This is a genomic window from Acinetobacter lwoffii, from assembly GCF_024129735.1.
Lineage (GTDB): Bacteria > Pseudomonadota > Gammaproteobacteria > Pseudomonadales > Moraxellaceae > Acinetobacter > Acinetobacter lwoffii_H.
Window position 1 is genome coordinate 57672 of the sequence record NZ_JAMXXK010000004.1, and the last position, 40937, is coordinate 98608.

At 44.2% G+C, this 40937-nt stretch carries 39 protein-coding genes, 1 tRNA gene and 1 pseudogene (1 of these 41 only partly in view); 16 read left to right on the forward strand and 25 right to left on the reverse strand.

Going from position 1 to position 40937, the window contains the following annotated elements; genetic code table 11:
- The 3 genes in view from dsbG to dsbD are tightly spaced (at most 18 nt apart) and all read right to left on the reverse strand, a layout consistent with a single transcriptional unit that may run on beyond the window.
- A protein-coding gene (dsbG, locus tag NI469_RS02260) for a thiol:disulfide interchange protein DsbG (RefSeq protein ID WP_253174342.1) crosses the window boundary here: on the reverse strand, positions 1-522 show its 5' portion. It extends 219 nt beyond the left edge of the window; the window shows 522 of its 741 coding nt (coding positions 1-522); its start codon is at positions 520-522; the stop codon falls past the left edge of the window.
- 18 nt (positions 523-540) lie between these two features.
- A complete protein-coding gene (locus NI469_RS02265) occupies positions 541-1389 on the reverse strand; it encodes a TlpA disulfide reductase family protein (protein ID WP_253174343.1) in 849 nt (282 codons plus the stop codon).
- Positions 1386-3323: a protein-disulfide reductase DsbD gene (gene dsbD, locus NI469_RS02270; RefSeq protein ID WP_253174344.1), complete on the reverse strand. Its 1938-nt coding sequence runs from the start codon at positions 3321-3323 to the stop codon at positions 1386-1388. Before dsbD ends, NI469_RS02265 begins: the two co-directional genes overlap by 4 nt.
- A 108-nt stretch (positions 3324-3431) precedes the next feature.
- On the opposite strand from dsbD, the gene NI469_RS02275 reads away from it, so the two are divergent.
- The 4 genes and pseudogenes from NI469_RS02275 to NI469_RS02290 all read left to right on the forward strand — a co-directional run bounded on the left by NI469_RS02275 (position 3432) and on the right by NI469_RS02290 (position 7066).
- On the forward strand, positions 3432-4106 hold the full coding sequence (locus NI469_RS02275; protein ID WP_184104100.1) for a response regulator: 675 nt from the start codon (positions 3432-3434) through the stop codon (positions 4104-4106).
- Entirely contained in the window at positions 4099-5478 is a 1380-nt protein-coding gene (locus NI469_RS02280) for a sensor histidine kinase (RefSeq protein WP_253174345.1), read from the forward strand. Before NI469_RS02275 ends, NI469_RS02280 begins: the two co-directional genes overlap by 8 nt.
- 283 nt (positions 5479-5761) lie before the next feature.
- Positions 5762-5908 (forward strand): annotated as a pseudogene (locus NI469_RS15960) (IS5/IS1182 family transposase); the annotation flags it as partial.
- A gap of 174 nt (positions 5909-6082) precedes the next feature.
- The gene (locus tag NI469_RS02290; RefSeq protein WP_004280160.1) at positions 6083-7066 is read left to right on the forward strand and encodes a potassium channel family protein; all 984 of its coding nucleotides are present in this window, start codon (positions 6083-6085) and stop codon (positions 7064-7066) included.
- A 110-nt stretch (positions 7067-7176) separates the two neighbouring features.
- Here NI469_RS02290 and NI469_RS02295 read toward each other — a convergent pair whose 3' ends face one another.
- The 6 genes from NI469_RS02295 to arsC all read right to left on the reverse strand — a co-directional run bounded on the left by NI469_RS02295 (position 7177) and on the right by arsC (position 11578).
- Positions 7177-8238, reverse strand: a complete 1062-nt coding sequence (locus NI469_RS02295) for an ArsO family NAD(P)H-dependent flavin-containing monooxygenase (protein ID WP_253174346.1) — start codon at positions 8236-8238, stop codon at positions 7177-7179.
- A gap of 141 nt (positions 8239-8379) precedes the next feature.
- Positions 8380-9084: an arsenical resistance protein ArsH gene (gene arsH / locus NI469_RS02300; protein WP_253174361.1), complete on the reverse strand. Its 705-nt coding sequence runs from the start codon at positions 9082-9084 to the stop codon at positions 8380-8382.
- A 4-nt stretch (positions 9085-9088) separates the two neighbouring features.
- Positions 9089-10129, reverse strand: coding sequence for an ACR3 family arsenite efflux transporter (arsB, locus tag NI469_RS02305; protein WP_253174347.1), 1041 nt, complete (start codon positions 10127-10129; stop codon positions 9089-9091).
- 5 nt (positions 10130-10134) lie between these two features.
- On the reverse strand, positions 10135-10608 hold the full coding sequence (locus NI469_RS02310; RefSeq protein ID WP_074382687.1) for an arsenate reductase ArsC: 474 nt from the start codon (positions 10606-10608) through the stop codon (positions 10135-10137).
- Between the two features lie 6 nt (positions 10609-10614).
- Entirely contained in the window at positions 10615-10935 is a 321-nt protein-coding gene (locus NI469_RS02315; protein ID WP_253174348.1) for a metalloregulator ArsR/SmtB family transcription factor, read from the reverse strand.
- A gap of 208 nt (positions 10936-11143) precedes the next feature.
- Positions 11144-11578 carry an arsenate reductase (glutaredoxin) gene (gene arsC, locus NI469_RS02320; protein WP_253174349.1) on the reverse strand — a complete coding sequence of 145 codons (435 nt, stop codon included), beginning with the start codon at positions 11576-11578 and terminating at the stop codon, positions 11144-11146.
- Positions 11579-12205: 627 nt separating this feature from the next.
- On the opposite strand from arsC, the gene NI469_RS02325 reads away from it, so the two are divergent.
- The 3 genes from NI469_RS02325 (at position 12206) to NI469_RS02335 (ending at position 12824) form a co-directional block, all read left to right on the forward strand.
- On the forward strand, positions 12206-12385 hold the full coding sequence (locus tag NI469_RS02325) for a hypothetical protein (RefSeq protein ID WP_253174350.1): 180 nt from the start codon (positions 12206-12208) through the stop codon (positions 12383-12385).
- 16 nt (positions 12386-12401) lie between these two features.
- A complete protein-coding gene (locus tag NI469_RS02330) occupies positions 12402-12575 on the forward strand; it encodes a hypothetical protein (RefSeq protein ID WP_253174351.1) in 174 nt (57 codons plus the stop codon).
- A gap of 84 nt (positions 12576-12659) precedes the next feature.
- Positions 12660-12824, forward strand: coding sequence for a hypothetical protein (locus NI469_RS02335; protein WP_253174352.1), 165 nt, complete (start codon positions 12660-12662; stop codon positions 12822-12824).
- Positions 12825-13027: 203 nt separating this feature from the next.
- Here the strand turns inward: NI469_RS02335 and NI469_RS02340 are convergent.
- From NI469_RS02340 to efp, 7 genes are all read right to left on the reverse strand, one after another.
- Positions 13028-13104, reverse strand: a tRNA-Val gene (locus NI469_RS02340).
- A gap of 47 nt (positions 13105-13151) precedes the next feature.
- Positions 13152-15146 carry a transglutaminase TgpA family protein gene (locus NI469_RS02345; protein WP_253174353.1) on the reverse strand — a complete coding sequence of 665 codons (1995 nt, stop codon included), beginning with the start codon at positions 15144-15146 and terminating at the stop codon, positions 13152-13154.
- Between the two features lie 13 nt (positions 15147-15159).
- Positions 15160-16065: a DUF58 domain-containing protein gene (locus NI469_RS02350; RefSeq protein WP_184412589.1), complete on the reverse strand. Its 906-nt coding sequence runs from the start codon at positions 16063-16065 to the stop codon at positions 15160-15162.
- 12 nt (positions 16066-16077) lie between these two features.
- Positions 16078-17040, reverse strand: a complete 963-nt coding sequence (locus NI469_RS02355; RefSeq protein WP_420909157.1) for an AAA family ATPase — start codon at positions 17038-17040, stop codon at positions 16078-16080.
- 383 nt (positions 17041-17423) lie between these two features.
- Positions 17424-17729: a YbdD/YjiX family protein gene (locus NI469_RS02360; protein WP_171054308.1), complete on the reverse strand. Its 306-nt coding sequence runs from the start codon at positions 17727-17729 to the stop codon at positions 17424-17426.
- A 7-nt stretch (positions 17730-17736) separates the two neighbouring features.
- Positions 17737-19836 carry a carbon starvation CstA family protein gene (locus tag NI469_RS02365; RefSeq protein WP_004730055.1) on the reverse strand — a complete coding sequence of 700 codons (2100 nt, stop codon included), beginning with the start codon at positions 19834-19836 and terminating at the stop codon, positions 17737-17739.
- A 171-nt stretch (positions 19837-20007) separates the two neighbouring features.
- Complete coding sequence (efp, locus tag NI469_RS02370; RefSeq protein ID WP_004279747.1) at positions 20008-20577, reverse strand: elongation factor P; 570 nt, start codon at positions 20575-20577, stop codon at positions 20008-20010.
- 382 nt (positions 20578-20959) lie between these two features.
- Between efp and epmB the strand changes: the two genes are divergently transcribed.
- From epmB to NI469_RS02385, 3 genes are read left to right on the forward strand one after another with little or no spacing between them, the layout of a single operon-like run.
- The gene (gene epmB, locus NI469_RS02375; protein WP_005251335.1) at positions 20960-21982 is read left to right on the forward strand and encodes an EF-P beta-lysylation protein EpmB; all 1023 of its coding nucleotides are present in this window, start codon (positions 20960-20962) and stop codon (positions 21980-21982) included.
- A 9-nt stretch (positions 21983-21991) separates the two neighbouring features.
- Positions 21992-23737 carry a GTPase gene (locus tag NI469_RS02380; protein WP_253174355.1) on the forward strand — a complete coding sequence of 582 codons (1746 nt, stop codon included), beginning with the start codon at positions 21992-21994 and terminating at the stop codon, positions 23735-23737.
- Positions 23719-25884, forward strand: a complete 2166-nt coding sequence (locus tag NI469_RS02385) for an EAL domain-containing protein (RefSeq protein WP_253174356.1) — start codon at positions 23719-23721, stop codon at positions 25882-25884. Before NI469_RS02380 ends, NI469_RS02385 begins: the two co-directional genes overlap by 19 nt.
- Positions 25885-25983: 99 nt before the next feature.
- Here the strand turns inward: NI469_RS02385 and rpmE are convergent, their stop codons facing one another.
- The 4 genes from rpmE to NI469_RS02405 form a co-directional block, all read right to left on the reverse strand.
- On the reverse strand, positions 25984-26208 hold the full coding sequence (gene rpmE, locus NI469_RS02390) for a 50S ribosomal protein L31 (protein WP_004279743.1): 225 nt from the start codon (positions 26206-26208) through the stop codon (positions 25984-25986).
- Positions 26209-26403: 195 nt separating this feature from the next.
- Positions 26404-27384: a bile acid:sodium symporter family protein gene (locus tag NI469_RS02395; protein WP_247144153.1), complete on the reverse strand. Its 981-nt coding sequence runs from the start codon at positions 27382-27384 to the stop codon at positions 26404-26406.
- A 144-nt stretch (positions 27385-27528) separates the two neighbouring features.
- On the reverse strand, positions 27529-27930 hold the full coding sequence (gene gloA / locus NI469_RS02400; protein ID WP_004279741.1) for a lactoylglutathione lyase: 402 nt from the start codon (positions 27928-27930) through the stop codon (positions 27529-27531).
- Position 27931: 1 nt separating this feature from the next.
- Positions 27932-30100: an AmpG family muropeptide MFS transporter gene (locus NI469_RS02405; RefSeq protein WP_253174357.1), complete on the reverse strand. Its 2169-nt coding sequence runs from the start codon at positions 30098-30100 to the stop codon at positions 27932-27934.
- 199 nt (positions 30101-30299) lie between these two features.
- Here NI469_RS02405 and NI469_RS02410 point away from each other — a divergent pair, with 199 nt between their 5' ends.
- Positions 30300-32927, forward strand: coding sequence for a Lon protease family protein (locus NI469_RS02410; protein ID WP_420909158.1), 2628 nt, complete (start codon positions 30300-30302; stop codon positions 32925-32927).
- Positions 32928-33017: 90 nt separating this feature from the next.
- Here NI469_RS02410 and grxD read toward each other — a convergent pair whose 3' ends face one another.
- Positions 33018-33359 (reverse strand): Grx4 family monothiol glutaredoxin, encoded by a 342-nt coding sequence (gene grxD, locus NI469_RS02415; protein WP_004279738.1) that lies wholly within the window; start codon positions 33357-33359, stop codon positions 33018-33020.
- Between the two features lie 160 nt (positions 33360-33519).
- Between grxD and NI469_RS02420 the strand changes: the two genes are divergently transcribed.
- The gene (locus NI469_RS02420) at positions 33520-34731 is read left to right on the forward strand and encodes an aspartate aminotransferase family protein (protein WP_004646541.1); all 1212 of its coding nucleotides are present in this window, start codon (positions 33520-33522) and stop codon (positions 34729-34731) included.
- A gap of 59 nt (positions 34732-34790) precedes the next feature.
- Here NI469_RS02420 and NI469_RS02425 read toward each other — a convergent pair whose 3' ends face one another.
- The 3 genes from NI469_RS02425 to surE form a co-directional block, all read right to left on the reverse strand.
- Entirely contained in the window at positions 34791-35720 is a 930-nt protein-coding gene (locus NI469_RS02425; protein ID WP_004279736.1) for a LysR family transcriptional regulator, read from the reverse strand.
- 91 nt (positions 35721-35811) lie between these two features.
- The gene (locus tag NI469_RS02430; RefSeq protein WP_180037879.1) at positions 35812-36642 is read right to left on the reverse strand and encodes a peptidoglycan DD-metalloendopeptidase family protein; all 831 of its coding nucleotides are present in this window, start codon (positions 36640-36642) and stop codon (positions 35812-35814) included.
- A gap of 94 nt (positions 36643-36736) precedes the next feature.
- Positions 36737-37525 carry a 5'/3'-nucleotidase SurE gene (gene surE / locus NI469_RS02435; protein WP_253174358.1) on the reverse strand — a complete coding sequence of 263 codons (789 nt, stop codon included), beginning with the start codon at positions 37523-37525 and terminating at the stop codon, positions 36737-36739.
- Between the two features lie 111 nt (positions 37526-37636).
- On the opposite strand from surE, the gene NI469_RS02440 reads away from it, so the two are divergent.
- The 4 genes from NI469_RS02440 (at position 37637) to NI469_RS02455 (ending at position 40469) form a co-directional block, all read left to right on the forward strand.
- Positions 37637-38008, forward strand: a complete 372-nt coding sequence (locus NI469_RS02440; RefSeq protein WP_005251317.1) for an MCR_0457 family protein — start codon at positions 37637-37639, stop codon at positions 38006-38008.
- Between the two features lie 161 nt (positions 38009-38169).
- Positions 38170-38550 (forward strand): MCR_0457 family protein, encoded by a 381-nt coding sequence (locus NI469_RS02445; RefSeq protein WP_005104587.1) that lies wholly within the window; start codon positions 38170-38172, stop codon positions 38548-38550.
- A gap of 128 nt (positions 38551-38678) precedes the next feature.
- On the forward strand, positions 38679-39827 hold the full coding sequence (dacC, locus tag NI469_RS02450; RefSeq protein WP_004646537.1) for a D-alanyl-D-alanine carboxypeptidase PBP5/6: 1149 nt from the start codon (positions 38679-38681) through the stop codon (positions 39825-39827).
- A gap of 111 nt (positions 39828-39938) precedes the next feature.
- Entirely contained in the window at positions 39939-40469 is a 531-nt protein-coding gene (locus NI469_RS02455) for a gamma carbonic anhydrase family protein (RefSeq protein WP_004730083.1), read from the forward strand.
- 132 nt (positions 40470-40601) lie between these two features.
- On the opposite strand, the gene NI469_RS02460 is transcribed toward NI469_RS02455, so the two are convergent.
- Positions 40602-40937: transposase (locus tag NI469_RS02460; RefSeq protein ID WP_253174359.1), on the reverse strand; the 336-nt coding region annotated here is incomplete at its 5' end.

A 40937-nucleotide genomic window follows, 5' to 3' on the forward strand; every position in this document is an offset into this window, starting at 1 on the left:
CGCTGGATTTTTCGACATCAACAATGTTGCCACCTGGCCACGGCTTTCTTCACGGATCACACCGACCTGAATATGACGCAGCTGTACCTTGCCTGATTCGACCCAAGGCCGAGCCGCCTGCCAGAATTTATAGCAATATGGGCAATTTGGATCGGAAAAGACATAGACCACCCGTGGTGCATCCGGCTTACCATCCTGGATCCAGGTCGATTTTTCCAGGGTTTTCCAGACATCGTCCAATACCGCTTTTTTCATATGTTTTTCAATCTGCTCATTGGACAGGCTTTTCCCTTGCGCATCAAACAGTTCGCCCTTGATATAGTATTTATTATCATTGGAGATAAATACCGTATTGGAATACTGGTCTTCATGCCCTACCCAGCCGGTCATTCCTTGCGGTGCCGGAATCTGTTTTACAAACACAAAACCCTGTTTTTCAATATGCTGTTTAATATTTGCCTGTGTGTGCATGCTCATGATCAGGAACATGCCTGCACCAAGCACCTGGTAAATTTTGTTCATACTAAGTCCTTCCGTTTTTTAAGGTTGATCTGAAATTCTGTTTAAATATTGCTGCAACATGGCCGGACTGAGTTCTCCCATATGCCGCTCGACCAGCTGGCCTTGAGCATTAAAAAACAGCGTCGTTGGCAGGCCAAAACTATTCAGCTGCTGGGGTAGTTCACCATATGGGTCCAGCAGGACATGTTTAAATTGAAACTGATGTTTTTTTAAATAGGCATTTACAGTTTCAACCTCCTCCCCCTGATTGAGCATGACAAAATTCACTTGAGGGTACTGCTCGGCTGCTTTGGCTAACACCGGCATTTCGCGATGACACGGCGGACACCAGCTCGCCCACAAATTAATTACCGAGGGCTGGCCAATGAATTGGCTGAGTGGAATCTTGTCTGTACCCAGATGCCCCTGTTCTAGCCCAGCAAAGGCTAGATCAGGAAACGCTGCTTCAGTTTTTAGACTGGATTTAAATGCGAGCCCAAGCCCGATCCAAAGTATAAAGATGATCAATAAGATGGCTTTGAATCGGATCTGCAACTGTCTGTTTCGGATGACATACCACAAAGCACCAAGCAGCACCCCTCCCCATAAATGGAAACCTTTGTCCTGAATTTTCAGTATGTCGATGGGTGCTGCAAAATACAGCTCGGCATTGAGTAGAACGAAAACAAGACGTGCACCCAGCATCCCTAGCAAAAAACTGCTCCAGAGCAAATCCTGACTTTGCCCAAGCAGCTGTTTAGACCATGAATAGTTTCTGGCTAATCCAAACAGGATGGCAGATAACAGCATCAAGCCAGTGGCAATAATTATGAGTGCCCAAGGCAACATCAAAGGTCCCAGATGCAGCGCATCACTGGAAATCATCATGGTTGTTCCCCTTGCAGTTGCTGCAATGTGTCTAGTAAATGTGCCGCACTAAAGCTTCCGGTCAAACGCAAATCCCGCTGCTCCTGATGCGCTGCATTTAAAAATATAAAGGTGGGTGGACCGAGGATTTGCCATGCTTTTAGCAGCTCATCCTGACTTGGATGATAGTGGGTCAGGTCTAATTTGATACGAACCACATTTTGTAAAGCCGTCTGGACATCACTACGTGGAATCACTTCCTTTTCAATCGGTTGACAGGCCACACACCAGTCCGCATACACATCAATCACCACCGGCTGTGTAGGATGTTTGGCTAAAACCTGTTGCAATTGTGCGGCTGTACTGATTCTCTGCCATTCAAGCCCTGATTCTACATGGGCCACCTGTACCTGACTCCAAACATGATAGAGCTGCATGCCTCCTGCATAGACCAGTAAACCACTGAGCAGCATCAGGACTATTTTCGATACAGACCGATGCACATGAGGCAGCATCTTGAACAAGAAGTAGCCTGAACAGGTGATCAGTACTACACCCAAAAGGCTCAGGTATAAAATGCCGGGCAATAGTGGACGGGCGAAATACAAGGCCAGCGCCAGCATGACAAAGCCAAAACTAAACTTCAGGCGATCCATCCAGATGCCAGGTTTGGGTAAAAGATGAGACCCAAATACGGCAGCAATAAATAGCGGCAAGCCCAGCCCAAGGCCTAAGACGAACAGATAACTAGCTCCCAGCATCGGTTGATTGACCTGAGACACATAGATTAAGGCACCGGCCAACGGCGCACTCATACATGGCCCGACAATCAGTGCAGCGATCATGCCCATAAGACCGGCACCAATCAGCGTGCCACCCTTCTGCTTTTGCTGCCATTGATCCAGACGCTGTAACATGCCTTGAGGTAAGGACAGCTGAAATGCTCCAAACAGATTAAATGCGAACAAAACAAACAAAATGCTGAAAATACTGATGAATACCGGACTTTGAAACCAGCGCTGAAAACTGTAACCGAGCTGTGCCACAGCAAGTCCCATGACCGCATAGACCAGTGCCATACCCAAAACGAAAACCAGCGCAATCAGTGCCGCACGGTAGCCCCGGTGCTGCTGAACCAGAATTCCTGTTAAAATTGGAATTAAAGGTAAAGAACAGGGTAAAAATGCCAGTAGAATGCCAAGCCCGAGAAAAATCAGGGCATTAATTAACAGACCTTGTTCCGACAGCAAACTTAAAAAATACTGGTCATTGTTCCACTGGTTATTCATGCCTGCTGACGAAGTTTGATTTTTAGGGTCTGCAATGAGCTGGTCGTTTTTCTCTGTTAATTCCACCTCAGGCTGCACCACAGGTTCAGAAACTGCAGCGACTTGCATTTCCTCTACCTTTTCTTCGGTCAGTGCTTTATCTGTACTTGGAGTTTGCTCTATAGCTTGGAGCTCATCTTTCTGAGCTGTCAGAATTTTTTCGTTTGCTTCTGGCTGTGTAGTGCTGACCAGCAGCTTTTGAGGCTTGCTTAAGTTTTGCGCTGGAAATAAACCATCTGCATCAGTTGTTACGGTGGTGCGTTGTACCGGATAACATAAACCACTTTCTGCACAGCCTTGCCACTGCACCACAAACTGCTGGTTGGGCTGAACCTTCATATTGGTTTTGACTTGCCCATAATGCACCTGGGTCAAACCGAAATTGGGGTCGTCTTTGTCTTCGGGTTTGGGCAGTGCCAACTTGACTGGGGTCTGCTGATAAGACACTTTAAGCTGGTCATGATACAGATAATAACCCTCTGCGATTTTCCAGCTAAGCTCTGCCTGATCCTGACTTGTAGAAACCACCTGAAACTGAAAAGCCTGATCCGGTGGTAAAAAGTCTGCATGTGCAGTTCCCGTCATGATTCCACCGCCAATCACGGCACCCAATATCCACTTCAACATCCAGCCGATCTCCTCCTGTTAGGACTGCATTATTGAAAAACTAAAATTAAGGCAACATTAACAGCCCAAATCATTTATAAAATAATGGCAGTTTGATCAGGATGTTCTATGTTTATTGTATTGGTTGAGGATGATCCCTATATCGCACAGAGCATTTGTGCTGCTCTGAACTATTTAAATATTTCAGTGGAGCATGTCAGTCACGCACGTGCTGCGGATTATTTTATCCGGCATAGTGCAGTCGACTTGTGTTTACTGGATTTAGGCCTGCCGGATCAGGATGGCCTGGACTTGCTGCACAGCTGGCGACGCGACCAGATTGATCTCCCGGTACTGGTATTGACGGCGCGACTGCGGACCGATCAGTGTGTTCAGGCCCTGAATGCCGGTGCCGATGACTATCTGACCAAACCCTTTGAACTGGAGGAGCTGATTGCCCGGATTCATGCCCTCACCCGTCGCCACCGCGGCTTTGCCTCGAATACCCTGCAATTTGATGAACTGGTTCTGAACCGGGATACCCAGACTGTGATCTATCAAGACCAGACCGTGAATTTATCTCGCCGTGAATTCAGCCTGCTGGAAACCCTGATGAGCCACCCCAACCAGATCCTGAAAAATGAACAGCTTATTGACAAGCTCTATGGTTTTCAGGACTCTATAGAGAGCAATGCCCTGAATGTACACATTTATCACCTGAGACAAAAACTGCATCCAGATTTAATTCAGACCATTCGTGGTGTGGGATATATTTTCAAACCGTTTGAGCAGCGTCATGTTTAGTCACAGCTTGAAATGGCGTTTGGTCATGAGTCTTTTGGCCGTGTTTATTGTGCTGTGGAGTGCAGTATTTTCATGGCTGTATATTGACCTGAAACAGCGTTTACAAGACACACTGGATCAACGCTTATCGGCATCTGCACAAATGGTTGCCCGGCTGATTCAGCAGTTACCGCTGGATAGTCTAGGGGATGCAACCTTATCCAAATTAGCCAAGAATGATGATGCAAACCAGTTAATTGCCTGTGAAGTTTCTCTTTTTAGCTCTGACATCTCGTTAGGTAATCAGGTGATTGCCAAAACACGCGGTGCCCCCCAAAATTTAAGCCAGCGACCAGAAGGATTCAGCACCTGGCAGCAGGGTGATACGGAATGGCGCAGTTATGTTCTGCGTCGTGGCGATATTCAGGTGGTGGCAGCAGAACGTATGTTCTTGAGGGATACCTTACTACAGCAGATTCTGCAGTCCGTACTGATTCCCTTGGTCTTCTCACTGCTGATCTGTATTGCCCTGATCATCTTTATTATCCGCAGACAGTTCCGGTCTTTGGATCAGCTCAGTCAATACCTGAACCAGAAAAACCTTAGCTATTCAGAGGTGGCAGATTTTTTAATGCAGCTCAAGCCTGCAAGTATTCCCCAAGAAGTACAGCCTTTTGTCAACAATTCCACGCAGTTGATTCAAAAACTCAATGACAGTCTGCAACAGGAGAAAGCCTTTAGTGCCTATGCTGCACATGAATTACGCAGTCCCCTGACTGCAATTAAAACCCATGTACAACTGGCCCAGCTGATCGGTCAGCAGCAGCACCTGCCTGAATCCATTCAGCATAATTTGCAGCAGGCCAATGAGAGTATCCGGCGTTATACGCTGTTACTCGAGCAGCTTTTATTGCTGACCCAATCAGAAAACAGTATCCAGGCAATGCCTGAGGCCATCTGGCTTCGCCCCATACTTGAGAAAGTTCTTGCAGACTTAGGTACACGCTATCCAGAAATGAACAAAAAAATACAAGTAAACTGGGACAACTTGGGCGAAATTCAGCTGCCTGAATTTGTGCTGTATACCGTACTGAAAAATCTGCTTGAAAATGCCCTGCTGCATGCACAGGCTGCCCATATCTGGATTTCCATGCAGTCTGGTTGCCTAGTGATTGAAGATGATGGACAGCAACTGACAGCACAGGATATCCAACATTTAGGACAACGCTTCTGGCGCAAATCTGCTCAGCAGCACGGCCATGGTTTAGGACTGGCATTGACCGCTAACCTGTTAAAACAGTATGGCTATCAGCTCTCTTTCAATGCCCGACAGCCCTATGGGCTTCGCATTGAAATCAATTCAATACAATCGAAAACCCTAGAGATTTTTTGAAATAAAAATTCTTACTTTTCAACATCCAATAAAGATATCACCAATTCAAATCACTTCCTTTGTTTATACAAATAACTTTTTCTTCAACAAAAACCTTCTCTGTATTCTCAAGTTTATAATCAGGCGATCACAACGCACTTTTAATTTTTAGCATAGAAACAGGTATAAAAATAATAAGACCCCTCTATGAAAACAAAAATGCCAGAGAAAAAAGATCACTTGATGCAACTAGGCCTGTCACCAATTAGCTTAAAAAAATCTAATCTGTCCTCATTATTTTTTCATGACTAAACGCTATGCATTAAGAAATGATCAGTGGGAACAGATTAAGGATCTGTTGCCCGGACGAGCAAGTACTGTTTGAGTAACTGCCAAAGACAACAGGGTATTTGTTGAAGCAGTATTGTATCGGTATCGTTCAAGTATTCCGTAGTGAGATTTACCAGAATGCTTTGGGGATTTTAGAGTCGTGCACACTCGCTTTAGCCCTAAAAATCCAGGATAATCACCACCCCATAGTTCTGATTAATTTTTTAAAAATTTCCTTTCGATGGCCGGGCTTGCGCTAAACTCAAAGCATCTTATCGCACCGTAATGCACTGTTATGGAATTCAAGGCCTGGTATAAGCTTCGCAGATTTATTTATGACAATTTGCATAATGAAGAACACGAAAGCATCTTAAGTCGCGTCATCAATATATTTCTGATTATATTGATTATTGGGAATACTGCTGCCGTTTTACTTGAATCAATCAATGACCTCTATCAATCCTATCAGCTGCTGTTTGATGCCTTTGAATTATTCTCGATCTTTATTTTTACCCTGGAATATTTATTAAGATTTTGGGCCATTGCGGAAAAAGACCCCTTTGAAGGTGCATGGAAAAACCGATGGTTATGGATCCGTAGTGGCGGTGCCATCATTGACCTGTTGGCGATTCTCCCGGCCTATATTAACTTCTTTGTGCATCTCGATTTACGCTTCCTGCGAATCCTTCGATTATTCAGATTACTCAAATTAACCCGTTATTTCGTCTCCCTGCAGATTTTATTGCGGGTGATCAAGCGCGAAAAGGGCTCATTTCAGGCGGTTATTTTTATCCTGCTGATCATGATCATCATCGCGGCGGCTGGAGTATATGTGGTTGAAAATAAGGCTCAACCAGAAGTCTTTAGCTCCATCCCTGCATCCATGTGGTGGGCAGTGGTGACACTGACCACGGTCGGCTATGGCGATGTGACACCAATCACCCCCTTAGGCCGCTTTCTAGGGGCTTTAATTACTATTTTAGGGGTGGGTCTGGCAGCGCTTCCTGCGGGTATTCTGGCAAATGGTCTGGCCAATGAGCTGAGACAGCGCAAGCACAAACTGGAATTAAGATTTCGTGAACTGCTCGATGATGCAGAAATTGACTTAATTGAAGATCAAGAAAAAATTGAAATTTTACGTAAAGAAGTCGGACTGAGCAAAGAACAAATGCAGGATATCCTGTTAGAACTTATTCATGAGCGTAAGAAAGAACAACTCGAGCAGGAAAAAAACAAATATTTCTTCTGTCCACATTGTGGGCATAAGTTACCTGATTAAATTCGAACGTCAATGCAAGCGTATCATCACGAGCGACCATCGGGTATGACGCCCGTTGCAGACAGATACTATTCACTCAATCCACTCGACTGAATCAGGATCAAATCCTCTCAGGCCAAAAATGCAGCGATGTCTTCCGCTACTGCCCGAGCTGTCCGGGAAACCCCGACCAGCGTGGCCGAAGCAGCACCGGTCCATTCTCCATAGCCCACCAGCCATAAATTTGGTACCTGAACAGAGCGGCCATTCTGAACCGCAATGGTCTGGTCCGGCTGGATAATTCCGAGGCTGCTGAGGTGATTCAGCGCCGCCTTAAATCCTGTACACCAGATCACTGCATCCACTTGCGCGGTGCTGCCATCTTCCCAAATCACACCATGTTCTGTAAAAGCTGAAAATGGACGCCTGCTCTGCAAAATGCCTCGCTCACGTGCATCTTTAACTGAATCAATCATGACAATATCACCCAACCCCCCAATGGGCTGCTCAATCTTTCTACCTTCCTGCTGGGCTTTCAGGCGCTCAGTCGCCCTTAAGAACAGGACACGGCCATCGACATCATCTGCCAGAAACTGCGGCGGTGTCTGGGTGATCCAAAGCGTTTCGGCCACCTGAGATACTTCTGCCAAGATTTGTGCACCAGAGTTACCGCCACCCACCACCATGACTTTCTTGGTTTTAAATAACTCAGCATTTTTATAATCTGCGGAATGCAGTTGTACGCCCTGAAAATGCTCACGGCCGGCATACTCGGGAATAAATGGTTGGCTCCATGTCCCTGTAGCGCTTACCACCGCTTTGGCTTTCCAGGATTGTTCCCCGGCATAAACCTCTAAATATGTCCCCTTGTTTTCCACGTGATCCACATGCACCGGACGAACTACAGGAAAGTGATAGCGCTGCTCATAGGCGGTCAAATAATCGATCACCTCATTGCGGGTCGGATAGGTCTGTTCGGTCGCCGGCATCATCCAGCCCGACAGCGAACTCCAGCTATTCGGGGAGAAAAGACGCAAGGACTCCCAGGCATGCTGCCAGGCACCTCCAGGCTGAGGCTGATCATCCAGGATGATAAACGGAATATTCTTGCGCTTTAAGAAATAAGCCGTGGACAAACCGGCCTGTCCACCACCGATGATGATCACATCAACTTCAGCTTGTAATTGAGCCAAAATATTTCCCCCCTTCTTTATTGTCATCAAATAAAAACCCAGCCTGCTTATCAGACTGGGCGTATTTCATAAAATTTTCAAGCGTTTAAATTAGCCTTCCATTGCTCAAGATACTTTTCAGTCTCTCTGATCACCTAGAATTTATAAACTACGCTGATTGACACGTTTAGATAATTCTTCAGCTGATTCCTTACGTTCTGAATAACGATCTGTCAGGTATTTGCTTTGTCCACGAGTCAGTAGGGTGAACTTAAATAACTCTTCCATCACATCCACAATCCGGTCATAGAAAGCCGAAGGTTTCATTCGCCCATCTTCTTCAAACTCCAAAAAAGCTTTTGGAACTGAAGACTGATTTGGAATGGTGATCATCCGCATCCACCGCCCCAAAATACGCATCTGGTTCAGGCTGTTAAATGACTGTGATCCCCCACTGACTTGCATCAAGGCAAGGGTTTTTCCTTGAGTGGCACGAATTGCGCCCCCTGCCAGTGGAATCCAGTCAATCTGGGATTTAAAGATGGAACTCATAGAACCATGTCGTTCCGGTGAACACCACACCATGCCTTCTGACCATGCTAAAAGTTCATGCAACTCTTTTACTTTTGGATGCTCAGTATCCGCATCTTCAGGTAAAGGAAGCCCTTTAGGATGAAAGATTTTTACTTCTGCCCCAAAATATTCAAGGATTCGACCAGCTTCAAGAACTGCAAGGCGACTGTAAGAACGTTCCCGATTAGACCCATAGAGCAGTAAAATCCGAGGAGGATGAGCTAGTTCTTTGGCTTGGACTTTTTCAAAGGTGGGTTGTTCAATAAGATTTGGATCTACGTTAGGCAGGTTCATCATATCAAGCCTCTTTAAAATATTTCTTTCTTAGCCACAGTGAAACACTCACTAAAGCAATTAACACAGGTACTTCAACCAGTGGGCCAATAATCGTGGTAAAAGCAACAGGCGAAGCGATACCAAAAGTTGCAATCGCTACTGCAAGTGATAATTCAAAATTATTCCCCGCTGCGGTAAATGCAATTGCTGTGGTCTTAGGATAGTCATTGCCCATCCATTTACTCATAAAGAAGCTGATGAAGAACATTAAAACGAAGTAAATGGTTAAAGGAATCGCGATGCGTAAAACTTCAAGCGGAAGACTCACGACATCACCGCCTTTTAGGCTAAACATGGCCAGAATGGTGAACAGCAAAGCCATTAAACTCAGCGGACTGATTTTCGGAATGAACTTGGTTTCATACCATTCCACGCCTTTCTGTTTCACCAAAATCCATCGCGTTAAGAAACCTAATAAGAACGGAATACCAAGATAAACCAGAACAGCATGGGTAATGGTCCAGAAGCTAACATTGATCACTTGAGCTTCAATACCAAAATATGGCGGAAGGAAGGTCAGGAATAACCAGGCGTAGGTACTGAAGAATAAAATCTGGAAAATACTGTTAAACGCCACCAATGCTGCAACATATTGGTTATCACCACAGGCCAGACCATTCCACACCAGTACCATGGCGATACATCGAGCTAAACCAATCAGGATCACGCCTGTCATATACTCTGGATAGCTATGCAAAAAAATTACAGCCAACGCAAACATCAGTACCGGAGCAATCAACCAGTTTTGAATTAAAGATAGCGTCAGGGTTTTTTTATCCTTAAACACTTGTGGCAAGGTCGCATAATCCACTTTTGCCAGGGGTGGATACATCATCAGAATCAGACCAATCGCGATTGGAATATTGACTGAATTAATACTGAATTGATCCAGAGCAACCGATGCTTGAGGAAAAAAGTTTCCTATTGCGATGCCTAACGCCATGGCAATAAAAATCCACAGCGTCAGGTTGCGATCTAAAAAGGACATGCGTTTTTCAGACATGTGACTTACTCAACATTCGAAATTTGATTAATCGCTGCAATCAATTGTGAGCGAGAAAGTTCATCTACGTTAAGTTTAAACAAAGTATCCAGGCGACGATTGATATGTTCAACAGTGTTCATAAAGGCTTGCATTTTTTCTTCTTTATCCACCTCTAAATGTGACGGATCAGACAGGCCCCAGTGCGCCTTGATCGCTCCGCCAAGATAAAGAGGACACGCTTCCTGTGCAGCCGCATCACAGACGGTAATCACCACGTCTGGCTGATACTGTTCACAGGCATCAATCGTCTTGCTGGATAAGCCTTTAGTCGACAAGCCCAGATTGTGCAGGGTTTCAAGCGTCAAGGGATGCACCTGACCGGAAGGTTTGCTGCCAGCACTGTAAGCGACCCAGCCTTCTGGCGCACGGCTATTGAACAACACTTCAGATAGAATGCTGCGGCAACTGTTCCCCGTGCATAAAAACAAAAATTTCATGAAAACTTACTCGCAATGGCTCTGAATCGATAGAGCGGAAGAATCAAATAAAACCGGAACGTCACTACGTTTCAGTACGTCCAGAATTTCAAAGCACCAGGCCGGTAATTGCGGATTGAGGCTGTAGTACACCCACTGGCTTTGCCGACGATCGTTGAGCAGACCGCAAGACCGCAACAAGGCCAAATGCCGTGAAATTTTTGGTTGGCTTAACTGCAGTTTATCGGTCAGATCACAGACGCATTGCTCTTTGTTTTGTGCAATTAGCAGGACAATACTGAGACGTGTTTCATCAGATAAACATTTAAAAAACTGAACGTGGTCCATAATTGCTCCCATTTTTTATGCAAATATACACATATCCATATATATGGTAAAGATGACCTGTCAAAAATGATATCCAGATCAGAATATGCCTACCAGAAAGCGCTCGCTTGAACAATTTCCCGCTTTTTCCGATATAGATCATCGTCAATGTGTTTTTCAGATAAAAAAGCTCCAATCAAGTTGAAGCTTTTTCGCATGGGGGGACACTTTATTTTACCCGATTGCCCTGTTCATCCACGATGATTTCACCGTCTTCTTTGGCAAAGGCTTTTAATTGTGGCAAAGGCAGAATATCCAGTACCACTTCCGATGGACGGCATAATCGGGTTCCAAACTCGGTAACCACCAACGGGCGATTGATCAGGATCGGATGTTGCAGCATGGCATCCAGCAGTTTCTCATCGCTCCAGCCGGCATCATCCAGATTCAGCTCGGTGTAGGGATCGACATTTTTACGGAGCACTTCACGAACCGTCAAACCGGCATCCCGAATCATGTTGACCAGCTGATCTTTCGAGGGTGGCGTAAGCAGATATTCGATCACTTCCGGCTCAATTCCCGCATTGCGAATTAAGGCCAGCGTATTGCGTGAGGTGCCACAGACCGGGTTATGATAAATTTGCACTTTTGGCATTTGATCCATGAGCTTTAGCCTTATCAATGAATCATGCCTTTATATATGAATATACGCATATCCGCAATATTAAATATAAGATTCTCTAAGGAAGCTTTTAAAAGGTCTGATGTGTGCTGAAAAAGTAGGACGTAATCATCAGTTAACTTAAGAAGAAAATACAATACAACTGAAACCCTAGAGATTTTTTAAAATAAAAAAAATACAATATGAACAAAAACCAAAGAGATTTCGTAGATTAAAAACCATTATTTTTCATATTATTAAAGATTTTAATGTGTTTTAATTCTGTACATAGCCCTATCAAAACTGCGACTTTTCCAATACAAATCCTGCAGTTTATTCTCAGGTTTTTGATCAAATGGTTATGACCCACAATTTACTTTTATCATGAAGACTGGTTATAAAAATAATTAAAGTCTCATGCTGAAAATATCTAGATTCGCAAGCGAGCGTCATAGTGACCAACGTAAAAAAGTCATACAGGCCGAAATGCTGCAGCCCCAAACATTTATTCAAAATGCATCTGCCCTTACCTTCTCTCTTGAAGGCGTATCAGCATCAGCAATATCTTTCGATACTGCACACCCTGGAAGATGTTATCGAGCATAAAGCCAGCTCTGTACGTAATAAAAAATGCTGTATCATTGCTACCGCAAGCAAATCATGCTGTTCAACCAACGATATGACCTGGAACTAGATCTACCCTGTAAACAGTTGCTCAGCATTGAGTGGGAAGCCATGGAGTTTGACCGGGAATGGCTGCAACGATCCAGCTATACGAGCCTGATTCATCAGAAGATCTGGCGCTACTGAAATACGGCACAGTACTTTGGATCTGCAGCTGCTATTCCTGACACCTTTGTCTCCAAGCTATGGCGATCTGTATGACCACAATGCTCCGCTGAGAAAATCACGCACACTGGTTCTAGACCGCATTACCCAACTCTGGCTGGCACGTTTTCTGGCACAGTCCCCACCGGTGCGCATGAACGCTTTCGACTAACTCAGGGTGATCTTCAAGAAAATGGGTTTTACAGGGCAATATTCCGAGATCTCCAGACTGTTGGATTCGGCAAGCTGTCATTGGGTGCAGCTCCCTGACGTGACACTGGATTCCGCCTTGAGCCGCTGTCTAGAAGATAAAAATCAGACCTGCGGTTTAAGCCTGGCATCCTTTAAAAACTATCTGAATCCACCACTGCTGTCCGGTCCCTTAAGGATTTTTACCGCCGCGAAAAAAGCAGCTGTTTAATCAAACAATACGGTCCGAAACATGCGCATCACCTTATATCACGAGTTAGATTATTAAACCGTGATACATGCTGTGATACAAACATGGGGCAGTTATAGAGATACATACTAGACTGCCAAAAATAAAAAAACCTCCTAAATATTTGAATTTAGGAGGTTTTCTGCTTTATACAACCCTATAGAAATCTGTATAGAAGCTAATCTTGGTAGGTATAAGCAGACTCGAACTGCTGACCTCTACGATGTCAACGTAGCGCTCTAACCAACTGAGCTATACACCTAGAATGCTTGGCATATTATAAATTTTTTCTCATTAAGACAAGCCTTTTCATTTAGTTTTTAGAACATCCGAGCAAGTTTTAAGCAAATCCTTGAATTTTTTCAATTCTTGTTCAGTTATTGGGGTTCCCGAATAAAGATTTTTTTCAAAAACCTGTATAGCTTGAATAAAGGCAGTCTGGTTTTCAATCTGAACCTGTTGAGATAAACGCTGCATCCAGTGATGAAAAGTTTCAGCAGACTGTTTTTTGAGATCGTCAGCTAAAGATTGATTCAGCTGCTGAATAGCGCGATCTAATGGAGATTGAGCCTGTCGGGCTTTCAGATAAATTCTGAAGACATAGGCCAAAATCAGTAGCACAATATTGCCCAGCAAAATTATGACACTCGAATAAACTGAACCGAGTCCTAATTTTGATAACCAGCTCTGTTGTGATTCTGCATTATAACCCACCACCTTACTTTGCCATTGGTAGCTGGCATAATCGCTCCAAACGCGTAGTTTGGTGACCCATAGATTATGCTGCGAGTTCCAGGTCGACTGATTTGCCGATACCCATGCATCCTGAGAAAGCAGATTTTGCATGCCATCATCTATACGCTGTGGAGTGATCATTGCGGTTGGATCAAAGCGTTGCCATTTCTGGTCAATCCAGACTTCTGTCCAGGCGTGCGCATCGAGCTGCCGGACTTCCCAGCTCATGCGATCTGGTGCCAACTCCCCCCCCTGATAGCCGGTGACCACCCGTGCAGGAATCCCGACATAACGCATCAACATCACGAAACTCGAGGCATAGTGTTCACAAAAGCCTTGCCGGGAATTAAACAGGAACTCATCAATCCGGTTTTGTCCTAATTGGCCCGGCTTTAAGGTATAAACAAAATTATTCTGCTGATACCAGTTCAAGACTTTCTGTACATAACGCCGAGGATCTTCCGCACTTTGCGTATAGAGACGTTGTGCTAATTGTTGCGCTCGCGGGTCAAGTCGGCGCTGCACCTGAGTATTCGTTCGCTCGATATATTGCGTTGGCAAAGCCTGAGGGTCATATCCCGTTCCGATCCATTGTAACGAAATCGGTGCAACACGTTGCGTGAGCCGTCTCGGCACAATGCTCCAATCCTGACGGTTATAATAACGGCGTTCCACAGGTATCGATTTTTCCAACCCCATGATCCAGAACACCGAAGGATCCGCAGCCAGATATTGGTAGTTCCAGCCTGTAGGTACGGGTGAAGTATCCATCGGTTGTCGCATTAAAGGCTGCTGATTGACGAAACTGCTGGTCCAGCGTTGCCCATCATATTCATCTAGCACCAAGGCTCGCCAATAGAGTTCTGAGCGTGGCGGAAGCTTGCTGATATCACCAATAATCCGGAAAGCAAGGGCACTGGATTGGGATAATTCAGCAATATCCCCAGGTGACATACTATCGCCAATGCCGGTCACACCCTTATTTTCAGGAATGGGAATATGCCAAAGTGGTGGCAAGCGCGGAAAGAAAATAAACAGCAAGATAAAAAATGGAACAGCGTACAAGATAAACTTGCCCACATGTTTGGCATCCTGTTGCAATGCTGCGCGCTGAGTGATCTGCTCCTGCTCAAAATCGCTAGTCTGAATCCGGTACAAACCAATCAGACAGCTGATTAAACACAGCACGATCACAATCGCCATCCCAAAAGATTGGCTATATAGGAATGAGCTGGCAGCAACAAACAGGGCAAAATTAAACAGAATAATCAGGTCACGTTTATTTTTACTTTCCAGTGATTTAGCAAATAAAAAAGTAGATAAAACTGCTACCCCAGCCTCAACACCAATAAAACTATGATGGCTCAAATAAATACTGCCGAGTGCCAAAGCCGTCAGTAGAAAAGTGCCCGTTTTGGGAAATGGCTGCTGACGTTTCAGGAAAATCCAGATACATACAATACTAATCGCAAAAATAATACTGAGTAGAACCGGAATAAATGCCATCTGGGCGATGAGAATCAGGCCCAAAGTCAGCACAATCGAGGTACGGATTTTTGCATTGATCATGAATTTACCCGCCTTAGGCCTGCGCCAACAATTGTTTGGCTTTCCGCAGTTGTTCTTCACCTGCGCCCTGAGGCAATTCGGCCTGTGGCAAATACAGACTATACGCACATTGCTGCTGCTCGCACTGCTCGACCAGACCCATCACAAATTCAAGTTTTTCTTCATGTGACTGGCTCGGCATATGTGCATAATGAATCTCGATACTGTGCTCATCCTGATATTGCTCAAAGACTTTGACATACAAGCCTTGCCCACGCGCAAACTGCTTCCAGGACACCGCCTGCAAGGAATCACCTGACTGGTAATTGCGTAATTCACGGAACTCATCCATATCCGGTTCAAAACGGTTAAAGTGATATTTATTTTCTGTGCTAAAAACTTCAGCTTTAGGCGCGACCCAGGCCGAATGCTGATGATAAAGATAGGTCCAGGCTCGAACTAACCCAAAGGGATAAACCGAATAAATCTGAATCACCGGATAATCAAACTTGCCACGTTGCTCTGCATAAAATGGCAGAATAAATTGCTGTTTTTGTGCATTCAGATAAACTTTCGCTAGCTGATTCCCTGCTTTGATATACAAATAGCGGGGGCGAAGCTGCTGCTGTTGAAAATAAAGATGCAGATTCACGCTATGACCGACCTGCCCCACATCATCTGCGATCAATTCAATTTTCAGGTCATGCAATTGCTTAAAAGTCAGATAAAAACTGATACACAGCACCGCACTGATTAAAAAGCAGAAACCTAAAATCAGGTTATTGGCATAGTTCACCCCGGCCACAAAGGTGATGAAGATCAACACCAGATACAGATAGCCCTGCTGATAAATAAATACCAAGACATCTTTCTGCGAGAGCTGTTTCTGCTGTGAGAATTGAAAGCGCTTGGCCAGCCATTTTTGCCAGGTTTTATCCAAGAGAGGACTCCTTTAGCTGACCGCAACCTGTTGCATGACATTAGAGGTTTCAGCTTCACTCAAACCCAGACGATGGGAGGTCACCGCGACAAATACAGCCTGCACATCATCCGGCGTGACAAAAGCGCGTTGCTGAATCAGGGCATGCGCCTGTGCGGCACGCTTCAAGGCCAGTAAACCACGAGTAGAAAGTCCATGACGGCTTTTACGAGTTTCTTCTGCCAGATCGAGCAGATATTCCTGAATCGCTTCACTAATAAACACCTGATGCGCCAGACTTTGTAGATCCAGAATTTCATCTTCAGTAAAAATATGCGCCAGACTCGCAATCAGGGCAAAACGGGATTCCTGTTGTAATAACAGTTTTTCTGCATGGCGCGATGGATAACCCAAAGACAAACGCATCAGGAAACGATCCAGTTGGGATTCCGGCAAAGCATAAGTACCACTTTGAAACAGCGGGTTTTGTGTGGCAATCACCCAAAAAGGTTTGGGTAAGGCATAACGCACCCCATCAATGGTGGCATAGCCCTCTTCCATGGCTTCAAGTAAGGCGCTCTGGGTTTTGGGACTACAACGGTTGATTTCATCTGCCAGTAAAATCTGGGTAAAAATTGGGCCTTGTTTAAACTCGAACTGATGTTCTTTCTGGTTAAACATATTAATGCCGATGACATCACTGGCCAGCATGTCATTGGTAAATTGGATGCGCTGGAACTTCAATCCTGCTAGATGTGCCAGACTGCTGGCTAATGTGGTTTTACCCAACCCGGGTAAATCCTCAAATAAGACATGTCCGCCTGCAATCAGACAACAAAGTGCCAGTTTGGTCTGGGCCTGTTTGTCCAACACAATGGCATTAACTTCTTCAAAAAAACGCTGGATCTTGGGTGCACAACTTGCAATCTTTTGTTCAAGCCCTGTATTGATGTGTGCAATGTCGTTATTTTCCTTTTGTTTCATGCCCCAGATCACAATAAATTCCTTAATAAAACATGGCCTAAGATTAACATACACTGAAATTTAAATTTTCCCAAAAGATCAATCATCTGTCTGTGTAACAGGATAAAAATATTCGCTAGAAAATGACGAGGATTTAAAGAAAAGACGAGTCAAAATGATCAGGTGAAAACATAGGGAATATAGAAAAATAAACAAATAGACGACATATACTCATTTATCTATTTGAAAAAAATCATACTTAAAAGGTATACAGACTTAAGTGATTTCCTGGATTTTTATAAAATTTTTCTCAGCTAGCTCAATCAATGACATCAGATTTAACCGGATCGTCTATTTCCCTAGCAGTTTTAAACAAGAAAAAAGCGCCCAGAAAGGCGCTTGCTGTTACTTAACGATTAACACGGACACTTCTTCATATCACCGCCCGCAGATGGATAACGGGAATCCACACAGTGACGATAAAATGTTTTCGGGTCCATCGCTTCCAGATCCGGATGATGCTTGCGCATATGCTCCACATAGGTTTGATAATCAGGCACACCGACCATCAAACGGAAACTTTGCTGCAAACGTTGCCACAAGGTCGCAATCCGCGACCAGTTTTTCGGATTCAGGATTAAATCCTTTTGTGACATCACGGTCATTTTGATGATTTTATAAATCATCGTTTTCCCGCTTTTGGCAAACTTCAGATTCATAATATTCCCCTTAATGACCTTTCGCTGGCTGAATCTCTTCAGGATCGCGATAAATCGCTTCTGCTTCATGCACCGATGGCTCAGGATTTGCCAATGCACGGCGAATCACGCGAATTGCAGCAAACAACATGACAAAGGCTACAATCATAAAGAAGGCACAGAGCGCAGCATTAATCTGGTTTGACATCGCTACCGTCTGCATTTCTGCCACAGTTTTCGCTGGTGCCAGGATTTCATTATTGGCAATTGCAGTGTTGAAACGGTCAGCTTGTGCAAGGAAACCAATCTTCGGATTTTCGTGGAAAATCTTCTGCCAGCCCGCAGTCATGGAAGTGATGAACAGGAACACTGTCGGGATAATTGTCACCCAGACATATTTCTGTTTTTTCATCTTGAATAGAATGACGGTACCGAGAATGAGCGCCATCGCAGCCAGAATCTGGTTACCAATACCGAAGAGTGGCCATAAACTGTTAATCCCACCAAGTGGATCGACTACGCCCTGATAGACGAAGAATCCCCAGCCTGCAACTGCAACCGCAGTGCCCAACAAGTTTCCGAAGAAGTTATGCGACTGTTTCACCGCAGGAATCACGATACCCACGGTATCCTGAACCATAAAGCGACAGGCACGGGTACCAGCATCTACAGCAGTCAGGATAAACAACGCTTCAAACAGAATCGCAAAGTGATACCAGAATGCCATCATTTCACGACTGTTGAAAATTTCAGTGATGATATGTGCCATACCAATTGCAAAGGTAGGCGCACCACCAGTACGTGACAAAATCGAGTTTTCACCGACTTCTTGTGCCAGTAAGGTCAAGGCTTCAGGGGTTACCACAAAACCAAGGGTTCGTACTGCTTCTGCTGCACTTTCGGCTGTAGTACCGAGTAATGCGGCTGGTGAGTTAATGGCAAAGTAAATTCCTGGATCCAGAATTGCAGCACAGATCAAGGCCATGATCGCCACAAAAGATTCCATCAACATACCGCCGTAACCGATCATGCGGATATCGCGTTCATTGTTGACCAGTTTCGGTGTCGTTCCTGAAGACACCAAAGCATGGAAACCGGAAATCGCACCACAGGCAATGGTAATAAACAGGAATGGGAACATAGAACCTGCGAATACAGGACCAGTACCATCAACGAATTTGGTAATTGCTGGCAGTTTCATTTCAGGCATGGCAAACAGGATACCCACGGCCAGACCTGCAATCACGCCAATTTTCAGGAAGGTTGACAGGTAATCACGTGGGGCAAGCAATAGCCAGACTGGCAATACCGACGCAATGAAGCCATAAATGATCAGCGCCCAAGTCAGTTCAGTGCCAGAAAGTGTAAAGAATGGCCCCCAATATGGATGTTGTGCGATGTTTTCACCGTAGATAATGCCCAGCATCATCAATACAAAACCAATAATCGAGACTTCAGCAATTTTACCCGGGCGGATAAAACGCATGTAGATGCCCATAAAGATCGCAATCGGAATGGTGGCTGCAATACTGAATACACCCCATGGACTGTTAGTCAGTGCTTTAACAACGACTAGCGCCAATACTGCCAGAATGATGATCATCACGCCCAAGGCACCGAGCATCACGATAATACCGGCAAAGGTTCCGAGTTCCTGCTTGGCCATCTCACCGAGTGATCGACCGTCACGACGGGTGGAAATAAACAGTACCAGAAAATCCTGGACTGCACCGGCAAGCACCACACCGACTAACAGCCAGATCGTACCGGGTAAATAGCCCATTTGTGCTGCCAAGATCGGACCGACTAAAGGACCTGCACCGGCAATCGCTGCAAAGTGATGGCCAAACAGAACGCTTTTGTTGGTCGGCACATAGTCCAGACCATCGGCCAGACGATGCGCAGGCGTTAAACGGCGTTCATTCAGCTCAAATACTTTGGTGGCGATAAACAAACTGTAGAAACGGTAAGCAATGCTATAGACACAGGCGGCGGCAAGTACCAGCCAGACTGCATTGACATGCTCACCCCGACTCAGTGCTAGAACTCCAAAAGAGACTGCACCCACAATGGCTACCAAAAGCCAAATCATTTTCGAAGTCAGCGTCGACTTCTTTTGTAAAGTTTCCATTCAATCCCTCATATTGTGATGCATACAAATCAGCGTGATTGTTGTTGTTCGAGGTACTGCTGTTTTCCCTTGCGACTTTACGCCTGTTCTTTTGCTTTTCCTCTAAGACTTTGGCATAAAAAAAGGGATGATTTAAATCATCCCTCTCGATAATAGTCTATTTTCAAACCATTATGCACGTTCTAAATAGTCACCAGTACGGGTATCTACACGAACGCTTTCTTCTTGCTGTACGAATAATGGAACACGTACTACAGCACCTGTTTCAAGTTTCGCTGGCTTACCGCCACCGCCAGAAGTATCACCACGAACACCTGGATCAGTTTCAACGATTTTAAGTACGACGAAGTTCGGTGGAGTCACGTTTAAAGGCACGCCATTGAACAACATGATGGTACATTTTTCATTTGAATCGTCTTTTAACCATTTTGCAGCATCGCTCATTGCTGTTTTATCAGCTGCGATCTGTTCAAAGGTAACAGGATCCATGAAGTTCCACATTTCGCCATCGTTGTACAAGTATTCCATTTCTACTTCAACGATATCAGCCGCTTCTAGGTTCTCGCCTGATTTGAAAGTTTTTTCCAGAACTTTACCTGATTTAAGGTTACGTAATTTTACGCGGTTAAAAGCTTGGCCTTTACCTGGTTTTACGTATTCGTTTTCCATGATTGAACATGGGTTGCCATCAAGCATAACCTTAAGGCCTGACTTGAAATCATTCGTAGAATAATAGGCCATGACTGGCGCACTCCAAACTTACTAACTTTAATCTATTGATGCTATGGGCTGTTGCGATGTCATTTAGCAAGTCTGACACGAACATTGAGTTGCCACATGCACATTCATTTGATGTTGCGTATTCTAAATGAGCAATACACTTTGCCGCAATGAAAAAATCCGCTTTCACCCACTCAGGCTGTTTAAGTTACAATCAGACATGAAAATCCTTTGTTTATTCATGTCTTGCTCAACGTTAAAATACCATCAGGCGAGCACGAAGATCAGCATAGCTTAATCACTCTTTATTTTATAGCGCAGTGGATTATTGCGCTTCCGCACAAACTGTTAAACTGTGCCCATCAGGCTTTGTCCTCTCACTTATTATTGTTAATCTTCCGGCATGACGAACTATTTATATCAAGAACAAAACTGGCAATCACAGCTCAGCGACCTGATCACTGATCCACGCGAACTGCTTGAAGTGCTGCAACTCGCACCTGAACAGCTTCTCTCAGGCGCCATTTTAGCTTCTGAACAGTTTAAACTGCGCGTACCACGTGCTTTTGTGGGCAAAATGCAGACCGGAAACCCTTTAGACCCATTGCTTTTACAAGTGCTACCCCATCATCTGGAACTGGAAGAACATCCAGGATTTGTTACCGACCCCTTGGGCGAAGAACAGGCCAATCAGCAACCCGGCGTACTGCACAAATATAAATCCCGTTTCTTGCTGACACTGACTGGTGCCTGTGCTGTACATTGCCGTTATTGTTTCCGCCGGCATTTCCCCTATCAGGAAAATCTGCCTAAAAATGAAGACTGGATAAATATCAAGCAATATCTGGAAAGCCAGCCTGATATTAATGAAGTGATTCTGAGTGGCGGTGATCCACTAACCTTATCGAACCGGAAATTAAAAACCTGGATTGAACGACTAGAATCAGTACCACATCTCAAATTCTTAAGAATACATTCACGAGTTCCTATTGTGATCCCCAACCGAGTCGACGAAGAGCTACTTAGCATGTTAAAAAACAGTAGGCTACGTATTATTCTGGTGGTACACTCAAACCATGCATCGGAGCTGGATGACTTCACTTGCAAGCGTTTAAACCAACTGGTTCAACAGCAGATCACCGTTCTGAATCAGGCAGTTTTATTAAACGGGGTGAATGATTCTGCTCAGGTTTTAGTAGATTTAAGCTATCGCTTGTTTGATGCCGGGGTCATGCCTTATTATTTACATGTACTTGATAAAGTAAAAGGTGCGCATCATTTTGATTTGGCGCCTGACCATATTAATGAGATTTATACAGAAGTTTTAGCGAACCTGCCGGGGTATTTGGTTCCTAAACTGGTTCGAGAAATAGCGGGCGAGAAGAATAAGACACCGCTTTTTGGGGTTTCAACATTTTTGAGTTAAATAATAAAGATGAGCACGCATACTTCAGACATTTTTCAGACACCGACGGAACTTAAACGAGAGCAGTTGAGCTTTTGCCCAACCACTGCCAAGGCTTTGCAGGAATGGGTTGCGGGCATTTCGATTCTACAGCTGGGGAATTCATCCAAATCCCTGTTTAATGCCCTATTGGAAGTTTCCGAGCTGAAATGTACAGAAACCCTGCGCTTTGACCTGATTCAGGTCTTACATCCCACCCTTGAAAATGTTCTGACCAGTCTGGAAAAACATTTCGTCAATCAGGGACTGATCACTTCCGACCGCAATGACCAGATTATTGAACTGGCCATGCTGTTGCGCAGTCATTTTGCCAAAATTTATATCGATATCATCAAACGCTGCAATCATCAGCTGACCCATCAGAAGTTTTCGCTATTTTCTCTAGGCAAAAAGAAGAGTATTCAAACTGCCCGGATGGTGTCGATTTATTATGCCCTGCAACAACTCACACTTCTGTTATATCAACAGCATATGCTGTATAGCACACCAGGTCTGGGGCAATGGCTAGCTGCCCATCAACTGCTGGAATGTGCAATAGACAACAATTTCTATCAAACTAATATCAATCAGGTATTAGGTACCCAGCATGAAATCCAGAATATTGCACAGGCCTATGCACAGCTGATTTTACTGGATATCTTCAATACTCATCAGATCCGACCTGCAGAAATTCAGGGGCTGTATCTATGCAGTTTTGACTGGGCCAAACTGGTAAAGATCCTGCCGAAGGAAACTACGCTGTCCCGTTATGTCGTCGATGCCAGTAAAGATCATCCACCGATCTTTAATACCCATCAAGAGCCACAGTTTCAGCCGAGCTTCTATATTTCTACCCAGAATCTGATGGATCATTTAACGGGCACTCAAAGTAAAAATGCCCAGTATCTGTCGCGGAATGAAAAACTGTTCCTGACCCCTGCACTGCATTTTCATATCTACAATCTGCTCTCGAACAATGTCGAGCGTCGTCATGAACGTTATGAATATTCAGCACAGATCAATATCTGCTTTGGCTTAAGCGTGGCGCATTTTTACCTGTCTAAAGGTAAAAACTTCAACGAAACCCTGGAACTCGATGCCAATTATAATTTCCAGAGCGAAAGCAGTTTTGTCAGCTCGATGGAAAATACAATTCCAAGTGCCTTTAGCAGCATCAAGGCGCTTGATCGTGAAACAAAACAGATTCATAGCGCTGAAGTTCTGGATATCAGTGTCAATGGTTACCGGATTAAATGGACTGGTGTTACGCCTGCCAATTTAAAAACTGGTGAATTTATTCTGGTTCAGGAAAAAACCCAAAGCCAGTGGCGTGGCGGTGTGATTCGCTGGATCAAGCAGTCAACGGATAAGAGCCTAGAAATCGGGCTGGAAATTTTGGCACAAGAGCTCTTTCCTTGTGCAGCTTATACCCGTACCGAACGTCATCATGTCAACTATCAGCCTGCCCTGTTGGTGAAAATGACGCAACTGGATCAGGTCTCGACCAGCCTGATTGTCTCTGGTTCACAGATGTTTAGGGAAAAACAAACCATTCATTTACGTCTTGGTCAGGAAGAAATCAAAATCTATCTGACCAAAGCACAACTGATTACGCAGAGTTTCATCCGTTTTGATTATGAATTACTCAATGATCAGGAAGAAGAGATGATCGAAAACTTTATCGATCAGCACATGAATGAAAGCAGAAATCATGATTTATGGGAAGCATTGAAGTGAGAAATCCATTATTGTCTAAAAAGTTAAAACGTACTGAAACACGTTTACTGATTATTGATGATAATCAAATTAGATATAATCAAATCTGTGAGCTTCTGACTAATCACGATTATCAGGTGGATGCTGTTCTGCTAGATGATCTGAAATCTTTTGAAAAACAATTAAATTTCAACTGGGATCTGATTATTTTTGGGCGTGCCTACGACCTGAAATATGAACAGGCCTTAAGTCTGGTACGCCTTTCGCAGCAGCCTAATCTGCCGATGATTTTGCTTAAACCGGATGATTACCAGGCTGAACAATATGCGCAATATATCCGTAAAGGGATCTATGACATTCTCAATTTTGACTACCTGGAACGCTTTTATGTGGGACTGGTTCGAGCATTGTCATTTAGCCGTTTGTCACAGTCTCAGCAACATTTAATGACTGAGCTGGAAACAGCACAAATTCAGGCACAATCTTTGGTAGACGACAGCAACCGTGCTGTTGCCACCATTCAGGAAGGGATTCACATTCAGGTCAATGCGGACTACCTGAAACTGTTTGGCTTGCAAAATGAAGATGAGATCATTGGTCTACCTTTACTAGATCTGCTCCAGCCTTCAGATTTGAATGATTTTAAAACCCGTTTCAAAAAGATCTCTCAGGGTCAATTTGATTTAGGTCGAGTCGAGATTCAGTCTCTGAATCCGCATGTGTCCGCATCTAACCCATTAAAACTGGAATTCTTGCCTTCAACTGCTGAAGAAGATGCAGTACAAATTAGCATTGATACTCAATCTCAAACAGTTTTTTCCGAGAAAACTCCTGGAAAACCAAGTGTTTTTCAGTCACTTAAACGTGAACTGAACAAGCAGTCTGCACCGGTGAATGCCTTAGTCACTTTCTCTTTAAGTGCATATGACCCGGAAGTTCTACAATCTGACTGGGCCACTTTTAATGGGTACTTTGATGCAGTCAAAGAATTCCTCAAGGAACAGACCCATATTCCCCTGTTTAAACTGGAATATGATGTCGTTGTCGGTCTGTTTCAGGCAGACTCTAAAGCAATTCTTGAATCCAAACTGATCAGTTTAAATGCCTTAAGCAAACCGCAACTCATTACAGTGGGACAAAAGTCATTCCCTCTAAATTTGCGCTTGGGCTATGTCATGCTTGAACAGGGTTTGCAGGATGAAATGCACTGCAATACGCTGATTGGACAAGCATTCTCGACATCTTTACCTCAAGCAGAAGCTGTACCTGAATTTAAACTCGATATTCCTGCATCACTGAGCAGTCAGGCCATGGTAGAAATGCCAAGTATAGATTTCAGTGTTGCTGAAACACCAGTTGCCAGCTCAACAGTGGCAACGATCAGTCCAGCAGTCACGTCTATTCCTAGCGCTACACCTTCTATTTTGAAAGCCTTAAGTGAATGTCTGGAACGTGGCGAGATCCATTTAAAGTATCAGCAACTCTATGATAAAGAAGATACGCGTTTATATACCTATGAAGTGACCAGTGGCTTTATTTTTGAGAATAAATGGCAGGATATTTCTAGCCTTTTAGAACTTCATGAAGATGATGAACTGTCCATTAAACTGGATCGCTGGATTCTGGTTGAAGCCAGTAAACAGCTACACAACTTTATTACCCAGTATCCTGATGCAAGCTTAATTGTTAATTTGAACCGTGCCGTGCTATTTAAAGACCGCACCTTCCCGGAATTTATTTCCAAGCTGATTACGATTATTCGCAGTAAAGTGAAGCATCCGCTAATCTTGCAATTCTCAGAAGAAGATATTTTACTGAATCAGCAAGATGCACAAAAATATCTACGCGTATTGCATGAACATGGCGCGCTGATTGCACTTCGTGATTTTGGTCAATCCATGTACAGTCAAAATTTACTGCGCGAACTGGAACTGGATGGTGTCAGCTTACATTCGAGCTTAACCAATATGCTCAATAAAGATACCGAGATTGAGCAGTTACAGGAAAAAATCACCAGCTATAATGAAATCAAGCCACTCAATATCCTGATCCGTGAATTAAATGATATGACACTGTTCGCGAATGCCTGGAACGTGGATGCTCGCTTTATTCAGGGAAATTATTTCCAGAAAAAACTTGATCATTTGATTGATGTGCAAGAGCATTAAGTGCTGCTACAAACCTGCAACTTAGAAAGTGGCATGATCATCTTCTGAATTGCAGGCACAAAAAAAACGGGCTTAAAGCCCGTTTTTTCATTTTGGGTATTAACGTTTAACAGAACGTGACATACCAGCAAAACGTTGTTTGAACTTGTCGATACGACCGCCAGTGTCAACGTTCTTTTGCTTACCAGTGTAGAATGGGTGGCAAGCTGAACATACGTCTAGATAAAGAGTTTCTTTACCAAGAGCTGAACGAGTTTCGATTACGTTACCACATGAACAAGTAGCAACTAAAGTTTCATATTTTGGGTGAATATCGGCGCGCATCGTCGATTACTCCATTAGATTCAAGAAGGTTTAGCTGTCATCGCTATTGATCACTCTCAAATGAGGAAGCAGGAACATCGTTCATGCAGATCAACACCACAACAGACCATTCTTTTGGCCCACCGAGACGGATACCGTCAGAGCTAAGCACAACAAGTGGGCATTATTATACGTGAAACGAATTCAATATGCGAATTATTCTTCAGCTTCTGATTCACTCTCTTTGGCCCACAGATTGGCAATAATCCCGCAGACCATTAACTGAATCTGATGAAAAATCATGATCGGCAGGACAATCATGCCCAGCGGCTGGCCAATAAATAAAATTTGCGCCATCGGCACTCCACTGGCCAAGGTTTTCTTGGAACCACAAAAGAATGCCGTTTTTTGGTCAGCGCGGCTAAAGCCCAGCCAGCGTGGAATATAAAGTGATAATAACATCACAATGGTGAGTAACACCGAGCAAGCCAGCAATAGCAACAACAAGGTACTCAGGCTTACTTCATTCCACAGACCAGCCACTACGGCGCTACTAAAAGCGCCATACACCACCAGTAAAATCGAACCTTGATCGAAAACCTTGACGATTTTTGGCATTTTCATCATTTGCGGATAGATCCATGGACGCAGAATCTGTCCTAAAATAAACGGCACCAAGAGCAGCAGTGTAATCTGGATAATCGATGAAGTCGGATCAAAACCATGATCAGATTGACCGAGAATAAAAAATGCCACCAATAATGGGGTAATAAACATACCGATCAAATTGGAAAAAGAGGCGCTACATACCGCCCCGGCGACATTGCCATGAGCCACCGAAGTAAATGCGATCGAGGACTGCACAGTGGATGGCAGGAAACACATAAACAGGAAACCCCAATATAGTTCCTGTCCGAGCATCGGTAATAAAATCGGCTTGGCCAAAAGTCCGAGAATTGGAAACAAAGCAAAAGTGAGCGCAAAAACCAAAGTATGCAATTTCCAGTGCATAATGCCTTGCAGCACAGCTTCACGAGACAGTTTGGCGCCGTGCAGGAAAAACAGGATGGCGATCGCTCCTGTCGTCACCCAGCCAAAGACTTCAGCCGCCTTCCCCGAAACTGGCAACACACTGGCCAGCAAAACCATCACAAACAACAGTATCGTAAACCGATCCAATGCCAAGAACTTAAGCATATCCCTATAATCCCTCAGATTTTATTGTTTGATATAAAAATGCCCGACTATCTTAACAGATGCCGGGCCCATGCTATGCACTCAGATTGATGTAATATTTTCATCTATACATGAATGCATTTCATATATCTCGCTACATCACACTTAGTTATTACGTGCATTGTTGTCTTGCTGGATCAGCTCGATCTTGTAGCCATCTGGATCTTCTACAAATGCAATTACAGTCACGCCACCTTTCATCGGACCGGCTTCACGCACCACATTACCGCCACGCGCTTTAATCTCTTCACACGCCTTGTAAGCATCATCAACTGCAATCGCGATATGACCATAAGCATTGCCCAGTTCATAGCTGTCTGTATCCCAGTTATGCGTCAGTTCCAGTACGGTGTGATTCTCTTCATCGCCATAACCGACAAAAGCCAAAGTAAAACGGCCTTCTTCGTAATCACGCTTACGAAGCAAAGTCATGCCAAGTACTTCAGTATAGAACTTAAGAGATTGTTCTAAATTGCCTACACGTAACATGGTATGCAGCATGCGCATATTAATCATCCTTCTGTACAGATTGTTGTTGGTGTTCACCGAGCAGTTTTGCGACCCAAACCACCAGAATCAGGATCGGAATCCCAATTAAAGTGGTCATCAGGAAGAAATTCGGATAACCGATATTGGTCACTATAGTACCCGAATATCCACCTAAAATCTTAGGCGTCAGGGTCATGAGTGAGCTAAAAATCGCATATTGAACAGCGGTAAATGACACACTGGTCAAACTCGACAAGAATGCAATAAACGCAGCACCAGCCAGCCCAGCAGCCAGATTATCGACAATAATGGCAAAATAAAGCCACTTATCGCTATAAGGTTTAATCACTTTACCACTGACTTCGACCGTATCTGAACTGCTGCTATCCACCACTATCAAGGGCTGAATATCGACATCCAGATTCTGGGTATTGCTCAGCTGATCATTGATCTGATAAACATGGGTTGTTTGCTGAAGTGCCTGACCATCTTGCATCAAGACGGCACTGATAATATGTGCAGGTGACTGAATCAGTTGTTGTGCAGGAATCGCGGCAGTAAATACGCCTTCACTTTCGAGTTTTGCCTCAATATTCTGATCATTGATTTGCAAAACAATTTTTTGATTCTCTTGCAGTGCTTCACCGACATACTGGCCGCGCACCACAATGGTCTTGTCCTGATCAGCTGCGGTGAGAGTATTGTCACTGGTGATCGGCAGGATCTGTAACTGGGTGCTGCCCTGTTCTGCGGTCAAATATGGCATATTCACCTGCACAGGCGCTTGATTGGTATTATCTGTATTAAGATAAGCGGCTGAAACTTGCAGCTGTTTGCTCTGTGCCAGCACAGCGCTTGGTATATCCAGCTTCCAGTAACCAACTTCATCGGTCTCTGCCTGATAAACCTGATTACCGGCTTTAACTTCGACAGCTGCCAGTTTTTCACCAGACTTGACCAGTCCGATAAAAATCAGGTTGGTCGAACAGGCCAGCACAGCACCGACAAACATCAGTTTCATGATGTTCATCTTCTGGGCCAAGAGCCCACCAAGGAATCCACCGACTAAAGAGAAAATCACCCCATAGACTTTAACCGCCTCGGCAATCTGTTCTTTACTGAAATTCAGGTCCTGATAGAACACATTGGAAATGACGCCGGCAATAATATCGGAGACCCGATAAAAACCGATCAGTAATAACAGCACCAATGCCAGTTTCAAGCCATAACGCTTAAAGAAATCTGCAACGGGATTGACCCAGGTTTCATAGGCCATCTGCTTGTTAACCGCACCCATTTTTACCAAGCTTGCACCAATCGCAAATGCGACAGCACCTGAGCCAATAAAGCGCAAAGCTTCAAAACAAAACAAGGCAAAGGTATCTTGAATAGCGAATTGTTCAGTGATGCTGGCCACCAGATTGCCCGAATAGATATAGCTCAAGACAAAACTGATCACCGCCACAAAAAACACCGCAACTAAACGGAAATAATCACTGCGCACATAGTGTTTGCGTACACGGTCAACCTGCGGCTCCCGAATGGACAGTGTGGTGATAATACCGACCAGCATGACGGCAGCCATGGCCAGATAAGTCCATTTCCAGGCATCGTAGATATAGTTGCCTTTGGCTGTTCCTAAATAGGCCGCCAGAAACAAGGCACCAGCACCGGCCACAATCATCCCGATCCGGTAACCGGCATTATAGGTGGAGGCCAATACAGTCTGCATCTGGGTTTCCGCCAGCTCAATCCGGTAGGCATCAATCACAATATCCTGCGTTGCTGCGGAGAAACCAAGCAGGACTGCACCGAGCGCCATTTGCTGTAAATGTGTTGCACCCAACGCCGGATCAGAAAAGGCCATAATGGAAATGGCACAGACAATCAGAATCTGCGCAATCAGCAACCATGCACGACGACGTCCCAGAGCCTTGGTCAAAAATGGGACTGGCAGTTCATCAATGAGCGGTGCCCAGACGAATTTAAACGAATAGCCCAATGCGGCCCAGCTAAAAAAAGTGACTGCACTTTTGCTGATTCCGGCCTCACCTAACCATAAAGACAGACTGGAAAAAATCAGAAGAATCGGCACACCAGCCGAAAATCCCAAGAACAGCATGATCAATGCACGTCGATCTAAAAATGCTGTAAATGCGGATTTCCAACCCGTCGTTTGTGTTGTCATTGCTTTATTATTTTCCGCAGAAAAACCAATTGCTGCTATTCAATCCTGTAATAGCGTATCTTTCAACAAGATTTATATATTTATCACATTTCCGGTTTTTTTATTTTCGGGCAAAAGCGACATGTTGGCTTGAATTTTTCAAGTAAATCTGTATACCTTAACTCTTATCAACGTAATATTTCGTTTTGGATTTTCAACAGTGACCCAGAGACTCGATCAAATTAATTCTTCTATTGCAAGCAATACCAGCACAACTCCACAAAAAATCCGCTCAGATTTACTTATCTCTGCATTTGAACAAAGCGAAATTAAAAATACTCTGGACCATACCCGGTTAACATCCACCCAGCTGACGCACATTCCAAACCTAGAAAAAATTCCTGCGTCAACCAAACGGATCAAGCCCCTGAATAACTTTTTGGGCCAAGATCGTGCACGCGCCTCAGTTGAGGCCGGGATTGCCCTGCCTTATTCCGGCTATAACATTTTTGCTGTCGGTACCGCAGGACTCGGAAAACGCACCATGGTGAAGCGTTTACTACAGCAACATGCTAAAACTATGGAAACCCCGAATGACTGGGTGTACGTCAATAACTTTCAGAACCAGCGTCAGCCGATTGCACTGGAACTGCCCTCGGGTCAAGGCCCAAAATTCCAAGCCATGTTGAATCAGAGCTGGCAAACGATCCTCAAGCAGCTTGAGCGCCGTTTTACTGCAGAAACCTATCACAACCGCATTGAAATGATTCGTCAGGAAACGGGTGATGAACAGCAACAGGCACTGATCGAACTGACCAAAGAAGGCGCAGAACTGGATCTGAAGCTGATCTCGCGACATGATGAACACTGTTTTGTGCCTGTGCATTTGATCGATGACAAATTACAGGAAATGACTCAGGAAGATCTGAATGCACTGAGCAATCAGGATCGGGCCGAATTGGCGACTAATATGCGCTATATGGACAAGAAACTAGAACGTCTGGGTTTGCACCTGGGTGATCTGGAAGATGATGCACGTGATCGCGTACAGATCCTGAACCGTGATATCGCCAAACAGGTGGTTCTCCCACGTGTGGAACAGATTCTATCCAAGTTCAAACATGTGCAAGGCTTGGAACATTATCTGAAATATTATGCCGAAGACATTATCAATAATGTCGAAATTGTGCTGGAACAGGAAGAAGATGATTTCACTCCGGCACTGTTCAGTCGCGTTCCTGCACGTTATCAGGCCAATGTGATTATCACACACAAGCCGAACAGTGGTGCACCAGTGATCTTTGAAGATTTTCCAACGCATTACAACCTTTTGGGTCATGTGGAACAACTGACTCAAAATGGTACGATTACCACGGACTTTACTTTGATTCGTCCAGGTACCTTGCATAAAGCTAATGGCGGCTTCCTGATGCTGGAAGCGGAACAATTGCTGGAACAGCCGTATGCATGGCAAGGCTTGAAGCGCGCGCTTAAATCGGGACATTTAAAACTGTCCTCGCTTGAGCATATGATCACGCTAACCGGTAGCATTTCAATCGAACCTGCTTCGATTCCATTGAATATCAAGGTTATCTTGCTGGCTGAGCCTGAAATTTATTATGAAATTTTAGAGCTTGAACCTGAACTGGGCAGCATCTTTAAAATCCGTGCCGATTTTACCGATACATTACAACGTAATGACGATAACGAGCAGGCCTATATGCAGCTGATTGCCGACTATGTGCAATCGGATAAATTATTACCTTTTGACCGTTCTGCTTTGGCTGCATTGCTCACAGATTCCAGCCGTCAGGCCGAGGATCAAAGTTCATTGTCATTACATGCCCTAACGTTAGGCGATCTGATCCGTGAAGCACATCATCATGCCTTCCAGGCCGGTGATAAGATGGTTTCAGAAAAACATATCAACACCGCACTGGATCACCGTAAATATCGTCTCGGCTATTTACGTGAACTGTATTGGCAAGATCTGACTCGTGGTACCCAATTGATCGAAACCCGCGGCCATCGTCTGGGCCAAATCAATGCTCTGTCTGTCATTCATTATGCTGATGTCGAATTTGGTCTGCCTTCACGTCTGACGGCTTCGGTTTATCAGGGTGGCGGTGATATTTTGGATATTGAGCGCAGTGTAGAGCTTGGTGGGTCTTTGCATGCCAAGGGCGTGTTACTGATGTCATCTTTCCTGAAAGCACATTTCGGCCGTGAACAGACCTTGCACTTCTCTGCTGCACTGGCCTTTGAACAAAGTTATGGTCAGGTCGATGGTGACAGCGCCACAGTCGCGGAACTGTCTGCCTTACTGTCTGCCATAAGCCAGTTACCGATTGATCAGTCCTGGGCCATTACCGGTTCCATGAACCAGCTGGGACAAGTACAGCCTGTAGGTGGTGTGAATGCCAAAATTGAAGGTTTCTTTGATGCTTGCAAGTTACAAGGTCTGACCGGAAAACAAGGTGTGATTATCCCGCGTCAAAATATGCAACATCTGATGCTGCGTAAAGATGTCACCATTGCTGTGGAAGAAGGTCAGTTCCATATTCACGCGATTGATACCATTGATCAGGCGCTGGAAATCCTGATGGCGCGTCCTGTCGGTACCTTGGATAAAAAAGGTCGCTATAGCAAAAATTCAATCTATGCCGCAGTGATGGCACAGCTGGATTATTGGCAAGCGATTGAAGATGGTGCCGAACTGGTCGAAGTGCCGAAGAAAAAGAAAAAAAAGAAGAAGAAAAAAGACAAGAAGCAAATCGTCGAGCCACAAACTGAAGTTGATGCTGATGCTTCGACAGTTGAAAAGCCGGATGCAGCGACAGAGGATTAACTCTAACCTTGACCTAAGCAAAAGTAGAGATAAAAAAAAGCGCTTCTCAATGAAGCGCTTTTTCACATCTGAACTTAATTTAATACAAAATTAAGCATCAGCTGCCGGGCTATACTGTTCAACTAAAGGCTTTAATTCACCTTTTTGGAACATGTCGAGCATGATATCACTACCACCGATCAACTCACCATTGATCCAAAGCTGTGGAAATGTCGGCCAGTTGGCGATTTGTGGTAACATCGCGCGAATGTCCTGGTTTTCCAGAATGTTTACATAAGCAAACGGACGACCAATTTGACTGAGTGCTTCTACTGCACGTGCAGAAAAACCACATTGTGGAAATTGCGGTGTGCCTTTCATGTAAAGAAGTACTGCGTGTTTTGCAATTTGGTCACGAATTAACGCTTCGGTATCGCGTGCTTGTTCAGTCATTGATAAATCCTCAACTCATCTGTCTCGCATTATACCCAAATCCAGGCAAAACAGTATGTCTAAAGCAATAATTCCAATTTTATTTACAATTACCCTTTAAATCTGAGTGGGTTTTTGCTTATATAAGTTTTTCTTTCCACCTAACAGTTAAGAGTTAGTCATGAATAATATTACCCTCGCACCGGTACAAACTGATCAACCGTCTCATTTGATGCCTGTTTTTGGCCGTCAACCGATCAGCTTTGTCCGAGGACGAGGTGCATATCTTTATACCGAAGATGGTACAGAGTATTTAGATGCATTAACCGGAATTGCGGTATGCGGTTTGGGCCATGCGCATCCAGTCATTGCCGAAGCGATTGCTGAACAGGCAGCGACCCTGATTCATACCAGCAACCTGTTTGAAGTGCCTTGGCAAACCGCTGCCGCACAGAAACTGGCTGAAGTTGCAGGTATGGAAGAAGTATTTTTCTCCAACAGTGGCGCAGAATCAAATGAAGGTGCAATCAAAATTGCACGTAAATTTGGTCATATGCAAGGCATTGCATCGCCTAAAATCATTGTTGCCGACCAGTCTTTCCATGGTCGTACCATGGCCACCTTATCTGCTACAGGCAATAAAAAAGTGCAGGAAGGCTTTGGCCCACTGGTTGAAGGTTTTGTCCGTGTACCTTTTGGTGATATCGAAGCGATTGAAGAAGCGGCAATCAATCACCCGGATATCGTAGCGATTTTGGTTGAGCCTATTCAGGGTGAAGGCGGTGTCAATACCGCACCTCAAGGTTTCAGCTATTTAGAAGAAATTCGCCAAATCTGCAACCAGCATAACTGGCTGATGATGCTGGACGAAGTGCAAACTGGTAATGGCCGTACCGGTAAATACTTTGCTTATCAGCACACCAATATTATTCCGGATGTACTGACCACAGCCAAAGGCTTAGGAAATGGCTTCCCGATTGGTGCAGTCATGACCCAAGGTCGTGGCGTCGGTGTATTAACTGCTGGAAATCACGGTTCTACCTATAGCGGTACAGCACTGGGTTCGCGTGTGGTCTATACCATTCTCGATATTATGCGAAAAGAAAATATCGTCGCGAATGCGGCTGAAAAAGGTGCTTATATCGTTGACCAGCTACGCAACAAACTGGCAGATCAAAATGTCATCGTACGTGGTTTCGGTCTGATGATCGGGATTGAATTACCAAAAGAATGTGGTGATCTGGTTGCGATTGCACGCAATGAATACAAGATGATTATCAATGTCACTGCAGGCAATGTCGTTCGTCTGTTGCCTACCCTGAATATTACCCAGGAGCAGGCAGACCAGTTGATCGAACGTCTGGTAAAAATGATCAAAGCTTATTTGGCATAAAGCCCTAGCCTAAAAATTAAAAAAGCCGCTCTAAAGCGGCTTTTTTATTATTCTGCACTCTATGATGCGTTTTGTAACATACGTCCGCCAGAGATCTGGCTAAAATATTGTTTCAGGGTATCAAGACAACGAAGAATTTTTGTCGGTTGTTGTTCACGTTTCGGAATAACCGCATACAGTGTAATCGATGGCAGTCTCCATTCAGGCAGAACTTCAACTAAAGTACCGTTAAGCAAATCCTTTTTAGCATCAAGATATAAAACCTTGGCAATCCCATTACCCTGCAAGCACATCGATTTTGCAACCAAACCGTTATTGGTACTGAAACGGGATTTCAGTTCAAACTCGGCTTTTTCTGCAGTATTCACATGTTGGAAATGATAATACTGATGGTTTTTAAGATGCGTTAAAGGCAAGACCTCATGATTTTTAAGATCATCAGGTTTCGAAATAATGGTGCTTTGATTAATATAACTCGGTGTCGCCACCAGAATTTGCTCAATCTGCATCAATGGCACAACCTGAAGATTATGCTCATCATTTTTCTGTTCAAATCTTAGGGCGATATCAACCCGCCCATCCAACAAATCAACCTCATGATTGTTTGTTTCTAAATGTACTGCCAAGCCGCGATGTGCAGCTATCCAATGAGAAAGTGCAGGAATCACATGATTCGCGCATAATTCTGGCAAAGAAACGATACGCAGCTCACCCACGAGATCATCACGTAACTCATTGATCCGGACTTTACCGCGCTCAGCAGCAGATAACATTTCTTGACAGCTATGGAAAAAAGCTTGTCCCGCTTCGGTCAGACTTAATTTTCTCGTCGAACGATTTAGAAGTACGACTTCCATATCGTGTTCTAACGAGCGAATTTGTTGACTGACGGCGCTGGTCGTAATCCCTAATTCACGGGCAGCACCGCTAAACGAGTTCTTCTCCACAACGCAAGCAAAGACACCCATTGCTCGAAGTTGATCTAACATAAATTTCCCTCTAAACTTATGAGGTGCTTCATCATTTGATAAAAGCAACTTATTGTATTATACGGCGAAATTTACACTTTGCATTATTTATTTAATTGTTTGGTAAAACTGCAGTAGGATTAATAGGTTTGCCGTCTAAGCGCACCTGAAACTCAAGCATGGTACGGTTTGTACCAGTCGATCCCATTTCTGCAATTTTTTGACCAGCCGTTACATTTTGGCCACTTTTCACATTCAATTTACTGTTATGTGCATAAGCCGTGATATAGCCATTGATATGCTTCACCAACACCAGATTGCCATATTCTTTCAAACCATCAGCGGAATACACCACCTGCCCGTCTGCTGCTGCAAATACCGGATCACCGACATTGCCACTATAGCGGGTGCCCTTAATATTAGAAGCTAAATTGTATTGCTGGAGAATCGCGCCATTCGATGGTTTTACCCAACGTAGACCTGCTGCAGTAGATACTGGCGTTACAGGTGCAGATGTACTGACGCGTGGTGTGGTTTGTACTGTAGTTGCTGGCGTAACCGGTGCCGGTGTAGGCACTGCAATCGTTTGACGTTGAATTGGTGCTGCCTGAGTCACTGCCTGGGTGCTGGTGCTACGGCGCGTAGTATGGGTTTTCAGGCGGATCGATTGTCCGACATAAATCCGATAAGGCGCACTGATATCATTCATCTCCGCGACACTGATATAGTTCAGCCCATAACGTGCTGCAATCCCACTCAATGTATCTCCTGAACGCACCGTATAGAAATCAGGAGCTGTTGCATAACGCGTTGCATTATTCACCTGGGGTTTGGTGGCACAACCGGTAATTACTCCTGTAGAAATAACAACGGTCGATAAAACAAGGGTTTTAATCAGGGTTGCAGGCGAAGCTACGACACATTTCGGTAACACCAAGAACATTATCTTCCTCTCTAATGCTATACGGTTGCAAAATTTCGTTAAGATTAGCAAAGTTTTACGGCAATATACTTGCAATCGCGAGTTTTTCACAAAGTTATAACACTAAGGACGCATTTTCTTCCAATTGTGTTTGCAAATTCCGCAAACTCTCATAATTGGTGGCATCCATCTGAATCGGGGTAATACTGACATAGCCATTGGCGACCGCAGAGAAGTCTGAATCAATCTCGCTAAATCCCGGCTTAGGGTCTGCGACTGCTTCTCCCGAGAGTCCAATCCAAAATACCTGACGACCACGCGGATCTACATGACTCGTCACCGGTTTAGACTGACGGCGGCGACTTTGATATGTCACTTTTTCACCCTGCAATTCAGTTACATCTGGAATATTGATATTAAAAATATGTCGCTCAGGCAGAATAGGCAAACCACGAGCAATAAAATCATGCACCCATTCGGCGGCCAACTGATAATCCTGAGGCTGCTGATAGCCACGTACATTCGGCCCACTCAGTGATACGGCAATCGCAGGATGTTTAGTTAAACGACCTTCAAAGGCCGCCCCGACTGTACCGGAATACAAGATATCATCTCCCAGATTTGCGCCGCTATTTATCCCGCTAACCACTAGGTCAAATTCAAAATCAAATAGCCCGTTCATAGCCAAGTAAACGCAATCTGCCGGCGTCCCATTAACCGCCCAGACATCAGGAGAAATCTGGATTGGGCGTAAAGGGCGGTCCAAAGTTAAGGCACTAGAAAAGCCACTGCGTTCACTTTCCGGTGCCACAATCACCACTCGCCCCAAAGGCTTTAGCGCTTGCGCCAAAGCCTGAATACCGGGTGCAAACACCCCATCATCATTTGAAACTAAAATATTCACTAAAAAATCTCGTTACGCTAAAAAATGACTGACTAGGACATTTCATTGTATTAGTGCAGGAATTATATATATTTATTGCTCGACATCCATCTTTATAATATGTGGCTCAAGATGATTAAAAAATTCTCTTTACTTAGCGCTCTCACTTTAAGCTTGGCAGCATTTATTTCCCCTTCAGTCATGGCAAACGATCTGACTGTTGAAGAAAACAATACCATTGTAAAAGAAGATATTGCATCAGCACAGGTTATGGCTGAAGTTTGCCCGGCAATCATTGGTCAAAATCCAAAATTTAACAGCACCGTTGAACAATTGATCCAGTCTTATCTTGCAGACTACTCAGATAAAGGCATGAGCTATCAAAAGCTACAGGCAGACAGTGAATATAAATCTTTACTTGAAGAAGCACGTCAGGGTGCAAAGCAAACCAGCTCAGACGAGCAGAAAACTGTCTGTGAAGAAATGCTGAACTACCAAGGCTAAGCCAGCTAAATTTTCAAATAAGACGGTGTAAACATCGTCTTATTTTCTCTTACAGATTTATTCATAATTCTACAGCTTCGCTACATTTTCCCACTTTTCAATTTCAAAAATAAGTTTAAGCTAGGCAAATTATTGTTCTAAATCCATTTTTTGAGTTTTCAATGAAAAATCCAATATTCCAAGCTTTAACATTCTGCGCAATTTCTGCCGCCACTCTTTTGGGAACTTCTGCATTTGCAGCCGATGAAAACATTAATGTTACCCCAACTCAGCAAGTGACCAAACAGGAACTGGCAGCCATTTATGTTCTTTCAGAAATCTGTCCAAGCATGGTCAAAGACAAGTCACAGTTTAATCAGGGTTATACCAAGCTGGTGACTGAGTATATGCCGGGCCAGCGTAATCCGGTTGAAAGCTTAAACCAGATGGCTAAACAGAACGATTTCCGCAATATTCTGGCCGAAGCACAATCGGATGCCAAGAAAGCCGGCAAGAAAAAAAATCAGGTGATTTGTAATGAATTAACCACCTATAACAATTAAGCTGCTTTTCTGCCGATAACTTACAATACTTTTGAAATAAGACCGGGTTTCCCATAGAAGTCAGCCTAGCTTTGTCCTAAAATGCTAGGCTCTTCGTGCTTACATCAAGATATAGGAACCCACTAGAAATGACCCAAAAAACTGCCCTTGCTGCATTATTATTAGTTCCTAGTTTTAGCTTTGCAGCAACTGTCCTATCTGCACCACCAGAATTGAATAATAAATCCTACGTGCTAATGGACTACGAGACAGGGCAACTTCTCGCTTCAAAAAATGAAAATGAAAAATTAGCCCCTGCTTCAATGACCAAGATGATGACCAGTTACATCATCGAACAAAAACTATTGAGCGGTGAACTCACTGAAGATGAACAAGTGCGCATGAACGAGTCAGCATGGTGTCGCGGCAGTAGCGCGGAATCATGTATGTATGTACCTTTAAATGGTACGGCAACTGCACTTGAAATGCTTCGCGGGATTATTATTCAATCAGGGAATGATGCATCGAAAGCCATGGCTGAACATATTGCAGGGAACGAGGGTACCTTTGCACATATGATGAACCAGGAAGCTAAACGTATTGGCATGACCAATACCAGTTTTATCAATTCAACCGGTATGCCGGCTGAAGGTCATTATTCAACTGCCAAAGATATGGCAACGCTGGCACAACACATCATTAAAGACAGTTCTAAGTATTATCCGATTTATGCGGAAAAAGAATTTACCTTTAATGGCATCAAGCAAGGTAACCGTAATGCCCTGCTATATACTGATCCGAGTGTAGATGGTTTAAAAACTGGCCACACTGATGAAGCTGGTTATTGTTTGACTACCTCATCAAAACGCGGTCCTACGCGTTTGATTTCAGTGATTTTTGGTGCACCAACCATGCAGGAACGTGCGACACAAACACGTGAATTGTTGGCTTGGGGTTATGCAAACTTCGAAACCAAAAATGTTCAACCGGCTAAACAGGTACTTGCTAAAGCCAAAGTCTGGTTTGGTAAGGAAGATGAAGTTCAGATCGGTCTTGCTGAAAACTTTAATGTGACTATGCCGAAAGGTCAGGCCAACGCGATTAAAACCCAGCTGGTGGTTCAGCCTAAACTGACTGCACCTTTACAGCCTGGTCAGGTCGTAGGTAAATACGTAGCGACTCTGGATGGTAAAGTAATTTCAGAAAAACCGTTGGTGGCTTTAAACGCGGTTGAAGAAGCTGGTTTCTTCGCACGTATGCTCGACCACATTAAACAATTCTTCTCAAACTTGTTCTAAGTTTAAATAGACTGTTTTAGTCTAGCACTAAGACCAAAGCACTCATTCAGATGGGTGCTTTTTATTTTATACTATGCACATGATCCTTAAACTTTTAATGAGCAGATCACCATGAGCCAAAACATTCGTTCTTATTTAGACACAACTCCACAAATTGATGAATCGTGTTATATCGATCCGATGGGAATCGTGGTCGGCGATGTGGTCTTGGCTGAAAATGTCTCTGTCTGGCCTTTTGCCGTGATTCGTGGTGATGTTAATTCGATCCGGATTGGTAAAAACTCGAATGTTCAGGATCATGCCATGTTGCATGTCAGTCATAAAAAAGCCGATAAACCGAATGGTTCGCCTTTGATCATTGGTGAAGATGTCACGATTGGCCATCATGTGACATTGCATGGTTGTACGATTGGTAATCGCGTATTAATCGGGATTAACAGCATTATTCTGGATGATGTCATCATTCCGGATGATGTGATGATTGGTGCAGGTACACTAGTTCCACCGGGCAAAGTTTTGGAAAGTGGTTGGCTCTATGTGGGCAGCCCTGCCAAAAAAGCGCGTCCGCTCACTGAAAAAGAAATGGCATTCTTGCCATATTCTGCACAAAATTATGTGAAAGTTTCAAATAACTATAAATAATGCTCAGTTTCGCATAAGAGATTTCATGTTAAATGAATTTCAGAACGTGTCGATGCGGTGCGTGAATCATAATCTCAGTCGGCTTTGTTGCACAAAGATTTGAAATGCAAAGCGCCCCTAATTGAGCCAAATTTAAGGCGTAACTTGGGTAAGTGGTCGACCTAATTCCGTAAATCTGTTAAGGACTGCTACACGTGCATGGATCTCATTCACTTGGCTATCAAAACTCCTTGCACTGAGTTTATCTCCTAATAATTTGATGCAATGCATCTTAGTTTCAACCAAACTTCGCCGATGATAGCCTGACCATTTTTTCCATAGTGTCCTGCCTAAACGCTTAACTGTTCGAAGTAATTCATTTCGCTCTAGCGAGCTAATCTTTGTATCTTTCCATGGTTTCGCATTTTTTCTAGGTGGAATCACCGCATGCGCTTGCCGATCTGCAATGACCTGACGGCATTGCTTGGT

Coding starts and splice junctions, on each gene's coding strand:
- NI469_RS02265 (WP_253174343.1), bottom strand. CDS start 1,389: ATGATGATTTCCAGTGATGCGCTGCATCTGGGACCTTTGATGTTGCCT.
- dsbD (WP_253174344.1), bottom strand. CDS start 3,323: ATGTTGAAGTGGATATTGGGTGCCGTGATTGGCGGTGGAATCATGACG.
- NI469_RS02275 (WP_184104100.1), top strand. CDS start 3,432: ATGTTTATTGTATTGGTTGAGGATGATCCCTATATCGCACAGAGCATT.
- NI469_RS02280 (WP_253174345.1), top strand. CDS start 4,099: ATGTTTAGTCACAGCTTGAAATGGCGTTTGGTCATGAGTCTTTTGGCC.
- NI469_RS02290 (WP_004280160.1), top strand. CDS start 6,083: ATGGAATTCAAGGCCTGGTATAAGCTTCGCAGATTTATTTATGACAAT.
- arsH (WP_253174361.1), bottom strand. CDS start 9,084: ATGAACCTGCCTAACGTAGATCCAAATCTTATTGAACAACCCACCTTT.
- arsB (WP_253174347.1), bottom strand. CDS start 10,129: ATGTCTGAAAAACGCATGTCCTTTTTAGATCGCAACCTGACGCTGTGG.
- NI469_RS02310 (WP_074382687.1), bottom strand. CDS start 10,608: ATGAAATTTTTGTTTTTATGCACGGGGAACAGTTGCCGCAGCATTCTA.
- NI469_RS02315 (WP_253174348.1), bottom strand. CDS start 10,935: ATGGACCACGTTCAGTTTTTTAAATGTTTATCTGATGAAACACGTCTC.
- arsC (WP_253174349.1), bottom strand. CDS start 11,578: ATGGATCAAATGCCAAAAGTGCAAATTTATCATAACCCGGTCTGTGGC.
- NI469_RS02325 (WP_253174350.1), top strand. CDS start 12,206: ATGCTGTATCATTGCTACCGCAAGCAAATCATGCTGTTCAACCAACGA.
- NI469_RS02345 (WP_253174353.1), bottom strand. CDS start 15,146: ATGATCAATGCAAAAATCCGTACCTCGATTGTGCTGACTTTGGGCCTG.
- NI469_RS02365 (WP_004730055.1), bottom strand. CDS start 19,836: ATGGAAACTTTACAAAAGAAGTCGACGCTGACTTCGAAAATGATTTGG.
- efp (WP_004279747.1), bottom strand. CDS start 20,577: ATGGCCTATTATTCTACGAATGATTTCAAGTCAGGCCTTAAGGTTATG.
- epmB (WP_005251335.1), top strand. CDS start 20,960: ATGACGAACTATTTATATCAAGAACAAAACTGGCAATCACAGCTCAGC.
- NI469_RS02380 (WP_253174355.1), top strand. CDS start 21,992: ATGAGCACGCATACTTCAGACATTTTTCAGACACCGACGGAACTTAAA.
- NI469_RS02385 (WP_253174356.1), top strand. CDS start 23,719: ATGGGAAGCATTGAAGTGAGAAATCCATTATTGTCTAAAAAGTTAAAA.
- rpmE (WP_004279743.1), bottom strand. CDS start 26,208: ATGCGCGCCGATATTCACCCAAAATATGAAACTTTAGTTGCTACTTGT.
- NI469_RS02395 (WP_247144153.1), bottom strand. CDS start 27,384: ATGCTTAAGTTCTTGGCATTGGATCGGTTTACGATACTGTTGTTTGTG.
- gloA (WP_004279741.1), bottom strand. CDS start 27,930: ATGCGCATGCTGCATACCATGTTACGTGTAGGCAATTTAGAACAATCT.
- NI469_RS02405 (WP_253174357.1), bottom strand. CDS start 30,100: ATGACAACACAAACGACGGGTTGGAAATCCGCATTTACAGCATTTTTA.
- grxD (WP_004279738.1), bottom strand. CDS start 33,359: ATGACTGAACAAGCACGCGATACCGAAGCGTTAATTCGTGACCAAATT.
- NI469_RS02420 (WP_004646541.1), top strand. CDS start 33,520: ATGAATAATATTACCCTCGCACCGGTACAAACTGATCAACCGTCTCAT.
- NI469_RS02425 (WP_004279736.1), bottom strand. CDS start 35,720: ATGTTAGATCAACTTCGAGCAATGGGTGTCTTTGCTTGCGTTGTGGAG.
- NI469_RS02430 (WP_180037879.1), bottom strand. CDS start 36,642: ATGTTCTTGGTGTTACCGAAATGTGTCGTAGCTTCGCCTGCAACCCTG.
- NI469_RS02440 (WP_005251317.1), top strand. CDS start 37,637: ATGATTAAAAAATTCTCTTTACTTAGCGCTCTCACTTTAAGCTTGGCA.
- NI469_RS02445 (WP_005104587.1), top strand. CDS start 38,170: ATGAAAAATCCAATATTCCAAGCTTTAACATTCTGCGCAATTTCTGCC.
- dacC (WP_004646537.1), top strand. CDS start 38,679: ATGACCCAAAAAACTGCCCTTGCTGCATTATTATTAGTTCCTAGTTTT.
- NI469_RS02455 (WP_004730083.1), top strand. CDS start 39,939: ATGAGCCAAAACATTCGTTCTTATTTAGACACAACTCCACAAATTGAT.